The 57,671-nt window shown below is 34.1% G+C and carries 56 protein-coding genes and 1 riboswitch; of the genes, 34 read left to right on the top strand and 22 right to left on the bottom strand.

Annotation, left to right across the window (positions count from 1 at the left end; translation table 11 throughout):
* The first annotated feature begins 44 nt into the window (after nt 1-44).
* Nucleotides 45-593: a hypothetical protein gene (locus EGI22_RS02650; protein WP_255066157.1), complete on the top strand. Its 549-nt coding sequence runs from the start codon at nt 45-47 to the stop codon at nt 591-593.
* A 259-nt stretch (nt 594-852) separates the two neighbouring features.
* On the opposite strand, the gene EGI22_RS02645 is transcribed toward EGI22_RS02650, so the two are convergent.
* On the bottom strand, nt 853-1,611 hold the full coding sequence (locus tag EGI22_RS02645; protein WP_255066155.1) for a hypothetical protein: 759 nt from the start codon (nt 1,609-1,611) through the stop codon (nt 853-855).
* A gap of 101 nt (nt 1,612-1,712) precedes the next feature.
* Between EGI22_RS02645 and EGI22_RS02640 the strand changes: the two genes are divergently transcribed.
* The 3 genes from EGI22_RS02640 (at nt 1,713) to EGI22_RS02630 (ending at nt 4,943) form a co-directional block, all read left to right on the top strand.
* Entirely contained in the window at nt 1,713-2,414 is a 702-nt protein-coding gene (locus EGI22_RS02640) for an SOS response-associated peptidase (RefSeq protein WP_255066154.1), read from the top strand.
* A 1-nt stretch (nt 2,415) separates the two neighbouring features.
* Nucleotides 2,416-2,709 carry a putative quinol monooxygenase gene (locus EGI22_RS02635; RefSeq protein WP_255066152.1) on the top strand — a complete coding sequence of 98 codons (294 nt, stop codon included), beginning with the start codon at nt 2,416-2,418 and terminating at the stop codon, nt 2,707-2,709.
* A 362-nt stretch (nt 2,710-3,071) separates the two neighbouring features.
* Nucleotides 3,072-4,943, top strand: a complete 1,872-nt coding sequence (locus tag EGI22_RS02630; protein WP_255066151.1) for a M1 family metallopeptidase — start codon at nt 3,072-3,074, stop codon at nt 4,941-4,943.
* 103 nt (nt 4,944-5,046) lie between these two features.
* Here the strand turns inward: EGI22_RS02630 and EGI22_RS02625 are convergent, their stop codons facing one another.
* The 9 genes from EGI22_RS02625 to EGI22_RS02585 all read right to left on the bottom strand — a co-directional run bounded on the left by EGI22_RS02625 (nt 5,047) and on the right by EGI22_RS02585 (nt 11,858).
* A complete protein-coding gene (locus EGI22_RS02625; RefSeq protein ID WP_255066150.1) occupies nt 5,047-5,736 on the bottom strand; it encodes an ATP-binding cassette domain-containing protein in 690 nt (229 codons plus the stop codon).
* Entirely contained in the window at nt 5,711-7,183 is a 1,473-nt protein-coding gene (locus EGI22_RS02620) for an ABC transporter transmembrane domain-containing protein (RefSeq protein WP_255066147.1), read from the bottom strand. The genes EGI22_RS02625 and EGI22_RS02620 overlap by 26 nt, the downstream gene beginning before the upstream one ends.
* On the bottom strand, nt 7,170-7,631 hold the full coding sequence (locus tag EGI22_RS02615) for a protein disulfide isomerase family protein (RefSeq protein ID WP_255066145.1): 462 nt from the start codon (nt 7,629-7,631) through the stop codon (nt 7,170-7,172). Before EGI22_RS02615 ends, EGI22_RS02620 begins: the two co-directional genes overlap by 14 nt.
* Nucleotides 7,632-7,678: 47 nt before the next feature.
* Nucleotides 7,679-8,302 carry a hypothetical protein gene (locus EGI22_RS02610; RefSeq protein ID WP_255066143.1) on the bottom strand — a complete coding sequence of 208 codons (624 nt, stop codon included), beginning with the start codon at nt 8,300-8,302 and terminating at the stop codon, nt 7,679-7,681.
* Nucleotides 8,303-8,338: 36 nt separating this feature from the next.
* Nucleotides 8,339-9,028, bottom strand: a complete 690-nt coding sequence (locus tag EGI22_RS02605) for an outer membrane lipoprotein-sorting protein (protein WP_255066142.1) — start codon at nt 9,026-9,028, stop codon at nt 8,339-8,341.
* A 15-nt stretch (nt 9,029-9,043) separates the two neighbouring features.
* Complete coding sequence (locus EGI22_RS02600; RefSeq protein ID WP_255066140.1) at nt 9,044-9,205, bottom strand: hypothetical protein; 162 nt, start codon at nt 9,203-9,205, stop codon at nt 9,044-9,046.
* 14 nt (nt 9,206-9,219) lie between these two features.
* Nucleotides 9,220-9,576 carry a hypothetical protein gene (locus EGI22_RS02595; protein WP_255066138.1) on the bottom strand — a complete coding sequence of 119 codons (357 nt, stop codon included), beginning with the start codon at nt 9,574-9,576 and terminating at the stop codon, nt 9,220-9,222.
* A gap of 224 nt (nt 9,577-9,800) precedes the next feature.
* Nucleotides 9,801-10,307, bottom strand: coding sequence for a uridine kinase (locus EGI22_RS02590; protein WP_255066137.1), 507 nt, complete (start codon nt 10,305-10,307; stop codon nt 9,801-9,803).
* A gap of 12 nt (nt 10,308-10,319) precedes the next feature.
* The gene (locus tag EGI22_RS02585; RefSeq protein ID WP_255066136.1) at nt 10,320-11,858 is read right to left on the bottom strand and encodes a helicase HerA-like domain-containing protein; all 1,539 of its coding nucleotides are present in this window, start codon (nt 11,856-11,858) and stop codon (nt 10,320-10,322) included.
* A 117-nt stretch (nt 11,859-11,975) separates the two neighbouring features.
* Here EGI22_RS02585 and EGI22_RS02580 point away from each other — a divergent pair, with 117 nt between their 5' ends.
* The 7 genes from EGI22_RS02580 to EGI22_RS02550 all read left to right on the top strand — a co-directional run bounded on the left by EGI22_RS02580 (nt 11,976) and on the right by EGI22_RS02550 (nt 18,574).
* Nucleotides 11,976-12,173, top strand: coding sequence for a hypothetical protein (locus EGI22_RS02580; RefSeq protein ID WP_255066134.1), 198 nt, complete (start codon nt 11,976-11,978; stop codon nt 12,171-12,173).
* A 359-nt stretch (nt 12,174-12,532) separates the two neighbouring features.
* A complete protein-coding gene (locus tag EGI22_RS02575) occupies nt 12,533-13,324 on the top strand; it encodes a hypothetical protein (RefSeq protein ID WP_255066133.1) in 792 nt (263 codons plus the stop codon).
* Nucleotides 13,302-14,168, top strand: a complete 867-nt coding sequence (lipA, locus tag EGI22_RS02570; protein ID WP_255066131.1) for a lipoyl synthase — start codon at nt 13,302-13,304, stop codon at nt 14,166-14,168. Before EGI22_RS02575 ends, lipA begins: the two co-directional genes overlap by 23 nt.
* Before the next feature lie 15 nt (nt 14,169-14,183).
* Nucleotides 14,184-15,377, top strand: a complete 1,194-nt coding sequence (locus EGI22_RS02565) for a lycopene cyclase family protein (protein ID WP_255066127.1) — start codon at nt 14,184-14,186, stop codon at nt 15,375-15,377.
* Between the two features lie 118 nt (nt 15,378-15,495).
* A riboswitch (SAM-I-IV-variant riboswitch) is annotated at nt 15,496-15,600 on the top strand.
* Between the two features lie 56 nt (nt 15,601-15,656).
* On the top strand, nt 15,657-16,928 hold the full coding sequence (metK, locus tag EGI22_RS02560; protein ID WP_255066126.1) for a methionine adenosyltransferase: 1,272 nt from the start codon (nt 15,657-15,659) through the stop codon (nt 16,926-16,928).
* 235 nt (nt 16,929-17,163) lie between these two features.
* The gene (gene sucD / locus EGI22_RS02555) at nt 17,164-18,042 is read left to right on the top strand and encodes a succinate--CoA ligase subunit alpha (RefSeq protein ID WP_255066121.1); all 879 of its coding nucleotides are present in this window, start codon (nt 17,164-17,166) and stop codon (nt 18,040-18,042) included.
* 121 nt (nt 18,043-18,163) lie between these two features.
* Nucleotides 18,164-18,574: a lipocalin family protein gene (locus EGI22_RS02550; protein WP_255066117.1), complete on the top strand. Its 411-nt coding sequence runs from the start codon at nt 18,164-18,166 to the stop codon at nt 18,572-18,574.
* A gap of 13 nt (nt 18,575-18,587) precedes the next feature.
* On the opposite strand, the gene hypE is transcribed toward EGI22_RS02550, so the two are convergent.
* Genes hypE through EGI22_RS02515 form a run of 7 tightly spaced genes read right to left on the bottom strand, consistent with a single transcriptional unit; the run spans nt 18,588 to nt 24,577 of the window.
* A complete protein-coding gene (gene hypE, locus EGI22_RS02545; protein ID WP_255066116.1) occupies nt 18,588-19,631 on the bottom strand; it encodes a hydrogenase expression/formation protein HypE in 1,044 nt (347 codons plus the stop codon).
* A 6-nt stretch (nt 19,632-19,637) separates the two neighbouring features.
* Nucleotides 19,638-20,735 (bottom strand): hydrogenase formation protein HypD, encoded by a 1,098-nt coding sequence (gene hypD, locus EGI22_RS02540; protein ID WP_255066115.1) that lies wholly within the window; start codon nt 20,733-20,735, stop codon nt 19,638-19,640.
* 3 nt (nt 20,736-20,738) lie between these two features.
* Nucleotides 20,739-20,987: a HypC/HybG/HupF family hydrogenase formation chaperone gene (locus EGI22_RS02535; RefSeq protein WP_255066114.1), complete on the bottom strand. Its 249-nt coding sequence runs from the start codon at nt 20,985-20,987 to the stop codon at nt 20,739-20,741.
* On the bottom strand, nt 20,978-23,311 hold the full coding sequence (gene hypF / locus EGI22_RS02530; RefSeq protein ID WP_255066113.1) for a carbamoyltransferase HypF: 2,334 nt from the start codon (nt 23,309-23,311) through the stop codon (nt 20,978-20,980). Before hypF ends, EGI22_RS02535 begins: the two co-directional genes overlap by 10 nt.
* 10 nt (nt 23,312-23,321) lie before the next feature.
* Entirely contained in the window at nt 23,322-24,029 is a 708-nt protein-coding gene (gene hypB / locus EGI22_RS02525; protein WP_255066112.1) for a hydrogenase nickel incorporation protein HypB, read from the bottom strand.
* Between the two features lie 10 nt (nt 24,030-24,039).
* On the bottom strand, nt 24,040-24,381 hold the full coding sequence (gene hypA / locus EGI22_RS02520; protein ID WP_255066111.1) for a hydrogenase maturation nickel metallochaperone HypA: 342 nt from the start codon (nt 24,379-24,381) through the stop codon (nt 24,040-24,042).
* A complete protein-coding gene (locus EGI22_RS02515; protein WP_255066110.1) occupies nt 24,374-24,577 on the bottom strand; it encodes a hypothetical protein in 204 nt (67 codons plus the stop codon). Before EGI22_RS02515 ends, hypA begins: the two co-directional genes overlap by 8 nt.
* 51 nt (nt 24,578-24,628) lie before the next feature.
* On the opposite strand from EGI22_RS02515, the gene EGI22_RS02510 reads away from it, so the two are divergent.
* Genes EGI22_RS02510 through EGI22_RS02495 form a run of 4 tightly spaced genes read left to right on the top strand, consistent with a single transcriptional unit; the run spans nt 24,629 to nt 28,928 of the window.
* Nucleotides 24,629-25,864 (top strand): hydrogenase small subunit, encoded by a 1,236-nt coding sequence (locus EGI22_RS02510; RefSeq protein WP_255066109.1) that lies wholly within the window; start codon nt 24,629-24,631, stop codon nt 25,862-25,864.
* Between the two features lie 49 nt (nt 25,865-25,913).
* Nucleotides 25,914-27,638, top strand: coding sequence for a nickel-dependent hydrogenase large subunit (locus EGI22_RS02505; RefSeq protein WP_255066108.1), 1,725 nt, complete (start codon nt 25,914-25,916; stop codon nt 27,636-27,638).
* Nucleotides 27,639-27,675: 37 nt separating this feature from the next.
* Nucleotides 27,676-28,446: a Ni/Fe-hydrogenase, b-type cytochrome subunit gene (gene cybH / locus EGI22_RS02500; protein ID WP_255066107.1), complete on the top strand. Its 771-nt coding sequence runs from the start codon at nt 27,676-27,678 to the stop codon at nt 28,444-28,446.
* Nucleotides 28,443-28,928 carry a hydrogenase maturation protease gene (locus EGI22_RS02495; RefSeq protein ID WP_255066106.1) on the top strand — a complete coding sequence of 162 codons (486 nt, stop codon included), beginning with the start codon at nt 28,443-28,445 and terminating at the stop codon, nt 28,926-28,928. The genes cybH and EGI22_RS02495 overlap by 4 nt, the downstream gene beginning before the upstream one ends.
* A gap of 60 nt (nt 28,929-28,988) precedes the next feature.
* Here EGI22_RS02495 and EGI22_RS02490 read toward each other — a convergent pair whose 3' ends face one another.
* Nucleotides 28,989-29,918 carry a malate dehydrogenase gene (locus EGI22_RS02490; protein ID WP_255066104.1) on the bottom strand — a complete coding sequence of 310 codons (930 nt, stop codon included), beginning with the start codon at nt 29,916-29,918 and terminating at the stop codon, nt 28,989-28,991.
* 179 nt (nt 29,919-30,097) lie between these two features.
* Here EGI22_RS02490 and EGI22_RS02485 point away from each other — a divergent pair, with 179 nt between their 5' ends.
* The 9 genes from EGI22_RS02485 (at nt 30,098) to EGI22_RS02445 (ending at nt 40,942) form a co-directional block, all read left to right on the top strand.
* The gene (locus EGI22_RS02485) at nt 30,098-30,520 is read left to right on the top strand and encodes a YkvA family protein (protein ID WP_255066103.1); all 423 of its coding nucleotides are present in this window, start codon (nt 30,098-30,100) and stop codon (nt 30,518-30,520) included.
* Between the two features lie 121 nt (nt 30,521-30,641).
* Nucleotides 30,642-30,842: a twin-arginine translocase TatA/TatE family subunit gene (locus tag EGI22_RS02480; RefSeq protein WP_255066102.1), complete on the top strand. Its 201-nt coding sequence runs from the start codon at nt 30,642-30,644 to the stop codon at nt 30,840-30,842.
* A gap of 102 nt (nt 30,843-30,944) precedes the next feature.
* Nucleotides 30,945-32,351: an Asp-tRNA(Asn)/Glu-tRNA(Gln) amidotransferase subunit GatA gene (gene gatA, locus EGI22_RS02475; protein ID WP_255066566.1), complete on the top strand. Its 1,407-nt coding sequence runs from the start codon at nt 30,945-30,947 to the stop codon at nt 32,349-32,351.
* Between the two features lie 134 nt (nt 32,352-32,485).
* Nucleotides 32,486-34,042, top strand: coding sequence for a lytic transglycosylase domain-containing protein (locus tag EGI22_RS02470; RefSeq protein ID WP_255066101.1), 1,557 nt, complete (start codon nt 32,486-32,488; stop codon nt 34,040-34,042).
* A gap of 160 nt (nt 34,043-34,202) precedes the next feature.
* Nucleotides 34,203-35,564 carry a gluconate:H+ symporter gene (locus EGI22_RS02465; protein ID WP_255066099.1) on the top strand — a complete coding sequence of 454 codons (1,362 nt, stop codon included), beginning with the start codon at nt 34,203-34,205 and terminating at the stop codon, nt 35,562-35,564.
* Entirely contained in the window at nt 35,561-36,022 is a 462-nt protein-coding gene (locus EGI22_RS02460; RefSeq protein WP_255066097.1) for a RidA family protein, read from the top strand. The genes EGI22_RS02465 and EGI22_RS02460 overlap by 4 nt, the downstream gene beginning before the upstream one ends.
* 1,062 nt (nt 36,023-37,084) lie before the next feature.
* Nucleotides 37,085-39,109, top strand: coding sequence for an NAD(+) synthase (gene nadE, locus EGI22_RS02455; protein WP_255066096.1), 2,025 nt, complete (start codon nt 37,085-37,087; stop codon nt 39,107-39,109).
* Nucleotides 39,110-39,126: 17 nt separating this feature from the next.
* On the top strand, nt 39,127-39,756 hold the full coding sequence (locus EGI22_RS02450; RefSeq protein ID WP_255066095.1) for a M949_RS01915 family surface polysaccharide biosynthesis protein: 630 nt from the start codon (nt 39,127-39,129) through the stop codon (nt 39,754-39,756).
* Nucleotides 39,757-39,847: 91 nt separating this feature from the next.
* Entirely contained in the window at nt 39,848-40,942 is a 1,095-nt protein-coding gene (locus EGI22_RS02445; RefSeq protein ID WP_255066094.1) for a Gfo/Idh/MocA family protein, read from the top strand.
* A 63-nt stretch (nt 40,943-41,005) separates the two neighbouring features.
* On the opposite strand, the gene EGI22_RS02440 is transcribed toward EGI22_RS02445, so the two are convergent.
* Entirely contained in the window at nt 41,006-42,040 is a 1,035-nt protein-coding gene (locus tag EGI22_RS02440; protein WP_255066093.1) for an endonuclease/exonuclease/phosphatase family protein, read from the bottom strand.
* Nucleotides 42,041-42,531: 491 nt separating this feature from the next.
* On the opposite strand from EGI22_RS02440, the gene rimP reads away from it, so the two are divergent.
* The 8 genes from rimP to EGI22_RS02400 all read left to right on the top strand — a co-directional run bounded on the left by rimP (nt 42,532) and on the right by EGI22_RS02400 (nt 51,918).
* Nucleotides 42,532-42,987: a ribosome maturation factor RimP gene (gene rimP / locus EGI22_RS02435; RefSeq protein ID WP_255066092.1), complete on the top strand. Its 456-nt coding sequence runs from the start codon at nt 42,532-42,534 to the stop codon at nt 42,985-42,987.
* 13 nt (nt 42,988-43,000) lie between these two features.
* Nucleotides 43,001-44,245 carry a transcription termination factor NusA gene (gene nusA / locus EGI22_RS02430; RefSeq protein WP_255066091.1) on the top strand — a complete coding sequence of 415 codons (1,245 nt, stop codon included), beginning with the start codon at nt 43,001-43,003 and terminating at the stop codon, nt 44,243-44,245.
* A 62-nt stretch (nt 44,246-44,307) separates the two neighbouring features.
* A complete protein-coding gene (gene infB, locus EGI22_RS02425; RefSeq protein WP_255066090.1) occupies nt 44,308-47,373 on the top strand; it encodes a translation initiation factor IF-2 in 3,066 nt (1,021 codons plus the stop codon).
* A 127-nt stretch (nt 47,374-47,500) separates the two neighbouring features.
* Nucleotides 47,501-48,142 (top strand): O-methyltransferase, encoded by a 642-nt coding sequence (locus EGI22_RS02420; protein ID WP_255066089.1) that lies wholly within the window; start codon nt 47,501-47,503, stop codon nt 48,140-48,142.
* A gap of 1 nt (nt 48,143) precedes the next feature.
* A complete protein-coding gene (locus tag EGI22_RS02415) occupies nt 48,144-50,327 on the top strand; it encodes a LysM peptidoglycan-binding domain-containing protein (RefSeq protein WP_255066087.1) in 2,184 nt (727 codons plus the stop codon).
* The gene (locus tag EGI22_RS02410) at nt 50,328-50,897 is read left to right on the top strand and encodes a DUF3109 family protein (RefSeq protein ID WP_255066085.1); all 570 of its coding nucleotides are present in this window, start codon (nt 50,328-50,330) and stop codon (nt 50,895-50,897) included.
* Nucleotides 50,884-51,201, top strand: a complete 318-nt coding sequence (locus EGI22_RS02405; protein ID WP_255066084.1) for an MGMT family protein — start codon at nt 50,884-50,886, stop codon at nt 51,199-51,201. The genes EGI22_RS02410 and EGI22_RS02405 overlap by 14 nt, the downstream gene beginning before the upstream one ends.
* 246 nt (nt 51,202-51,447) lie before the next feature.
* Nucleotides 51,448-51,918 carry an Lrp/AsnC family transcriptional regulator gene (locus EGI22_RS02400; protein WP_255066081.1) on the top strand — a complete coding sequence of 157 codons (471 nt, stop codon included), beginning with the start codon at nt 51,448-51,450 and terminating at the stop codon, nt 51,916-51,918.
* 33 nt (nt 51,919-51,951) lie between these two features.
* On the opposite strand, the gene EGI22_RS02395 is transcribed toward EGI22_RS02400, so the two are convergent.
* On the bottom strand, nt 51,952-53,172 hold the full coding sequence (locus tag EGI22_RS02395) for a lipopolysaccharide assembly protein LapB (protein WP_255066080.1): 1,221 nt from the start codon (nt 53,170-53,172) through the stop codon (nt 51,952-51,954).
* A 133-nt stretch (nt 53,173-53,305) separates the two neighbouring features.
* Between EGI22_RS02395 and hpt the strand changes: the two genes are divergently transcribed.
* On the top strand, nt 53,306-53,839 hold the full coding sequence (gene hpt / locus EGI22_RS02390; RefSeq protein ID WP_255066078.1) for a hypoxanthine phosphoribosyltransferase: 534 nt from the start codon (nt 53,306-53,308) through the stop codon (nt 53,837-53,839).
* Here hpt and EGI22_RS02385 read toward each other — a convergent pair.
* Nucleotides 53,813-54,757 carry an ABC transporter ATP-binding protein gene (locus EGI22_RS02385; protein ID WP_255066077.1) on the bottom strand — a complete coding sequence of 315 codons (945 nt, stop codon included), beginning with the start codon at nt 54,755-54,757 and terminating at the stop codon, nt 53,813-53,815. The genes hpt and EGI22_RS02385 overlap by 27 nt on opposite strands.
* 62 nt (nt 54,758-54,819) lie before the next feature.
* Between EGI22_RS02385 and EGI22_RS02380 the strand changes: the two genes are divergently transcribed.
* Nucleotides 54,820-55,527 carry an NUDIX domain-containing protein gene (locus tag EGI22_RS02380; RefSeq protein WP_255066075.1) on the top strand — a complete coding sequence of 236 codons (708 nt, stop codon included), beginning with the start codon at nt 54,820-54,822 and terminating at the stop codon, nt 55,525-55,527.
* Between the two features lie 4 nt (nt 55,528-55,531).
* Here EGI22_RS02380 and EGI22_RS02375 read toward each other — a convergent pair.
* Nucleotides 55,532-57,671: Ig-like domain-containing protein (locus EGI22_RS02375; RefSeq protein ID WP_255066074.1), on the bottom strand; the 2,140-nt coding region annotated here is incomplete at its 5' end.

Here is a 57,671-nt window from a genome sequence, read left to right as displayed (position 1 = left end):
TTTTATTTAATTTTGCAATAAACAAACAATAAACTTTTATAATTATGGAAGAGAATAAGAAAGATATGATGGATCAAGCAGCTGATATGGCTTCAAAAGCTAAAGATGCAGCTACTGAGAAACTAGCAGATGTGAAAGAAGATGCAGCTGAAATGATATCAAATCTTACTGAAGGTACAGCTGAGACATTGGCTGATGCCAAAGCCAAAGCAACTGAACTTGCTGGAGAAGCAGCTGAGGCATTTAATGCTGCTAAAGATAAAGTTTCAGATATGATTGATGCAGACAAGTTGAAAGCTGAAGCAGCAGAGAAAATTGCAGACGTGAAAGCAATGGCAGGAAACTTGGCAGGTGAGGCAACTGAAGCTTTTAATTCAGCTAAATCTAAAGTAACTGAAATGGTAAACTCTGAAAGTATTGCTGATTTCAAAAACGAAGCCTCTGAGAAATTGGACGATTTGAAAGAAGACGCTGAAGAAGCTTTGAACAAGGCAAAAGAAAAAGCAAGCGAATTGGCTGGTGAAGCTGAAGAAGCTGTGCAACAAGTAGCTCAAAAAGCAAAAGGATTTTTCTCGAGATTGTTCGGAAAATAACATTTTAAAACCCAATCAAACGATTGGGTTTTAAAATTTACAAAAATTTCAAATATTATTGAAAATATTATAATTATAAAACTAATTATAATTACAAATCATACAGTAAGTATTATCAAAATAATAATTATTAAATTTCCAGTAAATTCAAAATAATTAATAATTATTATATAGATAAAATATTCAATAAATAAAATCTATTCCAAAAAAAAAACCTCAAATGCTTACACAAATGAGGTTTCTAGTATATAACAATAAATCAGTCAATCTTCACTTTACGTGTTACTCCATCTTCTCCTTGTGAAACAATCACAAAAAATGTTCCTTTAAGGTTTTTATTTAATTTTACTTGACCTACATATTCTCCTTCAAAGTTTTTTGCTTCTTCTTTGGCTTTTACATTTCCTTGTAAATCTAAAACTGTAATATTTACATCACCAGCTTTAGGTGCAAAAAATCTAATATTCAGCACATTGGTTTCAGGCTTATTTGTGAATACATCAAGTCCTCGGACAGTAGAAGGTTCAAATGCATTTTTAACTTTGTCATCAAAAAAATACGGCTTCACCGTTCTCATTCGATAGGGAATCTCTGCCAAATGGTCAGATAACCTATCCATTTCAAAATTAAACTCTTGCACCCTATTGTTTGGAAATGACTTTCTTATTCTCACATGCCTATCTCCACTATCCATATCATTGCCTTCTTCGTACCATTCAAAATCCTCATCATCACCACTTTTAATAATCACTTTAGCTCTTTTCCCACCCTTTTGATCCACAATTACAGTGTCTAATTGTTCATCCAAAATCATCACATTGGTATCACCATCTTTCACATCAATCTCTTTTTCGGTCACTTCGACTTTCCCGTTGATGTTTTTTTCGATTCTCACCATCTTTTTTCCGGGTTTATCAGAATCAATAACCTCAGTTATTATCTCTTTTCTAACTTCTTTCTGAGCTATAGCTCCAAAAAACATAAATGAGGCAAAGCTCAAGAATACTATTTTTTTCATCTTATTATTTTAATTATTAATGTTCTATAGACAAATATTTTTCACGAAGGTTGCATCTTTTTTGCACATCACTTATTTTTAGGTCTTAAAAAAAGTTAAAAATGTGTTTTCATAACTCTATAAATACTGACAAACAAAGTCTAGAGAAGAAATACAATAAAAAACTAAAAGAATCTGCAACTTTTAATCCAATTTTTCATGCGAATGCATTTGAGTTTTTGGTTTGGCCTATTGTTAGCTCATTTTATCAGGAAATAGAAACTATGAATTGGGGATTAATACCAAACTGGGTAAAATCACCTCAAGACGCCAATGAAATTAAAACCAAAACATTAAACGCTAGAATAGAAACTATTAATGAGAAAGCATCTTTTAAAAATACAAAACGTTGCATAGTTCCTTCCACAGGTTTTTATGAATGGCAAACTATAGGCAGCAAGAAAATCCCTTACTTTATATATTTGCCTGAAAGCCCGATATTTTCTTTGGCAGGAATTTATGACACTTGGGTTGATGAAAAAGGGTTACTTCGAAACACCTTTTCCATATTAACAACTGAGGCAAATCCACTAATGGAAAAAATTCATAATACTAAAAAACGAATGCCAGTAATCCTTTCGCCAGAGCATGAAAATGCTTGGATGAACAATGAAATTCAAAACGAAATTTTACAAAAACCTTTTGATGAAAAACTAATGAAAGCTTATACCATAGGGAACATAATATCAGGCAAAAACCATAATTCTGAAGGGGTAAACAAACCACAAATTATTGAAATCCAAGAACAACTAAGCCTTTTTTGATATGATTGTAAGAATAGTAAAAATGACTTTTAAAGAAGAAGAGCTTAAAACTTTTTTTGATTTCTTGGAACCAAACAAGCAGAAAATCAGAAATTTTCCAGGCTGTAAAATGGTTGAGTTTTTACAAGAAAAAGAAAATCCATCTGTGATAATGACACATTCTCATTGGAATTCCGAAGAAGATCTTGAAAATTATAGAAATTCTGATTTATTTAATTATGTTTGGGAAAATACTAAAATTCACTTTAAAGGCAAACCTTCAGCATATACTTTAGTATCTTTGGATAAACTATAAACTAGGATTCTACGTTGAAATAGAAAAGCAATTAGACTTATGTATTTAAAAATAATTTTGTTCCTTATTTTATTAGTTCCTTTTGAAAACTTTGCAAACGAGAATTTAGTAAAGCAAAATATGCAAAAAGTGGATAAGCCACGAAAAAACAAGCAAGGTAGATATAAGGTAAAAAAACATAGATTAAAAAAATTAATCCAAGGAAAAAGGTATTGTGATTGCCCTAAGCATTAAGTTACATTAAATATAAATTCCATTTGGTTCTTGTTAGTGTTACAAAAAACATAATTAAAGATTTTAATAAAGATTAACCTTATATCATTTAAAAAAATATTCCTAAAATATAACAATACTTCGTTTGAATGAAATTTAAATTTTTACTCTTTTTCCTTATTATAACCAACTCTTTTGCCAATAACATAAAAAGGAACAGGATTGCTAATTATGACATAAAAGTCAGTCTTGACCCGAAAACAAAAACACTGTTAGGCTCTCAAACAATAACATGGACCAATAGCACATCTACTTCTGTCAGTGAATTACAGTTTCACATGTATCTCAATGCCTTTAAGGATGAAAATTCTACATTCTTCAAAGAATCTGGCGGTCAGCTAAGAGCTGATAGAATGGATACTAGTAAAATTACCAATTTTGGAAATATATATTTGAGTACTTTCAAAATCAGAAACGGAGAAAATCTATACTCTAAAATTGAGTTTTTTCAACCAGACGATTGGAACCGATACGACAAAACTGTATTTAAAGTTAAATTAAATAAGGCTGTAAAACCTGGAGAAACCATAGTTTTAGACATGAGTTTCAAGTCCAAATTGCCTAAAATATTTGCAAGGACTGGTTGGGCAGCAGATGATTATTTTTTTGTTGGTCAGTGGTTTCCCAAAATTGGAGTTTTAGAAGAAAATGGAAAATGGAATTGTCACCAGTTTCATGCCCACACAGAGTTTTTCTCTGATTTTGGTGTTTACAATGTCAACATTACCGTGCCGAAAGACTTTATTGTGGCTGGCTCCGGTGAGAAAAAATCCGAAATAAACAATAAAAACCAAACCAAAACATATCAATTTTCTGCCACTGACGTTCATGACTTTGCTTGGACAGCCTCACCACATTATAAATATCTAGAAGAAGAATATAAGGGCATAAAAATAATGGCTTATATGCAGCCTGAGCATTTTGACAAAGCCGATCGGTATTTTGAGTCAGCTAAATTTGCTATAGATTACATGGAGAAAAATGTTGGCAAGTACCCGCATAGCACGCTTTCATTGATTGATCCAACTTTATCGGGTTCAGGCTCAGGTGGCATGGAATACCCAACGCTTATCACTTGTGGAAGTTATTGGGGAGTAGGCCGATGGGGGAAATTTCAGGAAGTTGTAACTATTCATGAGTTTGTTCATCAGTATTTTCAGGGCATGGTAGCCAGCAACGAGTTTGAAAACTCTTGGATGGACGAAGGCTTTACGCAATATTTCGAAGGTAAAATCATGCAGAAATATTATGATGGAATTCAAGCGAATATTTTTGGTTTCAAACTGCATGACATGGCTTCTTCAAGACAAGGTTATGTAAGTATGGACAATCCGAAAGTGTCAGAAATCAGACGAAATGCATGGAGCTATCCTGGCGGAACTTATGGAGTTTTAACATATCAAAAAACCGCCACATGGCTAAAGACCTTGGAAGGGTTAGTTGGTCAAAACAACATGGATAAAATCATGCAAACTTATTTTGCAAGGTGGAAATTCAAACATCCTCAACCTCAGGACTTTGTTAATGTAGCAAACGAGATAGCTTCAAAATATACGAAATACAAAGACATAAATTGGTTTTTTAAACAAGTATTGTTTGAATCTCCAGATTGCGATTACGCTGTTGAAGAATTGGCAAACGCTCCTCGTAAGCAAGCCCCCGTTGGTAGTTTTGTGGTAAATCGCTTAGGCGAAATGACCTTTCCTACACAAATAAAAGTCGTATTTGATGATAATAAATTCACGACGCTCGATTGGTCAGGAACGGAAAGAACTAAAAAATTTAAGTTTAAGAAACGAATAAAATACGTTCAATTAGATCCTGAAAACATCAATTGGATGGATTTAAACATCATTAATAACAGTATAGCAGCCAAAGACCCAAGCAAAGCAGCATCAAAATACGCTACAAAAGTTTTATTTTGGGTACAGAGGATTCTATTTTTCTTTGGAGGATTATAATCACCCACCCAAATACCCCAAAATCTTTTTCATGTTGAATTCGTCTTCACCAGAGGCTACCAGATAATCAGTTTTGATTATTAACTTATACAAAATTGAAAAATCAAACCAAATGCCTTTCAAGAGTATTACCTTTTTCTAACACAAAAATTCTATCTGCAAATACCTCAATCGAATCTCTATGGCTAACCAAAAGTATCATTTTCTCAGCTTTTATTTTCATTAATAAATTCATTACAAAGCTTTCAGTTTTTTTGTCCATTGCAGCGGTAGGTTCGTCTAAAAGCAGAATTTCTGGATTTTTATATAGTGCCCGAGCCAATGCTATCAGTTGCTTTTGTCCACCTGAAAGATTAATGCCTTCCTCCCCGACTATGGTCATGTAACCCTGCGGCATTTTAGAGAAATAAGTATCAAAACCATATTCTTTACAAAAAGTAATGGCTTTATTGGCTTCCTCAGCCAAGTTGCCGAGGACAATGTTTTCAAGTAGAAAACCATTGAATATTTTGATGTCTTGCTCTACCACGCCCAATCTACCACGCCAGCCAGATAAAGGAATGTCATAAATACTACATCCATCAAGTAAAACCTCACCTTTTTCAATACTATAAAAACGCTGTAGAATACTCAGTAATATACTTTTTCCGCTACCTATCTCACCCAAAAGTGCGGTTACTTTACCCTTTTCCATCATAAGGTTGACATTCCTTAGCAATTCGCTCCTACCAGCAAATCTGAAATTTAAATCACTGATAATCAAACATTTACCCCCCCCCAATTTCAAACTCACTCATCTTCTTATAATCAGCAGGCTCTATCAATTTTTCAGGCTGTAAATCGGTAAACTCAAACATTCTATTAAATGCGACCTTGGCTTCTTGTATCTGGATATTTATATTTGCCAATCTGGCCACTGAAGCAATTATTCCGATTGCAATGGTTATTACGGCCATCATTTCACCAAGTTTCAACTTTTTTTCAATAACCATCCATGACGCCAAACCCATTAAGCTAACCAATAATAAAGTGTTAAGCACGTCTCCAAAAGTGTTGTATTTGTTACCTAATTTACCCAAGTTCAATATACTATCTTGAAACAGCCCATACGTGAATTGCGTAATATGAGAGAAAAAACCTTCTTTGTTGTAAGCTTTTATGACGCCAATGCCATTGATTGTATCTATGTAATTGCTTTCGTTTCGAGCATAATTAGCCATTACTTCTTTTTGTTTTTCGGCAATAGGTTTGTTGTATAAATAGACCAACAAGCCAAACAAAGGCAAACTCATAAGACAAATCATGCCCAGTACCCAAGAATACATAAATACGAAAACTAGTGAAATAACAACCACAAAAATATCTATAAAAACGACACCTGTTAGTTGTATTATCGTAGTTTGAATCCGCCGTGTGTCGTTCATTCTGGCAATCAAATCACCCGTTTTTCTATTATCAAAAAAAGCTTTTGGCAGATACATGAGATTTTTATAAAACGAATTGGCCACCCTGCTATTAAAATCTTTGCTTTGGCGAAGTAATAGCAAAGTACGAATATAACCGAGGCCACTTTTGGACAACAATATAAAAAACAAAAGTCCCAAACCCAGGAGAAGCTTACTGGTCTTGTTGTTAGGTAGAAAATCGTCTATCAATTTTTGACTAAAATAAGCAGTACTCAAACTCAAAACTGCTATAACCATACCCATAAGACCCGATATGCCAAGAATGGGCATATCTTCACGAATCAGATCTTTAAACCAGTTCCATTTTCTATTTGTTGTTTTGACTATTTTTTCAAAACCTTCCTTAGGCTTTAAATTCAGCATGGCTCTGGTTTTCCATCTTTGCAATAGCTCAGTTTCTGTCCATTCCTCTATACCTTTAGCAGGATCACCTATCAAATATCCCTGGTCTGAAGTGGGGATTTTATAGCAAACCACATAATGTTCCAGCTTTTCGTCTATCAAAACATGCAGAATACAAGGAAAAGTAGCCTCTGTTTTGAATTCGTCCAAAACTTCAACTTCAAACGCCTCAGCCTCTAGATTATAGCCCTCAGCGGCCTGTTGTAAACCTAACAAACTAGTGCCTTGCACGGAAGTTCCACTTAGGTCTCTGAGTTTTTCGAGGGTAGCATCTCCCCCGTAATACCGCAGAATAGACTTCAAACAAGCTACTCCGCAGTCTGTTTGGTCGTGCTGTAAGGTATGGATTTTCTTGAGGTTATTGTTTGACATATTTTGTGAGGGCTTCTAGTTTTACTTCGCCTTTAAAAGTCTTAAGTAGTTGGTTGTCTTTTGAGTAGATAAAAACAAAAGGATAGGTATTTACGCCAAAAACTTTGGCCGATACGCCGACATCTACCTTAGCTACCGTAAAAGACGGTACGTTTTTAAAATACTTGTCTGAAAAGTTTTGAATAACAGAAAAGTCTTCATTGGACAGAAAGTAAACCTCTGCAAGCTCAAGACTTTTAGAATTCTCCGCTAGCAGCTGAGCCTCGGCTTGGCAGTGTTCGCATTCAGTATTAAAGAAGAATATTAGTTTCGTTTTTGGGCTATCAGGATTATTTCGTGATTTTATGCCAGCCACAGTGGTATATTCAAACAGCGGGAGGCTTGCAGTGGTGGTCGCAATTTCTTTTTTCTGTTTGAGCTGTGACCGTATCTTGAAAACAAGTACCAATAAACACGCAATGATGACTAATGGAATGAGTATTTTTAAAATATCTTTCATGAAAAATTGAGGGTAAGAAATACTACAAAAACAACCCAAATCAAAAATCCAGAACCATAGGACACCATAACAGTAGAAAAGGATTTTGTATAGTCCTCCTGAAAATATTCTTTGAGTTCATAAGCGAGAGCAAACCAAAAGGCCACCTCCCAAATATTGATGGACTGGAGTGGATAAACCAACCAAGGCTCTATTTCTTTTGGATTAAATAAATTAAGCAGAGAGCCTGGCATAAAGTATTGCAAATCTTCGAGCGTGTAATCAGGCTGAAAAGAAAACCAGAAGATTTTTATGACGCCCGGTATAAGAAATAGGATATCAGCTAAGACAACTGCTGAGAATATCTTTGAGAAACTTAGGGTTTTGACGTTAGATAGTAAAATACCTGTATAAAGGCAGAGTGAAATAAGCGAAATTTTGAGTAAGTAAATGATGGGAATGAATAGATAACCCACCCATTCGTACTTCTGCTGTTTACTGATAATTGTTTCTATTTGAGCATAAGGCAATTGCGAGGAGTAAAAATTTACTAGAATTTCATTGGTAATAAACTCTTTTGAGAAAATGAAAGTAGTTATCGTTAAAATACTTAAATTTACAACAATAAGATATTTCTTCATATAGTTATTTGTTTGGAAAACCAAATATTCGAAGAATTATTTTCCCCTAAAAAAAGAGTCTTCATAATTTTTGTTAAACTCAATTCTTAATGTTCTTTCAGTCAACTTTGATTGAACAGTGGTACTACGAATTTCAGTTGGATAAACCATATTTCCAAATTTTTTATAATCGAGATATTCATGAAAATTAATAAGTTTTCCTTCATACCAATCTTCCTCTTTTAAAAGAAATTTTGTTTCTTTGTCAAAATAAAAAAGAAAATCAACACCATCGCTTTCGCTCTTAAGTACATTACACGAAATTCCATCTACTTCTTGATCCTTAAGCGAAGTAAAATTTGAGAAATAAAAAATACGATTTAGAAGTCCGAACCTTTTCTCCTTAATAATTTTTAAATAAGGGCTGGAGCTTAATTTTAAAAAATCTTGTCGATTGGACTTTAAACTTTGGCCATCGAAAGAATAGTAAGCGAGAGTATCACGCTCATGATTTAGGATGATATCTTTAAATTTAAAAGGTCTTTCAAAATATTTCTCAATTAAAAATTCTTGCCCATTGGATGATAAAACCAAACTTTGATGATATGATTTTATAGAATCAATATTTTCCTTTCCTCCAATTACCCTTAGATAGTCCTCAATAATATCATACGTACCCTGACAAATAGCTGAGTACGTATGAAAAAAGAAAAGACTTAAAATCAAAAGTTTAATTAAACGTCTCATAGAAAAATTCTTACCTTACAATACACAGTTATAAGCGTACATTTCAGTTGCCCAAAACCATTGACCCGTGGTGAGGGTATGAGATAAAGGCCCCACAAGCACCCCTAACACTGAACACATCATAACATCATAACCTCCAACAATTTCTTGTTTTTGAGGAGTATCAATTCTTTTCATCGTAAAAATAAATTTTAGTAACGCCTCACAATATCGTAAGGTGAAGCAAAGCTAAAGTGACTCACTGAACTAAAAGTGCAGTGGGCAAAAAAGTTTGAAAAAATATTTCCGCCAGAAATATTAGACTTTTGGGTATCGGATAATTTTCTGAAACCCATTTCAAAAGTCCCTTCTTCTTTATAAAAATAAGTACGATTAATGGGGCAGTATTCAATAGGCAGTCCTAAATCATTGACCAGCGAATCTCGCCATTTGTACCATGCTCTTTCGGTTATACCGAGTTTTTTTGCAAACTCTTTCGGGCATCCAGTAGCCTTTTGTTTTATTAGGAAGTTTATTTGACTTAAACGTTCTGTGTATTTCCAAAGCATTGTATTTTTTGTTGGTTTAAGGTTGAGAATTTTAAAAATGGATACTCAAACCTAAACAAAGAAATTTAATTCTGCAACCTAAACTAAGAAATTAGTTACTTGGTTTTGTTACATAAAAAATTTGATAATTGATATATATCAAGCCATTTTAAATATCAATTCTTAAATTAAGAAAATTTCTACTTTAATGCGAAAGAAAAAAAATGACAAAATAATACTCCCGTTCACCCACCCAAATACCCCAAAATCTTTTTCATGTCAAATTCGTCTTCACCAGAGGCTACTAGATAATCGCTTTTGATTGCAGAGGGTTTACCGAGTTTTAGATAGGATTTCCAAATGTGATCTATGTACCATGTGGGTATGTAGCCCCAGCGAGAGTCCATGGCTTTTCGTATAATAAAAGTGCGTTTGGATATTTTAATAAAAATTCTTTTATCAAAAACCTGATTGATGCGTGGATCGTAGAAAGCAAAAAAGCCTTCTACAATCACCACATCAAATCTTCCTCTGAAATCGCTAATCACTTCTAACAACAAATCGTGATCTATCGAAAGCGGCGATTCCCAGTCTGTTTTATCTTTAATTTTCGGAATTTGGGTTTCAGGAAACACAAAATCGTCTTGGTGAAATATTATAGCTTTTTTCCCATTTCGTCTGAAATAGGTCACCAATAGATTGGCTAAAGTACTTTTCCCCGACCTGCTCGGCCCACCAATTCCGATTACCATTTTATATTTTTATTAAAACCAGCTAGTTTTCTTTTTTCTAGTAGTACTACTTACACCCAAAGCTCCCAAAAGGGATCTAGTTATAATATTAGCAGCTGTTCTACCAATTTGCCTTGTCACAGAACTTGAAAGAATTGTTTCTAAAGTAGATTTCTCCTTTTTGGTAGAAGCTTTCACTTCAGGCTCAGTTTGATCAGCTACTTCCAGCTTTTTATTCAATAATTCGTAAGCACTTTCTCTGTCTACAACCTCATTGTATTTTTTTGCTATTTTAGACTTTGCCACCAAATCGTCTATTTCCGAATCTGTTAGCACATCCATTCTACTTCTAGGAGGGCACATATAGGTAACGGCAAGTGGTGTCGGAATACCCTTTTCGTTTAAACAAGTCACCAAAGCCTCCCCTATTCCCATAGATGTCAACACATCTTCTGTTTTGTAGAAATCTGTTTCAGGGTAGTTCCCGGCGGCTTCCTTTATGGTTTTTCTATCGTTTGCTGTAAAGGCTCTAAGTGCATGCTGAACCTTTAAACCTAACTGTGACAGTACACCAGAAGGTACATCTTGAGGATTCTGAGTACAAAAATAAATCCCTACACCTTTCGAACGTATAAGTTTAATAATGGTCTCTATTTGATTTAAAAGAGCTTTTGATGCTTCTTGAAATACCAAATGAGCTTCATCTATAAATATTACAAGTTTAGGTCTATCTTCATCACCCGCCTCAGGAAGAGAGGCATAAAGTTCAGCTAATAAGCTCAACATAAAGGTTGAAAAAAGTTTTGGTCTGTCCATTAAGTCCATCACCCTCAAAATAGATATCATGCCACGTCCTTGATTGTCAATTCGCATCAAATCATCCACATCGAATGAGGTTTCGCCAAAAAACTCATCTGCACCTTGTTGTTGCAATTCTATTACTTTACGCATGATAGTGCCTAATGAAGTACTCGACATTTTACCGTAACTAGTTTCAAACTCAGCTTTACCTTCTTCACTTAAAAACTGAATAACTTTAATAAAATCTTTAAGATCCAATAAAGGCAAAGCATTGTCATCGCAATATTTAAATATCACTGAAACAATTCCTTCTTGTGTATCATTTAATCCTAAAATTTTCGATAAAAGTATGGGTCCGAATTCTGAAGTTGTAGCTCTCAACCTTGTGCCTTTTTCATCACTAAGCGTTAGCATTTCTACTGGAAATCCATTTGGCGTATAATCAATTCCTGCAGCATCAGTCCGCTCTATAATAAAAGGCTTTGCCTCACCTGGCATGGCTATTCCACTTAAATCACCTTTGATGTCCATCAAAAGTACCGGAACGCTCGCATCACTTAGAGATTCTGCTAATACTTGCAAACTTTTGGTTTTACCAGTACCTGTCGCTCCAGCAATTAGGCCATGCCTATTCATTGTTTTAAGTGGAATTTTAACCTGAGTCCCAGGCACGACCTCACCGTCTAATTTGGCGGCACCTAATACAATGGAGTCACCCTTAAATGTATATCCTGTTGATAATTGTTCTTTGAAAGATTCTATTCTAGACATATTTACTCTTTTATTTAAAGAAAATGCAATTTCCAAAATCTTCTTTTAATTAAGAAATTTATTATGCTATTAAAGCAATTTTCAAAAAAAATCCTAAAGAATGTCTAATTTTGAAAAATGAAAGATATAGTAAACAAGCTCGCCTTAGGACTTTTTGTATCCGCAGGAATTATGGTAATGATAATGGTGGTGATTTTTATTCAAAACTTATTCTCAGATGGAGCAAAAATAAAAGTTTCCGCATTTTATATCATAATCGCAGTTATATTTATCGCAACTGGAATATATTTTAAAAAACTAAAGGAAAAACTTTAAACAGCTTGCTTAAATCGAACAAATTGCATCAGCAAAGCCACGGTTGCAACCAAAAGTACTCAGACTTCTTCGAATCCCGTTTGTTGTGGGTGAATAATGATACGAATTTTATATTTTTTTTGAAAAAACAAAAATTTTTGCTTTTATTTTATTTCTTTTTGACAAAAAAACTTAGAACATAATTACATCATTTTGCGTTATTATTATGAAAATAAAGAAAACCTAAAACGCTTTTAAGGTTTTTAAGGTGTATACTTTTTATTTTTTACCGAAATTCAAAAAATTAAAAAAAACCATATTTTTAGCGTATTGAATTAAAAATATTAATCTATATTTACTTATTGTATAATTTGAAAGGAATGTGGAATAAAAAATTAATTTTAATAATATGTGCATTTATACTGCCATTTATTGTTTTTGCACAAAACGGTGACGATGATTCAGGCATAGATACCAAAACGCTATCTTATGGCCTAACAACAAACAATTATTCAAGTCTTTTAGGAGGGGTAATATTAAGGAATTCATTTCCAGTTTCTAAAAGAAAAAATAATCCTGTCAATAGGTATATTTCTGTAGAAGCTATTAATCTTAAAAATCCAAGAGAGCAAAATATTTTAAGTGCCTATGGTAGCAAATTTGTCTATGGAAAAACAAATTATTTCTTTTCTATCCGTCCTCAATATGGTAGAGAGTATTATTTTTTCCAAAAAGACGATGAAAACAGTATAGGTTTTAGCGTAATAGTAGCTGGTGGACCAAGTATTGGCCTTTCAAAACCTTACTACATAAAATATACCAACTCAAAAGGTGATTCACCACAAACTGTACAGTATAATCCTGATATCCAAACCAATGCAAGTTATATAATTGGTGCTGGAAATATTCTTCAGAATTTATTTACAGGCCTAAAATTCAATCCAGGATTACATGCTAAAATAGCTGCAAATATTGATATTTCAACCTTTAACAACAACGTTACAGGAGTTGAAATAGGCACTTTGTTTGAAGCCTTTGCTAAAAAACCTGAAATTCTTGCCCCCAAATTTTCAGATAATCCTCAGACCTTTGCCACGCTTTATCTAACTTTGTACTTTGGAAATAAGAAATTGGTAAAAAACAAAAAGAATGGAAGTAAAGGAACCAAGTGAAAGAAAGAAAAGGCCAGATTGGCTGAGAGTAAAACTTCCGATTGGAGAAAGCTATAGAAAAGTTAGAGAAATAGTTGACAATAATAAGCTTCATACGATTTGCCAAAGTGGAAACTGCCCAAATATGGGAGAATGTTGGGGAGAAGGCACTGCTACTTTTATGATTCTTGGAAATGTTTGCACGCGAAGCTGTAATTTTTGTGCAGTAGCAACCGGTAGACCTCCTGAATATGACACGAACGAACCCCAAAGAGTGGCTGAAGCTATTCAAACTATGGGTGTAAAACATGCAGTAATTACTTCTGTAAACAGAGACGAGCTCAAAGACAAAGGTGCTGAAATATGGTACCAAACCGTAGTTTTAACCAAAGAATTGTCTCCAAAAACCACCATTGAAACTTTGATACCAGATACCAAGTCTGACTGGGAGGCTTTGTATAGAATGATTTCGGCTGGACAAGAAGTGGTTTCGCACAACATGGAAACTGTAAAAAGTTTATATAGAAGAGTTCGACCACAAGCAAGATACGAGAGAAGTCTGGAGCAAATAAGAAGAACCAAAGAATACGGCAAAAGAACCAAAACGGGAATTATGCTGGGCCTTGGTGAACAAAAAGACGAGGTTTTGGAGGCTATGGATCATTTAGCCGAGAATGGATGCGATATACTTACACTCGGACAATATCTTCAACCCACTAAGATGCACCATGAAGTTATTGAATTTATACATCCTGACATGTTTGCTTTGTATAGAGAAGAAGGATTGAGTAGAGGAATAAAATATGTAGAATCAGGCCCGCTGGTTCGTTCTTCTTACCATTCAGAAAGACACGTAAACGTCTAAAAAACAAATATATGTATGCCAAATCCCCCTAAAGAAGATAATATTTTCGATTATATTATTTGCGGTGGAGGTATGTCCGGACTTTCTTTAGCTTACCAACTTTCAATTTCTAAACTTTCCAATAAAAAAATATTAATTATTGACCCGGAAAGAAAATCAAAAAATGATAGAACTTGGGCTTTTTGGGAGAAATCAGATAATCCATTTGATGAAATTCTTTATAAAAAATGGAATAAAGTAAAAATTATAGATTCTCATAAAAAGGAGAAAATCTATGAATTAGGCCAATACAGATATAAACTGTTGAGAGGAATTGATTTTTATAATTTCGTGAATGCTCATCTCGAAAAATATCCAAATATAATTTTCAAAATAGACGCTGTTAAAGAAATTAGAGACAAATCTGGTTATGTGGAAGTATTAACTAAAACAAATGAATACTACAAAGCACAATATGCATTTGATAGTACTTTTCAATTAGACCTAAAAAACAATAAAAATCAAAACTTACTGCAGCATTTCAAAGGACTGGAAATAGAAACTCAGGAAGACCTTTTTAAAAGCGATATACCTGAAATGATGAACTTCGGTATCCCTCAAAAAGATGCTGAATGCAGGTTTATGTATGTTTTACCTTTTTCCAAAAACAGAGCGATATTTGAATTCACGGTTTTCTCAGAAAAACTTTTGACAGAAAAAGAGTACAATGAAAGTCTTTTTGAATACATAGAAAAAGATCTAAAACTTACTGATTATAAAATACTTGAAGAAGAATTCGGTGTTATTCCTATGTCAGATACTGAAACAGAGGAATTTGTATCTGAAAGAATAATTAGAATTGGAACAGCAGGCGGGGCAACAAATCCAGCTACAGGATATACATTTTCCAATACACAGAAAAAACTAAAGAAAATTGTAAAAACATTAGAAAAAGAAGATTCCAAATTTGAATCAGAAAGTTTTTGGCAAAAAAGGCATCAATTATACGCCTCCACTTTACTTAATGTAATCAAAGAGAAACGACATCCAATGGCTGAAGTTTTTGATCAATTATTTGCTAAAAATTCTATCTCGACGGTCTTTAAATTCCTTGACGGAGAATCAAGTTTTATAGAAGAATTAAAAATAATGTGGTCTACTCCAAAAGTAAAATTTGGAAAAGCTTTTTTTAGTGTGATTTTGAGAAAAATAAAAAACTCATTTTTTTAGAAATTTTTATTTTTAAGAATCTATTTTTTATGCACATTTAGATAATTTTTCTACAAAAATTAATTATAATAGATTTTTTCACTAACATTTTTTAGTATCACAAAAAATATCGAATTTTGCAGTACATCAAGAGTTCTCAAAAAAATGAGAAACCAACCGAGTAAATAGAAACGCCGCGGTGGTAAAAAAGATGTGGGTCGCCCGACCAAAAATGTTTCGGCAAAGCTACCTATCATTCGATTCTCTTGCTTTTTTTTCAAATATTAAAAATTTAAAAAAATGGCTTACTTATTTACTTCTGAGTCAGTATCAGAAGGACACCCAGACAAAGTTGCGGATCAAATTTCAGACGCACTTATCGATCATTTTTTGGCATTCGATGCTAACTCAAAAGTAGCTTGCGAAACGCTTGTTACTACTGGATTGGTAGTTTTAGCTGGAGAGGTTAATACCAACACGTATTTAGATGTTCAAACTATCGCTAGAGATGTAATCAAGAAAATTGGTTACACCAAAGCTGAATATATGTTTGAAGCCAATTCTTGCGGAATTATTTCTGCTATACACGAGCAATCATCAGATATCAACCAAGGTGTTGACAGAAAATCTAGCGATAACTTTGAAGACAAAGCTAACGCTCAAGGTGCTGGTGACCAAGGCATGATGTTTGGCTATGCAACAAAAGAAACGGACAATTACATGCCATTAGCATTGGATTTGTCGCATAAAATTTTGGAAGAACTTGCTGAAATCAGAAGAGAAAACAATGAAATTAAATATTTGAGACCTGATTCAAAATCTCAAGTAACGATAGAATATTCTGACGACAATCAACCTGAAAGAATTGATACTATTGTAGTTTCTACACAACATGATGATTTCGACGAAGACAATGCTATGTTGGCTAAAATCAAATCGGATATTATAACAATAGTGATACCACGTGTAAAAGCTAAACTTAAGCCAGAACTACAGGCATTATTTACCGATGATATTTTATATCATATCAATCCAACTGGAAAGTTTGTAATCGGTGGACCTCACGGAGATACAGGTTTGACAGGTAGAAAAATCATAGTGGACACTTATGGTGGAAAAGGTGCACACGGTGGTGGAGCATTTTCAGGAAAAGATCCTTCGAAAGTTGACCGCTCTGCTGCTTATGCAACAAGACATATTGCAAAAAACTTAGTAGCAGCTGGAGTTTGTGATGAGGTTTTAGTTCAAGTTTCTTATGCTATTGGTGTTGCTCAGCCTTGTGGAATCTTTGTTGATACCAAAGGAACTGCCAAAGTTGACCTTACGGATGGAGAAATTGCTAAAATTGTGGAGAAAACTTTCGACATGAGACCTTATGCTATCGAGCAAAGACTTAAACTTCGTACACCAATCTACTCAGAAACAGCAGCTTACGGCCACATGGGTAGAGAATCTAAGACGATTACAAAAACTTTTGTAAACGCTGGACAAAAAGCAACTGTAGAAGTTGAATTGTTTACTTGGGAAAAATTGGACTATGTTGATAAAGTAAAAGCTGCTTTTGGTCTTTAATTCTTATCAAATTTTTATACTAAAAAGTATAAATTCTGGAATTTCAGAATTTATACTTTTTTTTTGTAGCAAAAAACACAAAATACTTACTATCAAGTAAATAGTTATTTTTAAATAAATATTCTTTTCAAGTTTTTTGTATTTTTCTAATTTCGAGGGTACATTTGAAGAAGATTTAGAAAGTATATATTATCAATCAAATATTTAGACCGCTCTGCGGCAAAAAAACAATAAGATGAGTATTCTCGTAAACAAAAATTCTAAAGTAATTGTACAAGGCTTTACAGGTTCTGAAGGATCTTTTCATGCCGGACAAATGATTGATTACGGTTCAAACGTAGTTGGTGGAGTTACTCCAGGAAAAGGCGGTCAAACACATTTAGACAAGCCTATTTTCAACACTGTAGAAGATGCAGTAAAAACAACTGGTGCTGATGTTTCTATAATCTTTGTTCCTCCGGGTTTTGCAGCAGACGCTATTATGGAGGCAGCTGATGCTGGAATTGGTGTAATTGTTTGTATTACTGAGGGTATTCCCACAAAAGATATGGTGAAAGCTAAATCTTATATTCAAGGAAAAAATGTAACACTTATTGGACCGAACTGTCCTGGTATCATAACCGCAGAAGAATGTAAAGTAGGTATTATGCCTGGTTTTATATTCAAAAAAGGGACAATTGGTGTTGTTTCTAAATCTGGAACACTTACTTATGAAGCTGTAGATCAGTTGACGAAAGCAGGCTTAGGACAAACAACAGCCATCGGTATAGGCGGTGACCCGATAATTGGAACAACTACCAAAGAGGCTGTTGAGATGTTTATGAATGACCCAGAAACGGAAGGTATAGTAATGATAGGTGAGATTGGTGGTGGCATGGAAGCAGAAGCTGCAAACTATATCAAATCAACAGGAAATAAAAAACCAGTAGTAGGATTCATTGCTGGCCAAACTGCTCCAAAAGGACGTAGAATGGGACATGCTGGAGCTATCATCGGAGGTGCTGATGATACAGCTGCAGCTAAAATGGCAATTATGCGTGAATGTGGAATATTTGTTGTGGATTCTCCTGCTGAAATTGGTGAAACCATGCTAAAAGCACTTGGTAAAAAATAATTTTTGAAAAAAATAAGCAAAAACTTATTTTTTGGTACAATTTTTAATGGCTCTTACTTAGTATTAACTAATTAAGAGCTATTTTTGTAATAAGCTTTTCCTAAATAAAATATAAAAACAAATGAAAAAGATCCTATTTCTTTTTTCGATGCTTTCTATTTTTGCCTCTTGTTCATCAATAGAAAAAGAAATTGAGCTACTTCCTATAGATTACTTGACAGCAGGTAACTATAAAATTTGGCAATTAAAATCATATACTGTAAACGGAGTAGACCAATTATCTGATTGCCTTCGAGATGACACCTTTATCTTTAACAAGAAAATTGGAACATATGACTGGAAAAAAGGAGATGTGTTATGTTCCGATGCCGATACCGACATTTCTTTTAATTTCTCATTATCACAAGATGGTACAATAATGACCATAAATGAGTACGATTATAAAGTAAACAAGTTGGACATTAAAAACTTGGAATTAGAGATTACATTGAATGGACACGTTCAGATTTTGACTTATTCAATAATTGAATAATCGCTGAATATTTTCAACAAATTCTTGGTAACTGCTCCCCCGTGAGGTAGTTTAAAATCCTATTGCCTCCTATTTTACTTTTCAAAATAACTTTTCCAGCTGGAGTATTTTGTACCTCACCTATTATTGATGCATTTTCGAAGCCAATGTTAAATTTCAATAATTCGAGGTAATTTTCAGCTATTTCTCTGGCAACGATTGTCACAAATAGCCCTTCATTTGCAACATACAATGGATCTAGTCCAAGCATTTCGCATGCACCTTCTACTTGCTCATCTATCGGAATAGCCTTCTCGTCAATGTATATTGACAAATTTGTAATACTCGATACTTCATTTAAAACAGTTGCCAAACCTCCACGCGTAGCGTCACGTAAAAAATGCACTTTTTCGCCAAACTCTTCAATTAAGCTTTGGGTTACATAATTCAAATTCTTTGTATCACTTTCAATATCTGATTCAAATTCAAGCCCTTCTCGCAAACTCAATATGGTGATTCCATGTGCAGCCACAGGCCCACTTATAATAATCTTATCCCCTTCATTGATGTTTTTATGGTGAATATTTGCTTTAGAATTCACCTCTCCAATTCCAGATGTATTGATAAAAATCTTGTCTCCTTTGCCTTTGTCTACTACTTTAGTATCACCAGTAACAATCTGAACACCAGCCTTATCAGCAGCGTTTTTTATTGAAACCATAATCTTCCAAAACTCAGTCATCAAAAATCCTTCTTCTAAAATAAATGCAAGAGAAAGATATTTGGGAATCGCACCACACATAGCAAGATCATTTACAGTTCCGTTAACTGCCAAGTCACCAATATTTCCACCAGGAAAAAAAATAGGAGAAACCACATAACTATCAGTGCTCATCGCTATTTTATTTCCTATTTCTAAAATGGCCCCATCATGTTGCTGGTCAAGTTTATCGTTTTTCAAAATATTAAAAACGCCAGACTGTAGCAATTTTTGTGTTAGCAAGCCTCCGCTCCCATGCCCCATGGTGATAATGTCAAAATCAAATTTTGGCATAGGACATTCTCCCCAATTCTTCATCTTTAATTAATTAAACTCCAAAACATTTTGATATTGAAAATATGCCGCACAAGCACCCTCACTACTAACCATAGGGGCACCCAAAGGATGCTCAGGTTTACATTTAACTCCGAAATGTGGACATTGAAATGGTTTCTTTAGCCCTTTCATTATTTCCCCACTTATACATTCATTCGCTGTTTCTGCTTTTGGCGTACCCAATCCAAACTTTAATCTCGCATTATAATTTTCATATTTTGCTCTTACATCAAGTCCGCTTAGTGGTATTTCTCCTATTCCTCTCCAACTTCTATCTGAAATTTCAAATACTTCATTTATAGTTTCAATAGCCTTAGGGTTTCCTTCAGCTTGTACACATCTTGCATATTGATTTTCTACCAAATATGACCCATTTTCCAATTGAATTATTGCCATTAAAATACCTTGAAGTAAGTCTACAGGCTCAAATCCAGTAACTACAATTGGGGTTTGGTATTTTTCAGCAATAGGATAATAAAGATCAATTCCCATGATGGTACAAACATGACCAGCAGCTAAAAAAGCATCAATTTTATTTTCAGGATCTCCCAAAATCGCCTCCATTGCAGGAGGAACAAGTACGTGTGAGGCTAAAATACTGTAATTTGTAACACCTTGTTTATAAGCACTTATTACACTCATAGCATTCGCTGGGGCAGTTGTTTCAAATCCCACAGCAAAAAACACAATCTCTTTAACTGGATTTTTCTTAGCAATTTCAACAGCCTCTAAAGGCGAATAAAGTATCCTTACATCGGCTCCTTCAGCTTTTGCCTCTAATAGGCTTTTGCTTGTCCCTGGAACTCTTAGCATGTCTCCAAATGAACAGAGAATCACATTGCTTTTTAAAGAAAGTAAAATGGCCTCATCAATAATACCAATAGGTGTAACACAAACTGGACATCCAGGACCATGTACCATCGAAATTTCCTCCGGAAGCATTCTCAGGATGCCATTTTTCACCAAACTATGGGTTTGTCCTCCGCAAATTTCCATAATAGTCCAAGGTTTAGTTACCCTGTTTTTTATTTCTTTCACGTATTTTTCTACCAATTCTGGGTCTCTAAATTCAGTTATAAATTTCATAGCTTATTCTTTTAATTCTTCCACTTCACCCATTTGCCTTAAATATTCAAAAGTCTGTCGAGCTTCCTCTTCATCTACAATGCTTATCGCTACACCCACATGTACCAAAACAAAATCTCCAACTTTGGCATCGGGCAGCATTGTTAAATTTACATCTTTAAGGATTCCACCAAAAGACACTTTGCCTTGTCGAAAAACTTCATCAAGCTCAACGTCGATGGACAATAATTTGCCTGGTATTGCTAAACACATGATATTGTCTGTTTAATTTTATTATTAAATCCTTTACCCAATTTATCGGCCTGTTTATTATTGACATAACTTGCAAACTGACCAAAGCTTATGTTCTCGTCGTTAGGAGAAAGGTTTTTATGAAAATAAAGATCTTTGTTTGTGCTTAAATCGTCGAAAACCATATCGCATAGAACTGCATTTTGGAAAACTCCACCACTGAATGCAATTTTCTCAACTCCAACCAATTCGCAAACTTCAGCAATCATAATCGAAAGTGTTTTAAATACTTTTTCAGCAATAATCTCTTTTGGCTCTCCTGATATTTTGTCTAAAATCAAACCAAATAAAATAGGATGAAAATCAATTTCATTTTCAATTATTTCAAAAGGATAATATTCATTCGTGAATTTTTCTTTTCCCAAAGAAACCAATGCTTCTAATTTAAGAGCAGCCTCACCTTCATAAGAATTTGGTGATTTAATATCTAATAAATAAGCTATACCGTCTAAAAACCTTCCCATACTTGAGGTTTTCAAAAGATTGCCATTTTTTGGAAGTTTATTATAATAACTCCATTCCTTTTCACTGAAATCGCCTTTGAGTAATTCTTTAAATTTATCCAAACCTTGTAATAAACTCAAGGCACTCAATTTTGGATTTTTACTCATTTTATCACCTGAAATTTGATTAAAATATTTCAAATGAAAAGCCCTATCCATTCTGCCATTTTTGTAAAGAAAAAACTCTCCACCCCAAATTTGTTGATCTTCACCAAAACCAGTACCATCCCAAATAACACCTAAAATAGGTTCTTGACAATCCAAAAGATCATTTTCGGCTAAAACTGAGAAAAAATGAGCCTTATGATGTTGAATTTTTTGAAGAGGAATATTCAAATTTTCTGAAAGGGCCACTGCCTTTTGAGTAGAATAGTAGTTCGGATGTAAATCTGCCAAAACTACCTCTGGTTTAAAATCTACAATACCAGAAATATGTGCCAAAGTGGTATCAAATGCCATTCCAGATTCCAAATTCTCAAGATTCCCAAGGTATTGACTAACAAATAAAAGATCCTTTTTACTTAAGGTAAAGGTTCCTTTTAGATCTGCACCTAATGCTAAAACTGCTTTATTTTGAGGTTGGAAGGGAACTGGAAAATAGTTAGGAGCAAAACCTCGGCTCCTCCTTAAGATTATCTTTTGCTTGTTTTTAGTAAACTGCACCACACTATCATCTTGAGGAACTAATATTTCTCTATCATAAGAAACAAAAAAGTCGGCGATTCCTGACAAATTAGGAATTACATCTTCATCCCGAAATATAATAGGCGAACCGCTAACATTAGCACTTGTAGCAATGATGGGTCCCCCGAAATCTTCAGCTATTAATTGCAAAAGCGGAGAATTTGGAAGCATTACGCCCAATTTCACTAACCCTGGAGCTATTTTTTGAAAAGAAATACTAGAATTTATTTCCTTTTTTACCTTACAAAGTACAATCGGAGCTTCTTTAGAAAGCAATGCTTCTTTTTCTAATTTGTTTACAAAAACATCTTTTTCTAATCTTTGAAAAGTAGGAAAAAGTACCGCAAAAGGCTTAGATGGCCTGTTTTTGTGTTCTCTCAAAAGGGAAATTGTATTTTCATTGTTGGCATCGCACATTAATAAATACCCTCCAGTTCCTTTTATGGCCAAAATTTTTCCAGCTTCAAGTTTTTGATTAATAAAATTCAAAATCTCTACACAGTCTGTCGATAACACATTTCCTTCAAAATCAAAAAGATGCATAGGAATAGAGCAATCTGGGCATGAATTTGTTTGGCTATGGTGTCGAGTATTTTCTATTGAATTGTATTCAGAAATACAAGATGAACACATTTCCAAAGTTCGCATGGTGGTATTTGCCCTGTCATACGGAACGGCTTCGGCTATTGAATATCTTGGGCCGCAATTGAGACAAGTAGTGAAAGGATATCTGTATCTGGGATTTTGCAAATCTTTTATTTCTTTTGCACAAGAAGGACATATTGCAACATCAGGCGTTAACAAAACTGAAGAAAAATTACCTGGAATACTATTAATAATTTTAAAACCTTTCTCGACACTTTGCTTGCTTTCAATTATATCAGCAAATGTTATTATGGCATTTTGAGGTGGCTTATTTAATATTGTTTGGTAAAACTTTTGAATGGTTAATTCTGAACCTTCACAAACTATCAATACTCCATCTGAGCCATTACTAACCCTTCCGTCAATTTTCATTTCGGACGCCAATTTATGAACAAAGGGGCGAAAACCCACCCCTTGAACCATACCTTTTATCTTAATTTGAAATACTGCCATTTTATTGAATTTATTCGAAAGGCACCAAAACTTTTGATTTTAGCCACTCATACCAAACAGACAAACCTTCTCCGTTTGTGCAACTGACTTCTATTATTTCAATATTAGGATTTACTTTTAAGAGATATTCTTTTGCTTTTTCCAAATCAAAAGGTACATACGGAAGCAAATCAGTTTTGTTGATGATACACAATTGCGACGAATGAAACATATCCGGATATTTTAGAGGTTTATCTTCCCCTTCAGTTACACTCATTATAACAACTCGGTCTTTTTCACCAAGGTCAAACATTGCGGGACAAACTAAATTCCCAACATTTTCGATAAATAATACTGAATCCGAAGGCAATTTCATGCCTTGAAGAGCATGAAAAATCATGTGAGCGTCCAGATGACACCCTTTCCCAGTATTTATCTGGGTCACTTTAGTTCCAGTAGCATGAATTCGGTCCGCGTCGTTAGCCGTCTGTTGGTCGCCTTCGATTACTGCAAATTGAAGCTCCTCTTTTAAATCTCTGAGTGTCCGTTCCAACAAACTAGTTTTACCAGAACCTGGCGAACTTACCAAATTCAAGGCAAAGATATTTTTGCCATCAAAATAGCCTCTATTTCTTTGAGCCAGAAGATTATTTTCTTGAAGAATATCTTGCTCTACATCTAAAACCTTCTTTTCATCTTTGTGATGATGATCTGGTCCACATCCACATGTTGCACACATAATATTATTTTTAAGTAACTACCAAAGACTTCACTCTTAATTCTTTACCACTTTTTATAGCCACAAAAGGACTTTTACAAATTGGACAAGCATCGAAAATTTGCTTCATTTCAAACACTTCATCACAGTCCATGCATTTTCCAATTCCGAGGGGGCGAATAATTTTCAGTTCAACATTTTCCAATATTGAGCCCCGAATGGCTTGCTTCCAAGCAAAATCAAACGACATCTTTTCAATACCAGTCAATTCACCAATTTCTAACTCAATCTCCTCGACTGCTTGGGCTTGGGCTTTATTCGCTTGCTTTTGAGCAATATCCAAAATGCTCATTACAATAGAAAGCTCATGCATTTTTTGATTTTTTTCTAATAGCCTTCACTATAAAATAAATAACCGCTCCTAAAATCGCAAAACTAACGCCCATGTGAACTGGAGTTGAGAAATAATGAGTAATTGTAAACCCAGAATCACCATGATCTCCATGACCCGGATGTGCTATGGTTACAAAAGACAAAAGCAAAAAAGCGAATACCAATATTTTCCTCATAATCGTATTATAAATTTTAACCAATATTAGAACTCTATTTTTATTTTTGAGATGAGTAAAGTCACTAAGAAAAATGCTTTTCATCATAATAAAAAACAACCACATCCTTTACCTTCAAACCTGATTTACAATCTTTTAGTCAACAATTTGATAAATATCAGCATGTCAAACATTACTAAAACTCAAGCCCCTACTTACTATGACGAAGTAATCCGCAAAGGCTACTCGCGTCGTGACTTCCTAACTTTTTGTACCACGATAGCCGCTTATATGGGACTCAACCAATCAGGTATAGCCCAAGTAACCGAAGCATTAAAAACCAAACCACGTTTACCAGTAATTTGGCTACATTTTCAAGAATGTACTTGTTGTAGTGAAAGCTTTATTCGTTCATCTCATCCTATTGTAGCTGACGTTTTATTGGATCAAATCTCTTTAGATTATACCGAGACTTTGATGGCCGCAAGTGGTGCACAAGCGGAAGAAGCCATGCAAAACACCATGAAAAAATATAAAGGTGAATACATCTTATGTGTTGAAGGTAGTGTGCCGACTGCGGCAGATGGAGTTTATTGTATGATTGGTGGAAAAACCTCTATCCAAATATTAGAAGAAGCTGCTGAAAACGCAAAAGCTATTATAGCATGGGGTAGCTGTGCAAGTAATGGATGTGTGCAATCTGCCAAACCAAACCCTACCAAAGCAACGCCAATTCATAAAATATTAAAAGGTAAAACCATCATAAAAGTACCCGGTTGTCCACCAATTGGTGAAGTAATGGCTGCAGTGATAGTACATGTGGTAACTTTTGGCAGAATACCAGAACTAGACAGAACTGGTAGACCAAAAGCTTTTTATAGCAAAAGAATTCACGATAGTTGCTATAGAAGGTCGTATTATGATGCTGGGTTATTTGTTGAAAGTTTCGATGACGAAAATGCTAAAAAAGGCTATTGTTTATACAAAGTTGGCTGTAAAGGCCCGGTTACCTACAATTCCTGCGGAACTATGAAATGGAACAATGGCGTAAGTTTCCCTATCCAAAGCGGACACGGTTGTATAGGCTGCAGTGAAGAAAACTATTGGGACAACGGAAACATCTATGACCGTGCGGCAATCTTCCCTGGTTTCGGTATCGAGGCAAATGCAGATACTGTTGGAAAAGTGGCTTTGGGTGCTGTTGCAGTGGGAGTTACGGCACATGCAATAATGACCAATGTAAGGAAAAAGAAAATACTTCAAACGATAGAAAATGAAGGAAAGCTAGGCGAAAGTGAGCTTGAATAAGGATGATTTTTCTAAAATTGAATTTAAAAAAATATAAAAACAAAATATCATGAGTCAACGTATAGTAGTGGATCCGATAACCCGAATAGAGGGCCACTTACGAGTAGAAGCCGATATAGAAGATGGTAAAATAAAAGATGCTTTTTCGAGTGGAACAATGGTTAGGCTACTCGAGGAAATCCTGAAAGGTAGAGACCCTCGAGATGCTTGGGCATTTGTTGGAAGAGTTTGTGGAGTTTGTACCAGCACCCACTCTTTGGTTAGTGTTAGAGCTGTTGAAGATGCTCTGGGGATAATTGTTCCTCCAAACGCGGAATTGGTTAGAAACTTGATGTTTGCGAGCCTTTATATGCATGACCATGTCGTTCACTTTTATCATTTACACGCCATGGACTGGGTAGATGTGGTAAATGCCTTAAAAGCAGACCCCAAAAAAACATCAGAACTGGCTCAAAGTATTTCTAATTGGCCAAAAAGTTCTCCTGGTTATTTTTCTGATTTACAAAAAAGAATAAAGAAATTCGTTGAAAGTGGCCAGTTGGGCATATTTGCAAATGGCTATTGGGGACACCCAGCTTACAAACTTCCGGCAGAAGTCAATCTGATTGGGCTTGCTCATTACTTGGAAGCCTTAGAATGGCAAAAAGAAATGGTGAAAGTGCAAACCATATTTGGAGGTAAAAACCCTCACCCTAATTATTTAGTTGGTGGTATGGCTTGCAGTGTTACTCTTGATGATATGAGCGGCATAAATGCTGAACGATTGGCTTATGTAAAAACTATTTTGGATCAGGGAAAAGAATTTATTGAGCAAGTTTATATTCCTGATTTAATGGCTATTGCGAGTTTCTACAAAGACTGGGGCTCTATAGGTGGTGGTTTGGGAAATTACATGGCTTACGGAGATTTGCCAACCAAAGGATTCAATGACCCTTCAAGTTTCAAATTCCCTTCTGGTGCTATTTTAAATAAAGATATTTCGAAAATCCATGAAGTTGACCTCAGAAACGACAAAGAAGTTGAAGAATACATAACACACTCTTGGTACAGCTATGAAGGCGGCGACCAAGTTGGTTTACACCCTTGGAAAGGAGAAAGCAAAATGAATTACACTGGGCCAAAACCTCCATTCGATCATTTAGACTTTAGCCAAAAATATAGTTTCTTGAAAACTCCAAGATGGAAAGGAAACGCCATGGAAGTTGGACCTTTGTCTAGAATGCTCATCGGCTACGCACACGGAAGGCCAGAGTTCAAGGAAGTAGTTGATAAAGCCTTGAAAGACTTGGATGTACCAATAACTGCACTGTTCAGTACATTAGGCAGAACAGCTGCAAGGGGCCTTGAAAGTGTTTTAGTTGCCAATTGGGCACAAGAATTCTATGACCAATTGATTTCTAATATCAAAAATGGTGATACCAGAATGGCTGAGCAAAGCCTTTTCCAACCATCAACATGGCCTAAACAAGCCATAGGAGTCGGTTATGGAGAAGCTCCAAGAGGTGCTTTGGCACACTGGATAAATATTTCAGACGAAAAAATAGCTAATTATCAGCTAGTTGTGCCTACTACTTGGAATGCTTCTCCTCGTGACAACAATGGTCAAAGAAGTGCCTATGAAGCTGCCTTAATAGATACACCTGTAGCAGATGCGAACCAACCGGTAGAATTACTGAGAACCATTCACAGTTTTGACCCATGTATGGCCTGTAGCGTTCACTTGTATGATGAGCACGGAAAGCATATCAATAGAATAAGTGTGGTTGGTGATTAATACAATAATTTAAAAAAGTTTTAAACTGTCAAATATTATGAGTACCAAATATTTGAAAATCAACAGAATGCGAAGGGTTTATGTATGGGAATTACCCGTTCGAATTTACCATTGGCTTAATGTTATAGCTATCCTAGTGTTAATTGTAACTGGATTTTTCATTGCAAATCCATTGGTGTTGACAAGCTCGCAAGAGCCCGCCTTTAGATATGTTATGGGCACTGTTCGTTTTTTACACTTTGTAGCTTCTTATTTATTCTTTTTCAATTTTGCTTTTCGGATTTACTGGGGTTTTGTCGGCAATAAATTTGCCCAATGGCATCAGTTCATTCCCACCAATTTGGCTTTTTTTAAGGATATGTGGCAAATTATCAAAATTGATATTTTACAATTAAAAGGCAAAGAACACATTGGTGTTGGACACAATACCCTTGCTGGATTTATTTATTTTCTAACTTTCATTGCTTTTTTGATTCAAATTCTAACAGGATTTGCTTTATATTCTCAAAATAGCAGTTGGTGGTTTCCAAAACTTTTCTCAGGCATTGGCTTCCTTTTTGGATCTGATATGGCTTTAAGGTCTTTCCATCACTGGACCATGTGGTTTTTTATACTTTTCACTGTAATTCACATTTATTTGGTTTTCTATCATGACTATGTAGAAGGCAGAGGCGAAATATCTTCAATGGGAGCAGGTTATAAATTTATCGAAGAGGATATTTTCCAAGAACATAAGCAAGAAATAAAAAAATCTCAAGAGAAACATAAAATTAGTCTTTTCAACCAATCAAAACCCACTCAAAAATGAAAAAGCCAGTACTGATTTTAGGAATAGGAAACTATTTAATGGGTGACGAAGGCATAGGTGTCCAAATGGCTAATTTATTGAGCAAGGAGGTTTTCCCAGAAGAAATAGAAATACTCGATGGAGGCACGGGAGGTTTTTATCTTTTAGAGTACTTTGAACAATATGATCACATTGTTATTGTAGATGCCACTTTAGACGAATATCCAACTGGTACTATAAGACTTATTAGGCCAAAGTTTGCTGCGGACTTCCCAAATGCAATGAGTACGCATGATATTGGCCTAAAAGATTTAGTAAGTGCTCTACAGTTGTTAAACAAAATGCCCGACGTACATCTATTTGTAGTTAGTATTGAATCCATTCAACAACAAGGCGTTGAATTGACCCCGGAAATAGCTCGAATAATTCCTGAGCTACGAAGTAAAGTTTTAGAATTGGCTCATCGTTTAGCTGAAACTAAAAGTGAATTTATGTTGGTTTAGGAATAAAAAAGGTCGGAAATTCAAAACTTCCGACCTTTTGTTTTTATAATCTTTTTCTGATTAAAGAGCTGCATTCATTGCTCTGACAGCCTCGGCTGATTTCTCAAAAGCTTCTTTTTCAGAATTGCTCAATCTTAGGTTTATTATTTTCTCCCATCCGTTTCTACCGATTACCACTGGTACACCGATACAAATATCTTTTTGGCCATATTCTCCATTAAGATATACACATGAAGGAATAATTTTCTTCTCATCACGAAGGATAGATTCTACTATTTGACCAATAGCAGCACCAGGTGCATACCATGCTGAAGTTCCCAACAAACCTGTCAATGTAGCACCACCAACCATAGTTTTATCAGATACATCTTTCAATTTATCTGCCGTTAAAAATCTACTAACCGGAATACCATTCCAAGTGGCCATTCTAGTCAAAGGAATCATTGTAGTGTCACCATGTCCACCAATTACCATTCCGTGAAGGTCACTTTGAGCTACATTTAAAGCTTCTCCTAATCTATATCTGAATCTTGACGAATCCAATGCTCCTCCCATCCCAATTACTTTCTTTTTTGAGATTCCCATCTCAGCAGCGATTTTATAAGTTAGGTAAGTCATTGTGTCCATAGGGTTAGAAACAATAATAATTACAGCCTTCGGCGAAACTGCCAAAGCATTGGTTACAACAGTTTTTACAATTCCTGCGTTTATTCCAATTAATTCCTCACGAGTCATACCTGGCTTTCTTGGTAAACCCGAAGTAACCACAATCACATCAGATTTTGCAGTTCTTTCGTAATCATTCGTAACACCAACCAATTTCGTATCAAAACCTTCTATAGAGGCTGTTTGAGCAAGATCCATTGCTTTACCTTCTGCAAAGCCCTCTTTGATGTCCAAAATAACCACTTCAGAGGCGATTTGTTTTCTTGCAATGTTGTCGGCGGCGGTAGCTCCTACTGCACCAGCACCAATTATTGTAACTTTCATGCGATTTTAACTATTTTTAGGTTGACCCTATTTGATTTAAAAATTTAGACAAAAATATTGTATAATTTTAATATTTGCCAATTATATCTATTCGATTTTTAATATTTTAACAATAAATATTTCAAAAAGATTGGTTTAATTTGTGAAGGAAAAGACAAATTACTTTTTCTCTATTAAAAATGAACAAAAACAACATCATAGAAAGAATCTTAGATTCGGTTTTTTATAATTCTTCATTAAACAAAGCAACTAAATTATCAGGGAATACCGTTGGCATACTTACTTTATTAAAAGGTGTTTTGAGTAAAATTCAAAAAGAAGGAAAAAATTCAGTTCTAGAAACGGTTTTAAACAAAATAATGACCTTGGGTAAACTTTTGAAATTTTATGCAACAGGAGAATATAGAGATATTGATATCAAAAATGTAATAATAATAATAACTGCCTTTGTCTATTTTTTATCTCCAATAGATCTCATTCCTGATTTCATACCGCTGATAGGTTTTGCAGATGATATTGCCCTTGTCACTTTTGTTTTCAATAGTGCCTCAGAAGAAATAGAGAAGTTTGAACTTTGGCTTTTGAATAGACACATTTCTTGACATATTCAACATTTTGAGCTATTGATTAACACATTTTAACAGCATTTTAACAGCATTAAATCAATAAATAGTTTTTTCGTAATTTTAATTTATTAAATTTGTCCTATAATTATTTACAAATATGGAATTAGCAACATTATTATTCTTGGGAAATTTAGGCGGTACTGAAATATTCGTTATTGTATTCGTTATTTTATTATTTTTTGGTGCTAAAAAATTACCTGAATTAGCTCGTGGCTTAGGAAAGGGAATTAAGGAATTTAAAGATGCCACCAAAGACGTAAAAGAGAATATCGAAAAAGCGGCTAACGGAGAAAACTAAGCGTCTAATTACATTTTTATTAAAACAACAGATTCTATTTTATAAATCGAACCTGTTGTTTTTTATTTTAAAAGGATCATATTCGTGACTTATAAAACATATATTGAATTTCGAAAATCACTTTTCGAAAAAACAACTTTACTAGTTGATGTAGTAAAGGAATTTCTTCAAAATATCGAAAAACATAAAGATTTAAACGTATTTCTTGAAGTTTACAGTCAAGAAGCTCTAGATCAAGCTGTTATTATCCAAGAAAAGATAAATTTAGGCTCTGCAGGTAAACTGGCAGGGATGGTAATAGGCATCAAAGACGTTTTAGCTTATAAAAATCACGGGTTACAATCTGGTAGCAATATACTTGAAGGTTTTAAGTCTCAGTTTACTGCAACGGCCATTCAACGACTGATAGACGAAGATGCAATAATAATCGGAAGGCAAAATTGCGATGAATTTGCGATGGGATCTTCTAACGAAAATTCTGCTTTTGGGCCAACACTAAACTTTGCAGATAAAACGCGTGTACCTGGAGGTTCTTCTGGAGCTTCGGCTGTAGCAGTTCAGGCTAATCTTTGCCATGCTTCTATTGGCTCAGATACTGGTGGCTCTGTTCGTCAACCTGCTGGATTTTGCGGCGTTGTAGGTTTAAAACCGTCCTATTCTAGAATTTCTCGATGGGGTTTAGCTGCCTATGCATCATCTTTTGATTGTATTGGACCTATTACTCACTGCGTTGAAGACGCCGCACTTTTGCTAGAAATAATGGCCGGAAATGATGATTACGATAGCACAGTATCGCAAATACCTGTTGACTCCTATTCTGAAATAAGCAAAAGCGACAAAAAATACACAATTGGATATTTTGAAGATGCCCTCAATTCTGAAGGTTTAGCCTCTGAAGTTAAGGATTTGACTCAGAAAAAAATTGAAGAATTAATAGCTCTAGGACATACATTAGTACCTCTTTCTTTTCCTAGAATGAAGTATTTGTTGCCAACATATTATATACTAACAATGGCAGAGGCAAGTTCAAACTTGGCTAGGTATGATGGAATCAGATATGGTCTTAGAACAAAAAACGCTGGTTCACTAGAAGAGCTATACAAAAAATCAAGAGGTGAAGGGTTTGGCAAAGAAGTAAAGAAAAGAATAATGTTAGGTACTTTTATTTTAAGTGCTGATTATTATGATGCCTATTACACAAAGGCACAGAGAGTAAGGAGGTTAATACAAGAAGAAACGAATGCTTTTTTCAAGCAAGTTGATTTTATAATCTCTCCAACCACTCCAACTCCCGCTTTTAAAATTGGAGCCAAAAGTGATAATCCAATGGAAATGTTTTTAGCAGATATTTTCACAGTACATGCAAACGTTGTCGGTTTGCCTTCGATCTCTATTCCGAACGGAGAAACGGTTGATGGTCTGCCAGTTGGCTTCCAAATCCTTGGTACTGAATTTGAAGAAAAAAAGATGTTAGAATTTGCCCTAAACATCCAAAAAATAGATTTTTAACTCATTTTATATCAAAAAACAATAAAAATTAATCTTAAAAGATTTTTTTAAAAGAAAAAATATTAGTTTTGAAGCATTGCTTTCCTAAAAAGTCTCGTTAGTTAATTAAAAATTGTGAAAACTCATTTAGTATTATGAAAATCTCAAAAATTATTTTGACCTTTTCTTTAGTTTCAAGTCTTAGTTTCAGTTCCTTTTCTCAAGAAAATGACGTAATCCTAGAAGAACAAGAGAACACCGATTCTACCATTGTAGAAGAACCAAAAATCCTTTATCCATACGAGCTTATCGTATTTGATGAACGTGATAAAGAAGAATACAAAATCCTTGTAGAAGATCCAATAGTTGTAGAGCAACGCCTAAAGGAAATGGAAAGAACCATGCCTATGGTATATAATGAAAGTGTAAAAAAATATTTAGACTTTTTCTTAATCAGAAGACCAAGTTTTACTAAGAAAATGTTGGAAGAAAAAGATGTATATTTTCCGATATTTGAAAAGTATTTAAAAGAGAATGGAATGCCTGAAGAGCTTAAATACTTATCACTTTTAGAATCAGGTTTAAATCCAAAAGCAATTTCGAGAAGTAAGGCAGTGGGTCTTTGGCAGTTTATGTCTTTTACAGGTAAAGAAATGGGATTGACTATCAATGAATACATCGATGAGCGTATGCATATTGAGAAATCTACTGACGCCGCTTGTAAGTATTTAAAACAATTATATAATAGATTCGACGACTGGGATTTGGCTCTTGCATCTTATAATACAGGTCCTGGTAGAATTAGTCGCACTATTCGTTCAACAGGAAAAACTAATTATTGGGATTTACATCCGCACATTCATCCAGATACTAGGGCTTATGTTCCGCAATTTATAGCTTTGGCTTATATGATGAATTATGGAAACCTTCACGGAATAGTAGCAGAGAATAAACATGATTTTATTCCAGTTGAAAAAATCAATATAAATACCTACATCGATTTAAATACATTGGCTAGTCTAAGCCAAATACCTTTGGAAGAAATCAAAAATCTTAATCCTCATATTAAGGGAAATGTATTGCCTGCAATGCCTTATGGATATGATTTATCTCTACCGGCTAGAAGTTTTGCATATTTCGACGCCAACAGAGTTTCTATTTTGGATTCAGCTTCAAAAAGACCATCTTATGATAACCCATCAGATGTAATTCAAAGCCAGGGAGTTTTGGCTTCATCAAATATAACATCCTTAGAAGACGGAACTATTGTTTTGGGAAGAAAAACCGGACTGGTACCGGCTCTTGAAGTTAGCGACGACAATGGAAACATTAAATATAAAAATATAACAAAGCAAGTTAAGAAATTTCACAAAGTCAAAAAAGGTGAGTTTTTAAATAAGATTGCTATGAAATACGATGTCAGAATGACAGATATCAAAAAATGGAATAACATGAGGTCTTCTAAGGTTTTGGTCGGTCAAAGACTAGTGATTTACCAAGATGTTACTCAAAAAGTTAAAGCGAACAGTATAGCTGCAAAAAGCTCTGTTGAAACAATAAAAAAGTCTGCCACATATACTGTTAAGCCAGGAGATACACTTTGGAACATTTCTCAAAGATATGATGGTGTAACGATTTCAGACATTAAAAAATGGAATAATATCTCAGGTAATACAGTTAAGGTTGGTCAAAAAATTAAGATTAAATCTTAAAAACTTGAAATTATAATATTGAAAGAGGAACTTAAGTTCCTCTTTTTTTTTGCTTAAAAATTCATAATTCCAAAGCTTTTATTTATTATTGCTTACAATATTCAATCTTATTTCTGAATTTACTTTTAAATCTATTCAGAACACCCTAAAAAACTACCTTATGCCTTTAATTCTTACCCTCTTAGCAATTCTTGTATTAATATTTTTAGTTTCTTACGTAAAACTCGACACTTTTATTTCATTTATTTTAGTTGCCATTGGCCTCGGCCTTGCCAATAATTTAGAAATCAAAGAACTAACCAAAGCCATTCAAACTGGTGTCGGGAATACGCTTGGAGAGTTAACTTTAATTATCGGTTTTGGTGCTATGCTAGGTAAGCTTGTAGCTGCAAGTGGAGCGTCTGAGCAAATAACTAATAAAATCATTTCAATCTTTAAAGACAAATATTTGACGTGGGGACTGGCATTGGCCGGGTTTATTATTGGTTTGCCTTTATTTTATAATGCTGGATTTATCATTGTAATGCCATTAATATTTGGAATAGCACAATCAACCAAATTGCCGATTCTTTATGTGGGTATTCCTATGCTTTCTGCACTTTCTGTAGCCCATGGCTACTTGCCCCCACATCCGTCGCCTGCGGCTATTGCAACGCAATTGAATGCAGACCTAGGCAAAACGCTTTTTTATGGAATTTTGGTTGCTATCCCTGCCATTGCTGTTGCAGGTCCACTTTTCGGAAGCACCCTAAAAAAATACAACCCGAAATTAAACGAGCATTTGTTTACAAGCGAAAAAGTAGAAATCAAAAACCCACCAAGTGTTTTCATTAGTTTTTTCGTTGCATTATTGCCAGTTTTTCTACTGACTTTTTCGCTTTGGTACAATATCTTATTAAGTATTTTGCCTTCTACTTTATCAGGATTATTGGAACAGTTTTCGGCTTTTATGCAAAATACTTTCAAAATTCATTTATTAATTGAGCCCAATTTCAGCTTACTGATTTCAGTTTTAGTAGCTATTTACTTTTTAGGCATAAAACAAGGTAAAAGCATGCCAATTATAGGAAAATGGCTTGAGGAAGCATTTAAAAATGTGGCACCTATACTCCTAATAATAGCTGGTTCAGGTGCTTTGAAAGAAATATTCTTAGCAAGTGGAACAAGCCAATATATCGGTAGTATATTGTTAAACATAAACCTTAATCCATTAATATTAGGTTGGGCGATTGCCGCATTTATTAGGGTATGTATTGGTTCTGCTACTATTGCTGGACTAACAGCAGTAGGAATTTTATTACCACTGATCCAATCCCAAACCTCAATCTCCCCAGAATTAATGGTTTTAGCCATTGGTGCAGGAAGTCTAATGTTTTCACACATAAACGACGGCGGTTTTTGGCTATTTAAAGAATATTTTAATTTAAGCATAAAAGATACCATTAAAACCTGGAGTGTAATGGAGACGATTGTTTCTGTAGTTGGTCTTATTGGCGTTTTAATAATCAATCAAATAATATGACAGCGGATATCAAATTCGAAAAATTTCAAAACGAAACCCCAGAAGCTCCTTCTCCTAAAGGTGTTTATAAACCTTTTCTGATAGTTGGCAATATGGTATATGTTTCTGGCCACGGACCTGACAGGCCAGATGGCAGCCAATTTACTGGCAAGGTTGGCTTGGATGTAGACCAAGACTTTGGTAAGCAAGCTGCACGCCAAGTTGGTTTATCAATTTTGGCAACTTTGAAGAAAAACTTGGGATCTCTAAACAGAATTAAAAGAGTTGTAAAAGTATTAGGAATGGTTAATGCAGAACCTGATTTTGGAACTCATCCTTACGTAATTAACGGCTGTAGTGAACTTTTTGCAGAAATATGGGGAGAAGAAAATGGCATTGGTGTAAGAAGTGCTGTAGGTATGGGCTCATTGCCAGGAAGAATTACAGTTGAAATAGAAGCCATGTTTGAACTTCTATAAACTTCGACAAAAAACATACCACTTAATAAATATTTTACCTCAAAATTATTAAGCGGATACACATTTTTACTGCTCAAAAAAAATACAAAAAGTTATCAAAAGGTAGCATTGTTATTAAGCGGATACAAAACAAACCTAAGTCTTGTGTTTTTCTAATAGAATTGCTCCAGAAGTCTTTTTTAGATATTTCAAAAAAAAATTCATGCCTCTCCTTGGCATGAATTTCTCTTTTAAAACAATGGGACATCATAATTTTTCACTTCGACTTTCCCCATTTTGAATAGCGTGCTTTCCTAATAAACTGTGCATATTCTTAAAGGGGAAAAGTCGAAAGTGATTTTCAATAAAGTGTTTCACTCAATAACATTTTATACTAATAAATTATTTTATAAAAAGTGTGTGTAAAAATATATTTATAGATTCATTCGAATACAAAACTTAAAAATCTCACTCAAATATTTAAAATTTCACTCAACAAAAAATTTTAGTAAAGTTTTCACTCAATAGCAAGGGCAAAGAGGGTGATGTTTTTCACCCTTCTTTCTTATTTATTTTAAAATTCCATTCCTCTATCAAACACAAAACAAAATTGTTGCTTTCCAATTTTTTCCAAATTATAGCAACCTGCAAAAGTTGTAGAAATCTGAGTTGTTTGTGGTTTAGGCATTTTATTTATTATCCCTTTTACTTCTGTTAATCTCTTCGAAACTATAATTTGCATTTCTTTTTTTATTAATATTTTTTTAATCAGGCTTTAGTGAATTGATTTAAATCAATTACAAAATTAAGACTATTAATTTGAATTCCGTCACTTACCTCAAACATAAAATTGATTTAAATCAATTCATCAATAAGCAATTAGTTGTTTTAAAATCAATTACTTAAAGACATTTCACTACCTTATGATAATTTAGCAAAAAACGCCAAGATTATTATTAAGCGGATACATATTATATTAAACAAAAAAAACAATATGTGATTTTCCTAAGAATTAATAGCATTAATTTAGATGTTATGATTGTGCTTTTATTTTTTTAATTTTGAGACAAATTAAAATCACGTATGGAATTAGTGAAAGTAGGAGCAGCTGCCCTAAACCAAACACCTCTCGACTGGCTTGGAAATAAGAAGAATATTTTAGCTGCAATAGAAGAGGCAAAATCTCAAAACATCCAAATTCTATGTTTACCAGAACTTTGCATAACTAGCTATGGATGCGAAGACGCGTTTTACTCACCTGATGTATTTAAAATTTCGCTGGAAATACTTGAAGATATAGTAGATAACACACAAGATATAGTCACCTGTGTTGGCCTTCCTATTTGGGTCAACAATAAAATTTACAATGCTGCGTGTGTAATTGCCAATAGACAAATCTTAGGCTTTGTTTGTAAGCAACATTTGCCAAACTATGGATTGTTTTATGAAGACCGATGGTTCCACAGATGGAAACCAAGTCAAATTTCCGAAATATCCATAAAAGGCATAAAATATCCTGTTGGAGATTTAATTTTCAATTTCGAGAATATAAGAATAGGCTTAGAAATATGTGAAGATGGTTGGGTGGCAAATCGACCTGCCATAAGGCACTTTGATAAAGGTGTTGATATTATCTTAAATCCCAGTGCTAGCCCGTTTGCATTTCACAAGTTCAAAATCAGAGAGCAACTAGTCACTGATGCTTCTAGAGCTTTTTGTTGTGCTTATGTATATACTAACCTACTCGGCAACGAAGCTGGCCGTTTGATTTTTGATGGCGATGCAATGGTTTGCTCTGGTGGTGATGTTTTGGCATCTAGTCAAAGGTTTAGTTATGCTGATTTTACACTTACTTCAGCAATTGTAGATATTGGCAAAAACAAAATAGAGCAGGCCAAAATAAAATCTAGCTTACCAACTGATTTAAAACTCATTAACTCCAATTTCGAACTTACTTATTCTGAGATACCGAACACTTCCTTTGCCGAAATGGAAGCATTTGAAAAAGGAGGTTCACTAAAAGAAGAAGAATTTTCGAGAGCTGTAAGTTTGGCACTTTTTGATTATCTCAGAAAGTCAAGATCAAATGGTTTTACGATATCATTATCTGGAGGAGCGGATTCATGTGCCTGCACTGCCCTGTGCGGCTTGATGGTCCGTCTTGGAGATGAGAGTATTGGATTTGAACAGTTTAAAGAAAAACTAAGCTATATTCCAGAAATAAAATCTGCAAAAAGCATAAAGGAATTGACCGAAAAGTTAATTTTAACTATCTACCAAGGCACAGAAAATAGCTCAGCAGACACTTTAGAATCAGCCCAAAAACTTGCAGAATCTATTGGAGCACAGTTTTACAATATTAATATCAATGGATTAGTAGAAAACTATACTTCATTAATAGAGCAGCAAATAGGCAGAAAACTGACTTGGGCTACTGACGATATTCCACTACAAAATATTCAAGCTCGTGTACGTGCTCCAGGTGTATGGATGTTAGCAAACCTAAACAATCACCTTTTATTAGCCACATCAAATCGCTCCGAAGTGGCCGTAGGTTATTGTACAATGGACGGCGACACAGCGGGAAGCATAAGCCCGATTGCAGGTATTGACAAAGAATGGTTGAGAACTTGGTTGGTTTGGCTAGAAAAAACTGGCTGCGAAGTAAAAGGTAAGCACATTAAAATTGAAGGGCTGAAATATGTAAATGCCCTCCAACCGACAGCCGAACTTAGACCAAAAGACAACAAACAAACCGATGAGAAAGATTTGATGCCTTACAAAGTCCTAAACCATATTGAGCAATTGGGCATTAGAGATAAAAAATCCCCACTGGAATGTTTCAAAAATCTGGAGAAATTCTACGAAAATCAATATACCAGAGAAGATTTATTTAATTGGACAAATAGATTCTTTAAACTATGGAGTAGAAATCAATGGAAAAGAGAAAGGTATGCTCCTGGATTTCATTTAGATAGTCACAACCTAGACCCAAAAAGTTGGACAAGATTCCCGATTCTGAGTGGTGGGTTTGTTTTTGAGCTTGAAAAACTCAAAGAATACTACGAAGGAAAAAGTGGTGGTGGAAGAAAAAAAATAGGTTTCTAAATAACTTTCAATTAATAATGCCCATTAAATACCTACTTTTCAGTATTTTGTTTTTTTGTAATTTAAGTTCTTTCGCCCAAATAAACGGAAGAATTCTTTCTAAAAGTGAAATTCCAAAAAACATTAAAGTAACTGGAAACACCAAGAGTGTAATTACTTGGAAAGAAAAAAATGGCGAGTATTTGGTTATCCTAACAGAATCTGGAAATGTTGAGGCACCGAAATCCGAACTTGAACTTTTAAAAGCAGAACTTCATGCTTATTGTTTTCAAAAAAATGCCCAAATATTTACCCAAAAATGGATGGTTTATGATTTTGAAGAACCATGCCCTTTTGATTTAGATGTAAGATTCTTAAAGAACACCTTACAGATTACAGATTTAGACCAAGACGGAAAAGCAGAAATATGGCTTGTTTACATGCTAAAATGCAGGAGCGATGTAAGTCCGGCTCAGTTAAAAATTATTATGTATGAAGGCCAACAAAAGTATGCAATGAGAGGTGAAACCAAGGTTAAACTAACGGAAACCGAAACTTATGGCGGAAAGTTTAAATTTGATAATGCTTTTATAAATGGTCAAAGTATATTTAGAGATTTTGCAAAAAACGTTTGGGCAAAAAATGTAAATGAAACTTGGGAAGAATAAACTATCTATATTATTATTAGGTAAGTTAAAAATAGAATTTTATTAGAAAAAAATTCTAACTTGGAGTTTCAATTCAACCTTAAACGAAAACATGAAAGACTCAAGAAGAAATTTTCTTAAAAAATTTGCTGCTACAGGTGTTTTAATTCCTCTCGCAAATACATTTACAGAGGCCTACCCTATCAAAACTGACCGAAAACTGCGAGTAGCTTTAATGGGATTAGGAAGTTATGCTACCAATCAATTAGCTCCTGGGATTATGAAATCTCAAAACTGTGAATTAGTTGGAATAATTACTGGCACTCCTGAAAAAGCAGTAAAGTGGAAAGAGAAATATAATCTCCTTGACAAAAACATTTACAATTACGAGAATTATGAGACCATCTCGCAAAATCCTGACATCGATGTAGTATACGTAGTTTTGCCAAACTCAATGCATGCAGAGTATGTCATGAAAACCGCTAAAGCGGGCAAGAATGTTATTACTGAAAAACCAATGTCAGTTTCTGTAAAAGAGGCCAAAGAAATGATTGCCTTCTGCAAAAATGCTGGAGTTAAACTGGGCGTAGGCTATAGGCTTCATTATGAACCATTTACAAATGAAGTAATGCGATTAGCTAAAGACAAAGACTTTGGCAAAATAAAATTTGTGGAGACCAAGTTTGCTTGGAAAAATAGAGACATAAAAGCTTGGAGAATGAACAACAAATGGTCAGGCGGCGGTGCTTTAATGGACGTAGGGATATATTGTATCAATGCAAGTAGATATGCTACAGGTGAAGAGCCAATTTCCGTAACTGCCCAAGCCGTAAAAACAGAACCTGAGATTTATAGGGATATTGAAGAGACCATATTGTGGCAGTTAAAATTCCCAAGTGGAGCGATAGCTAGTGGAATGAGTTCTTATGCGACCAATGCCCATGAACTCTCAGTTCATTATGAAAACGGAAGCCTTTTTATGTCACCTGCGTATGATTATGGTCCTCTTAAAGGCTATACTTCAAAAGGCACAATGGACATCCCGATTGTGCATCACCAAGCATACCAAATGGATGGATTTGCAGATGCCTTACTAAACAACAAACCAATACTGACGCCTGGAGAGGAAGGATTAAAAGATATGATAATTATTGAAGCAATAAAAAAGGCTGCTGAAACTGGAAAGGAAATTAAAATTAAATATTAAGACTTTTAACGCTTCAATCTTTGAAGCGTTTTTTATTTACTTGCAAATAGCTTTTATTTCAATTCATTTCATCAAATACCAACCTTTTATTGGATAATGGTCTGAAAAAGGCACATTGCTGTAAGTCATGAAATCAATGTTTTTAACTTTACTTTCATCAAAGAACTGATTATCAATCCTTAAAAAACTTAAAACTTTATGATAAGTAAACCCAAACCCAAAACCTGTTGACTCAAAAGAATTCATTAATTTTTTCCGAACCCTTCCGTAAGCATAACCATAGGGTAACTCATTAAAATCCCCAGCCAAAATAACTGGACATGGACTATCTTCAATCCAATTTTCTAAAACATTTACTTGTACTCCCCTTGCTTCAAAGCCATTCTTCAATTTACTCAAGACATTTCGAGTTTCCTCCTTGTCAATTTTATTATCCCCTTTCAAAATCCGCTTTACCCTTATTCCCATCGACTTAAGTTGAACATTAATAACTCGAATGGTATCTTTTCCAACTACTATATCGGCAGAAAGTATTCCATTATTATTTGGTGGCCAGTACAATTCTTTTTTGGCAATTATTGGAAACCTACTAAAAATAGCAAGACCAATAGCCCCTTGGCCATTATCATTTCCTTCGTTTGAATGCATATATACATAATATTGATTTCTTTTCGAAATCCTATTTAGTAAATCAAACTCTTTAAATTTATTAGTATTATATAACTCCTGAAAGCACTTAATATCAGCAGATAAAGTATCAAGAACCGCAGAAAGACCTTCACCTACCGTTTTGTTTTTAGTACCCGAAAAGTTATGATAATCACCATACATCAGATTATAACTCAGCATTGAAAATGTAAAAGGCGGATTGGGCTTGATTGCTGGCGGGTTTATTTTTAAAGTTCTATCAAAAATAGAATATGTCATTAATAGCAAAAAAAGCGATAGTAAAAGTTTATAAGAACGGCCCAAAGACCATGCTACTATAAAAAATATATGCCCAACTAGCACTAATGGAAATACGAGCATTAAAAATCCAGCTACCCAATGTTTAATATCAGCAGAAAACACCAATTGATATACCAAAAGGGAAAACAACCCAAAAATGATATTTATTAGGAAGAAAAATTTTTTTATAAAATTGATTAGACCCAAATTCTACTCATGGAATAATAATGCAATAATAGACAAACACTTTTAATAATAAAAAATCAACTTCAATAATACAAAAAATAATAGCTAAAATTAATATCATTACAGCAGCAAAACATGTTCTATTTCAAATAAACATGAGAAATTAAGAACCTTAAAAGTCTACATTTCGAAAATGATATGCTGCCACAATTAAAAACAATCCATTTGGGCAAAAATTCGAATTACATTAAATGAATATTTAGGTACAATTAACTTTACAATCAGCAATTTGATAAAAAGAATTAATGAACATTAAATATGTATGGTTTTATGAGTTTTTTTGAAAAAATAAATAGAAAATACCAAAAATTAGCGTAATTTTGCATCGGAATAAAGAATGAGGGGGTATTAACCTCCTTTTTTATTGAATATTATCTCAAGTTTTTAGCTTTTAGATGGCTCTCAAAGAAGCAGTGATTAAGTATTTAGACGAAATAATAGCAGAAACTGACTATTATTTAGTTGATGTTGTTGTTTCAGAATCAAAAATTAGAAAAAAAATAACCGTCTACATTGATTCAGATGAAGGCATTCAAATAGACCAATGTGGAAAAGTAAGTCAGGCACTGGGAAAAGAGCTTGAAGAAATAATCGAAGATGCTTTTGTCTTAGAGGTTTCTTCACCTGGAGCAGACAGCCCCTTAAAGTTTGAGAGACAGTATTTTAAAAATATTGGACGAACAATAAAAGTTACTTTAAATGACCTATCCGAGGTCAAAGGCCAACTTTTAAGCATTAAAGATGGTATAATAACAATACTACCAGAAGCAAAAAAGAAAATAAAACCTGTGGAGACAACTTTAGAAATTGAAAATATCAAAGAAGCAAAAGTTGTCATTTCATTTAAATAAAACATAGACACGTATGCATAGTGGAGATTTAATTGAATCGTTTGCTGAGTTTGCAAGAGAAAAAAACATCGATAGGCCTACCATGATTTCCATCTTGGAAGAAGTGCTTAGAACTATGATTCGCAAAGCCTATGGCGATGACCATAATTTCGACATAATCCTAAACGCCGAAAGTGGCGACTTAGAGATGTGGCGTACGAGAGAAATTGTCGATGACAATTCTGAAGATATTTGGGATACCGACAAAATTCCTTTGTCAGAAGCGAAAAAAATCGAGCCTGACTTTGAAATTGGAGAAGAAGTAGCTGAAGAAGTTAAAATTGAAGATTTCGGAAGACGAATTGTTCAAACTGCAAGACAAACTTTGATTCAAAAAGTCAAAGATCTTGAAAAAGAAATGCTATTTGACCAATACAAAGACCAAGTCGGCGAATTGGTAACTGTTGATGTATATCAGATTTTAGGAAAAGAGGTAATCTGTATGGACGAAGAAGGAAATGAACTTTCACTTCCCAAAGGAGAGCAGATACCAAAAGATAGATTTAGAAAAGGAACAAGTATCAGGGCAATTATCCATAAAGTTGAGATTAATAATGGAAACCCTAAACTGACACTTTCAAGAACTTCGCCTGTATTCTTAGAAAGGTTATTTGAATTAGAAATTCCAGAAATTCAAGATGGAATCATTTCTATAAGAAAAATTGTTAGAGAACCAGGTGAGAGAGCTAAAGTAGCCGTAGAATCTTTTGATGACAGAATTGACCCAGTTGGAGCTTGTGTAGGTATGAAAGGCTCTAGAATACATTCGATAGTTAGAGAGCTAGAAAACGAAAATATCGATGTAATACAATGGACAGAAAACACCAATCTCTTAATTTCTAGAGCATTGAGTCCTGCTAAAATCAGCAATATCAGAATCAATGAAAACTCTGACCGAGTTTCAGTATTTTTAAAACCTGATCAAGTATCTCTAGCAATTGGAAAAGGCGGCTTAAATATCAAATTGGCTAGTAAATTAATTGACCTTGAAATTGACGTATTCAGAGACATTGAAGGTGTTGTTGAAGAGGAAGACGTAGATTTGATGGAATTTACTGACGAAATAGATGAGTGGATCTTGTTAGAATTTAGAAAAATTGGCTTAGATACTGCAAAATCAGTAATTACAGTAGGAAAAGCTGATTTGGTTAGAAGAACCGAACTAGAAGAGGAGACAGTAGACGAAGTATTAGATATACTCAGGAAAGAATTCGACTGAGAAATTGTTTAGAAAATATCCACACCAATTAGAATTGTTTTTATAAAATTTAAGAAATATTTATGGCAGAAGAAAAAATGATGCGACTTAGCCAAGCGGCCAAGAAACTTAACGTAGGTACAATTACCATTATTGAGATTCTGAGCTCAAAAGGACATCGTATTGATAATAATCCAAACGCCAAACTTACATTTGACCTGCTTGAAGTATTATCAAAGGAGCTTAATGCTCCTGAACTTGTAGGAGATTCAGGTAGTGGTTCATCATTGACCAATGCTTCCGAGTCTTCTTCGAATATCGAAAGCGATAGCGATGAAATATTATATTTCAGATCTGAGCCTGAACCTGAGAAAAAGGAGGTTGAAGTAAAAGAGCCAGAGGTTAATGAACCTGAGAAAATAAAAATAGAGCATAATTTGCAAGGGCCAAAAGTTCTTGGAAAAATAGATCTAAACGCTAGAGGTCCAAAGAAATTTATCTCAAAAGAGGAGAAAATACCTGAGCCTGTAATTATACCAGAAGAAACTAAACCTGAACCTTTCGTAGAAGAGGTAATTATAGAAGTTGAAAAACCAACTGTAATAGAAACCCCAGTTACTGTAGTTGAAGAAGTTGTTGCTCCAGTAATTGAGGAGAAAATCTCTGAGCCTGTGGTAGAAGTTCCAGAAATAGAACAACCAGTTATAGAACTACCAATAGCAGAGAAAGAAATAGAAACTCCAGTCGTTGAAGTTATTGAAAAAGCGGTAATTGAAGTTGTAGAACCACAAGTTGAAGAAAAAGTTACTCCTGTAGTAGCAGAAACTCCAAAGAAAGAGGACGTTATAGAAGAGGTTCTTCCTCCAAAACTAATAAAAGCCCAAGGAGATAAACTTCAAGGTTTAAAAGTACTAGGAAAAATAGAGTTGCCAGTAGAGCGTAAGCCACTTACTAAAGAAGAGCTTAAGCAAAAACGTAAGAGAAAAAGAGTTATAGTAGGTGGCGAAAAAGTTGGTGATACAACCAAGTCTAATTTCGAAAATCATAGAAGAGATCCGAAAGTCACCGGGCCAAATACAAATAGGCCACAACCACAGGGTCCACCAAATACAGGAGGACAAAGACCTCCAATAAATACAGGAACTGGACCTGCACCAACAGATAATAAACCTTCAACGAATGCTGGAGGTAAGAAAGATTTCAAAAAGGGAGGAAATAGAAAGGAATCGGTTTCGCAAGACGATGTTCGCGACAATATCAAGAGCACCATCTCTAGAATGCAAAACAAAGGCAATGAGTTTGGATCAAAATATCGTAAGGAAAAAAGAAAAACTCGTGCTGAAGCTCAAGATGCCTTAGATCAACAAGAACTAGAGCAAAGCGGTACTTTAAAAGTAACTGAATTTGTTTCAGCTTCTGAATTAGCTTCATTGATGGATGTCTCTGTTAATGAAGTGATAGCAAGTTGTATGAAAATGGGAATTTTCGCATCAATTAACCAAAGGCTTGATGCTGAGACCATTCAATTAATTGCTTTAGAATTTAATTTTGATGTAGAATTTATAACTGCAGAAGAAGAAGTATCATTTGATACTGAAGTATTAGTAGATAAAGAAGAAGATTTAATTCACCGTGCCCCTATCGTAACCATAATGGGTCACGTAGACCATGGTAAAACATCCCTTTTGGATTATATCCGAAGATCAAAAGTAGCCTCTGGTGAGGCAGGAGGTATAACACAGCACATTGGTGCTTATTCAGTTAAGATAAATGAAGGTGCTAACAAAGGAAAATCAATAACTTTCCTAGATACTCCCGGTCACGAGGCATTTACTGCAATGAGAGCAAGAGGTGCAAAAGTAACTGACGTTGTTATCATAGTGATTTCGGCAGATGATAGTGTAATGCCACAAACCAAAGAGGCTATAAATCACGCACAAAATGCAAATGTTCCTATTGTTTTTGCTTTTAACAAAATAGATAAACCAAACGCCAACCCAGCTAAAATCAGAGAAGATTTATCAAAAGAAAATATTTTGGTGGAGAGTTGGGGTGGAAAATACCAAGAACAGGAAGTTTCAGCTAAATCTGGCTTAGGAATTGACGATCTTTTAGATAAAGTATTGCTTGAAGCAGAATTATTAGATTTGAAAGCCAATCCTAACAGAAATTCAGTGGGAACAGTGATAGAAGCCTCACTAGATAAAGGTAGAGGATATGTATCAACTATATTAGTTGAAAACGGAACACTTAAAGTAGGCGATATTATGCTTGCCGGTCAATATTATGGTCGTGTGAAAGCAATGACTAACTCTAAAGGTGAGAAAATTAAAGAGGCGGGTCCTTCACAGCCAGTTCAAATATTAGGTTTACCTGGGGCACCACAAGCGGGAGATAAGTTTAATATAATGGAATCTGATAGAGAAGCTCGTGAAATTGCAAATAAGAGAGAGCAACTCAATAGAGAGATGAGTATTAGAGCCAAGAAACATATTACCTTGGATGAAATTGGCCGAAGAAAAGCAATCGGAACCTTTAAAGAACTTAATGTTATCGTTAAAGGCGACGTGGATGGATCGGTTGAAGCACTTTCTGACTCACTATTAAAACTATCTACTGACGAGGTACAAGTAAATATTATCCATAAAGCTGTAGGACAAATTTCTGAATCTGATGTAACATTAGCTTCTGCTGCAGATGCCATTGTAATTGGTTTCCAAGTAAGACCTTCCAATAACGCCAAGCGTATTGCAGAGTCAGAACAAATCGAAATTAGACTTTACTCTATTATCTATGATGCCATCAATGAGATAAAAGATGCAATGGAAGGTTTACTTGCTCCTAAGGAGGAAGAATTTGTAACTGGAAATATTCAAGTTAGGGAAGTATTTAAAATTAGTAAAGTTGGTACTATCGCTGGATGTTATGTAACTGACGGATTTGTAAAACGTAACAATAAGGTGAGAATTATCCGCGAAGGAATAGTAGTTCATGAAGGTGAAATAGCTCAATTGAAGCGTTTCAAAGATGATGTGTCTGAAGTGAAAAACGGTTATGAATGTGGATTAAGTATCAAAAACTTCAATGATATCATGATGGATGACATAATTGAAAGTTACGAAATCAGAGAATTAAAACGTACATTATAAAATAAAAATTAAGAAAGCCTTCATTGGCTTTTTTAATAGTATTTAATTTTCATTTTTTTCTGAAAATATAATATTAACAATAAATTTGGAATTTACAAAATAATATTTTTATTTTTGCATAAGATATATGGAGTTTATTAACCAAGAAATAGAAGAATATTGTACGCTTCATAGTAGTTTGGAGCCAGAAGCTCTTAAAGTGATAAATAGAGATACTCAGGCTAATATATTGAAGCCTAGAATGTTATCAGGTCATTTACAGGGCAGGTTGTTGTCTATGCTATCGAATATATTGCAACCAAAAAATATTTTAGAAATTGGTACATATACTGGATATTCAGCTATTTGTTTAGCTGAGGGATTGGCTAAAAATGGCAAACTGGTTACAATAGAAGCAGACGAAGAACTAGAAACGAGGATTTTAAAAAACATTGAATTGGCAGAAATGTCAAAAAAAATTGAGCTAAAAATTGGAAATGCTCTCGATGTTATACCAACTTTAACTCAAAAATTTGATTTAGTTTTTATTGATGCTGATAAACTAAATTATATAAAATATTATGATTTGGTTATAGAAAAATTAAACTTAGGTGGTTTGATAATTTCGGATAATGTGCTTTGGGACGGTAAAGTAGTTGAAGAAAATAAAAAAGACAAAACTACCGAACTTTTAAGACAATTCAATAACCATTTGTTAAATGACAATAGAACTCAAAAAGTGCTTTTACCCATAAGAGACGGCTTGTTTGTCTCAAGAAAAACAAAATGAAATGAAAAAAATTTTTGCTTTCCTGTTTATTATTCAAAGCTTCCAGGTAATTCAAGCTCAAACGCAACTAAGTATACCTGAAGCACCAAAAAAGATTGAATTTGCAAATGTATTAATAGAACTTAATCCTGATGCTTTAAAGGCTGTAAATTCAGAAATAACTAATTTGTTGACTCCTCAAAACAAGTTTTTAGACCAAAAACTAGAAAGAATGCAATGGTACTTTCCCATAATAGAAAGGATATTAGAAGAAGAGGATGTGCCTGAGGATATGAAATATATAGCCGTTATGGAAAGCTCTTTACTACCTGAAGCTATTTCTAGTTCCAATGCAGTAGGTTATTGGCAGTTTAAAGAAGCTACAGCTAAAGAGCTGGGCATTAGAGTAGACAATAACCAAGATGAAAGAAAGAACATATACTTCTCTACAAAAGCTGCAGCTTTATATATGAAACGAAATAACTTGATTTTCAAAAATTGGGTTTCCTGCATGTTAGCTTACAATCAAGGGGTTCAAGGTGCTTCAGATAAAATTCCAGTTGATTGGTCTTTCGCATCTGAAATAAAGTTTGATGAAAACACTCCTACCTATTTAATTAGAGCACTCGCTCATAGAATTGCATTTGAACATCGTCTTAATAGATTAAAAGATTCTCCAAGAAAATTCATTGAATATCCAACCAAAGGCAAATCCTTAGCGGAAATTGCGGTAGAACTTACAACAGATATAACAGAATTAAGGAAATACAATCCATGGCTTTACGCTCCAAATATTCCCGAAGATAAAGATTACAATATTTTGGTAATTTCCAGAATTGAAGATGCTGATGAAATTACAGCGAAAATTCAAAAAAGAAAAGATGCAAAATCTTTAGATATTGGTTTTCCTCAATTAAAAAGGATAACTATGGTTTCTACATCTCCAGACTCCCCAATATTCTATGAGATAAATGGTAAAAAGGGAATCTTAGCACAATCTGGAGAAGAAGTAGCTCAACTATCAGCTAAATCAAAAATGAAAATCGGAAAGTTTTTGTCTTATAACGACATGACAGACAAAGACTTAACAAAAGAAGGAAGTATATATTATTTACAAAAGAAAAACAAAAAGGCAAAAGTACCTTATCACACAGTTACTGGAGAACAAACCCTGTGGGATATTTCACAAATGTATGGGGTGAGATTAAAAGATCTATTAAAATATAATAGAATGAAAAACTCACAAAGATTACAAGCTGGTAGGGTAATCTGGATGCAAAAAACTAGACCAAAAAATCAACCAATTGAGATAATCCAAGAGGCTATTCCGGATAAAGACAGATACCCTTCAAAAGAAGAAAGCAAGAAAATAACTGAAGAAGTTGTATCAAATACACCGCCAGTAAAAGAAAATTACGAAGAAGTATCTAAGCCTAAAGAGGTTATTAATACCAAAGAACCTAAACCTGAGACTAAAATTGTAAATAAATCAATTGACGATGGCCTTGATATTGATGATGATTTATTTGAATCAAAATCGACAAAAAAGACAACTTCAACTACAAATGTACCAACTGAAACGCCAAAGGCAGTAAATACTTTACATAGGGTTCAAAGAGGAGAAACACTGTTCTCTATAGCAAAAAAATATGGCCTAACTGTTGATCAGCTGAGAAAACTTAATGGCATGAGTTCTTCAGATGCATTAAGAGCAGACCAATTGTTGACAGTAAAAAAAGGAGGGAACGCCACTACTTACGAAGAGGTAAAAACAACGCCAACTACAGTAAAAAGAGATGAAGAGCAAACTAAAACTGCTCCAATTGTAAAAGAAAACAATACAAGTTCAGCTAAATTCCATACGGTTGGTTCAGGAGAAACACTTTATAGTATTTCTAAAAAATATGGCGTAACTGTAAGTCAAATAAAAGCTTGGAATGATTTAAGTTCAAATAGCATTAGCCTTGGGGAAAAACTAAAGGTATCTGCCGGAAGTACATACTCAAATACTTCTAAAATTAACACTACAACAGAATCAAAAGAACCAATTTCGAACTCAGGATCAATTGTTCATATAGTAAAATCAGGTGAAACGCTGTATAGTATTTCTAGAAAATACAATGTAAATGTTGCAGATATCAAGAAGTGGAATAACATGCAAACCAACAATATTAGCGTTGGCAATAAAATTATAGTTAAGAAATAAATGATTTTAATAGAAGATACTTGTATTAGTGATGATGTTGCTGATAAATTTTTCGTTTGCGATATCGAAAAATGCAAAGGAGCATGCTGTGTTGAAGGAGACTTAGGTGCTCCTTTAGAAGAGGTTGAATTGCCTATTTTAGATGAAATTTATGAGAAAATAAAGCCTTATCTATCTGCTGAAGGAATCAAAGCAATAGAGAAACAAGGAAAATACATTAAAGATTGGGAAGGCGATTATTCTACCACAACTATCGACGAAAAAGAATGTGCTTATGCAGTCTATGACAAAGCTGGAATTCTTCAATGTGGTATAGAACAAGCTTATAATGATAAGGTTATTGATTTCAAAAAACCAATTTCTTGTCATTTATATCCTATCCGAATCACAAAATATGAAAACTATCACGCAATAAACTATGATAGATGGAGTATATGTTCAGACGCCTGTGCATTGGGTGACAAATTAGGAGTGGAAGTTTACAAATTCTTAAAAGAACCATTAATTAGAGCTTATGGAGAAGAATGGTATGCACAACTTGTGAAAGAAATAGAAGATGCAAAGGTTTGAGGAAGTTTACGAAGTAGTAAAACTCATACCAAAAGGTAGAGCAACCAGTTATGGTGCTATAGCTAAATATTTGAACACTGGAGCAAGATTGGTAGGCTGGGCAATGAATGCCGCACATGGACTATTAGATGTACCAGCACATAGAGTGGTGAATAGAAATGGTATACTCACAGGGAAACTGCATTTTGAAAGCCCCACAAAAATGCAAGAGCTCTTAGAAGCAGAAGGTCATACGATAAAAGAAGATAAAATTCTCAAATTCAAAGAAATATACTGGGACCCAGTAATAGAATTAGATATATAAACCAGGGTCTATATCGAAGCATAATAGTTAATCCTACAAATTTTATTTGAATCGAATTTGTTATTTTACACAAAGATTAAAAGCAGTATTTGTTTTTGTAATATTTTTATTTAAAATGTCAATAAACAAATAAATCAGATAAAAGAATAAACAATGAAAAAGAAGTCTATTCAATAAATTTAAAATTAAAATTTTAAATACTATATTTACACCAAATAAAATTCTGAATACTTCAATCAAACTAAAATGGCAGTCGGTAAATTGGATCAAATAGATCACAAACTTTTAGAAATCTTACAGAGTAATGGTAAAATTACCAATGCTCAACTTTCAAAAGAAATAGGACTATCACCAGCTCCTACACTTGAGCGTGTAAAAAAATTAGAAAATACGGGCATTATAGAAAGTTACCATGCACAAGTAGATCGCGAAAAAGTTGGTCTAGGTGTAATGACCTTTGTGCAAGTGACTTTATCAGGACACAGAAAATCCATAACTGAATCTTTTGTAAAAACAATAGAAAAAGTACCTGAAATAATTGAATGCCATCACGTTACAGGATCTTGCGATTTTCTTTTAAAAGTAATTGCTAGAGATATTGCTTCATATCAAAACTTGATAATGGATACGATAAATGAAATCGAGGTAGTTGCAAGTACCCAAACCATGGTGATTTTGTCAACTTTCAAAAACACCAAAGTTTTACCAATACCTTGAGATATTAATATTAAGTATAGTAAAAGGAGGAATTTATTTTCTTCCTTTTTTTTGTGCTTTTAATTTTTTAGTCAGATCAGATAATGCTTTTTTTGCTTCAATATATGACGAGGACTTTTTATCTGAATTCTTCAAAACTTCTGCAAAATACTCAACTGCAGCTTTATTGTCATTTTCAGTAATGGCTAATTTACCAAGAGCTAGATTTGAAGCAACATAATAGCCTGATTCTTTGGTATCATTACTTAATGAATAATTTATACATTTTGTATAGTAAAACTTAGCCTGCGTATTGTTCCTTTTATAATGTTGATTTACGTAAGCTAAAATATAAGCACCATACCTACCATCATTGTCGCCGTATCCATACTTTTTTTCCTCCAGCCTTTGCATTAGTTCATTTGCATAAATTTCTGCCTCTTCTAATCTTCCCAATGCAAACGAATTTCTTGCTACATATCTATGAAAAAACGAATTATTGGGATACAGACCATGCATTTGTCTAGCCATCATGAGTGACTTAGCTGGCTGATTTTCTGAAGCGTAAATTTGGATAAGAAAATATCTAGCTTCCATTCTTGAATAAAAAGCATTGTTGGCAACATTTTCCAATTGTTTAATGCCTAAGTTTTTATCCCCTTTCCTGAAGAAAGTCAAGAGTGGTTTTAAAGATTTATAGTTTTCATGAATCCATTTAGAATAATAATTATAAACACCATCTCCAAACAACAATTCAGGATTAATATTCTCTTCTCCCCTGCTGTAATCCAAGTATTTCATTGCTTGTTTGCCAGCCCAAGCTGCTTTCACCCATTTCTCACGCTCGGCGTAAAGTCTACCCTTGATAGCGTATGCTGCTGATAGAAAAAATGCAGCTTCCTTATTTTTTTTATTTCTATCAAACATATCATCGGCTTTGTCTATTGCCTCATCCATATAGGCATGACATTGGTCATCAAATCCAGTCTGTTTTGTATCTGGCACTATTTTCCACCATTCATTTAAACCCAGAAGGAAATCTCCTAGAGGGTGCTCGGGATACTTTACCTTCAACCACTTGTACTCTTGCTCAGCTGCATAAAAATTAAAATTATACATGTTATTTACAGCAGCCGTTGTGCTTATTTGCACTCCCCTATCTAGCAAAAGCATCTCTTCTTTGGGCTTTTCTTTTCCATTCAAAAAAGAAAAAAGTTGAGCTTCACTGGAGAATGAAACAAAAAATGCCAAAACAACACCAAATACTTTTTTCAATACTTTATTTTTTAACAAAAACGAATTATGCTTATTACTAATTGCAAGACAAAATTAGAGAATTTTAAATTTCATTTATTAAAAAAGAGATTCTTAACAAATTATTATTTTATTTTACATTAAAAATCTAAAAATGGTAGAAGTACTTGACTTGAAGTTTAAAGAATTAATAAGTGCAGAAGAAATACAAGCAAGAGTAGATGATATATCGAATCAACTCAACACAAAATATGAAGGCAAAAATCCCATATTCTTAGGCATACTTAACGGGTCCTTCCTTTTTATAGCGGACATCTTCAAAAAACTTTATATACCATGCGAAGTGAGTTTTCTAAAAGTCAACTCCTATCAAAACACAAGCTCAACTGGTAAAATGAAGGAGCTCATAGGTTTGAATCAATCAATAGAAGGTAGACATATTGTGATATTAGAAGATATTGTAGATACAGGAAGAACGTTGGATTTTATTCTAAAAACCTTAGAAATACATAAACCAGCATCGATTTCTGTAGCCACATTACTCCATAAACCTGAGGCCACCCTCATTCCTATTTCTTTAGATTATGTCGGATTTGAGATTCAAAACCAATTTGTAGTAGGCTATGGCTTAGATTATAATGGCTTTGGCAGAAACAGTAGTTCAATTTTGATTAAAGTCGATGACTGATTTAAGACTAAATCTGATCTTTTGACCAATTGGCATTGGTTCTTTATTTAGACAAAATATAGTTTCGCCTCCAAATTCAAAGATTAATTCGTAAAAGTGGCCTTTGAAAATATTATCTAAAATATTGGCTTCGTATTCACCACTTTTGTCTAAAACTATATTTTCTTGTCTGACGAATATTTCCTTTTCATTTATTTTCAGGTTAAAACCATTGCCTGTTAACAATGCCACATATTTGTTTTTTGGAGTATGATAGATATGTTCAGATGTGCCTTTCTGTATCATCCTACCATTTTTAATTATTAAAAGCTCATTAACAAGTCCAAATGCGTCATTAATATCATGTGTAACCAAAATAGATGCGATATTCTCTTTTTTTAAAACCGCATTTAAATTTAGCATAACTTTTTTCTTAATTATTTGATCAAGATTAGCAAACGGCTCGTCTAAAAGTAATACCGAAGGTTCATCCGCAATAGCCTTGGCCAACATTACTCGTTGGATTTCTCCTCCTGACAATTCCCTAGGAAATTTGGTCAATAAATGAGCAATTCCAAAGTCTTTAGCTAATTTATTAACTCTTTTAGTTTGGTAATTTTTTTGAAAAAAACGGAGCTCATAAGCTATGTTTTCAAAAATGGATATATTTGGAAAAAGTGTATTTTGTTGATTTACAATTTTTATTCTTTTATGACCAGCAATAAGTTTTTTTGACGGTGGATCGAGTTTCTCTCCCTCTAATAACACAAAACCTTCAGTGGGCTCAATCAAACCAGCTAGGATCTTTAACATAGTGGTTTTACCTGAACCAGAATGACCAATAATACCTAAAGTTTTTCCTTTTTCAACTTTTAAAGAAATGTTCTTTAGAAAAAAACTATCTGAATATGCGAAATTTACTTTCTTTGCTTCTATCATAATTAACAAAAGTAGAGGGTATTGTCCAATTTTTTTTTATTAATTTGTAAAAAAACCTATATATGCTCGACCTCTATAATAAACAGACCAAATGTTTGGTTGCACTTGATTCCATAATTTTTGGCTTTGATGGCGAAAATCTCAAAGTTTTACTTGTTAAAAGAGGAATTGAGGATAACCTAGAGACTTGGTCTTTAATGGGAGGTTGGCTGCAAGAAGATGAGGGTCTAAATGAAGCTGCAGATAGGATATTGTTTGAACATACAGGTTTAAGAGATGTTTATTTAGAACAATTAGCTGCTTTTGGAAATCCATTTCGCGACCCTGTAATGCGTACTGTATCAGTAACTTACAAAGCCCTTGTAAACATAGAAGATTATGACCACAAACTAGCCAATAAAGTAACAACAAAATGGTTTTCCTTAAAAACCTTACCCAAACTTTTGTTTGACCATGCTGAAATGGTGGCATTGGCTGTTGAAAGATTAAAAGCTAACGCCTCTCTTTATCCTATTGGATTTGAACTTTTGCCAGACAAATTCACTCTCCCACAATTACAAAATCTGTACGAAGCAATTTTTGATACTGAATTTGATAAAAGGAACTTTACAAGAAAAATATTAAGCACCAATATTCTAATAAAAATGAATGAAAAGCAAAAAGGCTTTTCAAAAAAAGGGGCTTTCTATTTTACTTTAAATAAAGAAAAATACAAAAACAATTCGGCTTTTAATTTCCTGTCTTTAACTAATCCTGACAAAATCCTTTAGTTTATTATTTCACTTTTTTAATTATAAAAGGAATACAAATTTCTGCCGGACAGTTGCACCCAATCTCGATCATATCAACTGTGTAATCATTATAACAATCTGAAGAATTGTAAACCCTAACTGTATAAGTTTGAGTTACATTACTGATGTTATTCAAAATAATACCATTTGCAGGAATAACTTGTTTTACTCCAGCGTTACCAAAATTGAAACTTGTACCTTGAGAAATTTGATATTGTGAACCTAAATCAAATGCAGAAACTGTTATTTTTCCATTATTCATAGACTTGGTACCTTGACAACCAGAGTTTGTAGGTTCTACCACAACATTTGGCAATCCATTTACAGTTAAATTGAAAGATTTAATTGCAGAACATCCACTTCCATTTGTTATTTCTACTGAGTAAATGCCAGATTTTGAAATATCTACATTTGGAATAATTAAAGTATCGCCTGAATAAGTAAAACCATTTGGCCCACTCCAAACATAATTTGAACCCATATTAATTGGAAGTTCGAATTTAGTACCTGCACAAATCGAAGTATCTGATAAAACTCCAGGAATTACACATACTATACTTTCTTCATCTTCAGCAATTAATCCACTGTAATTAGCAACTCTACTATCAGGGTCGTATTGATTACTCCATGTGACTTCAGCTATATTATTGTAAATAATTGTATCTGCAAAAGGTTTAACTTTTACTGTGAAACTTAGGATTAAAGAATCTCCATTAGAAATAGATAAATTACTCCAAACTATATTTGAATCAAGATAGAATCCACCGTTTGAAATATTTGCCACATTATCGAAACCATTAGGTAAATAATCTTTTACTTCAACCCCTGTGGCATCATCAGGTCCATCGTTTTTAACTCTAATTTGGAAAGTAACAATTTCACCAACAACAGGAGAAGGATTATTAATCGACTTTTTAATAGACAAATCGGATTGTTTTGGAACTATAATTACAAATGCTTCATCATTTTCCAAGACATTACCATTATAGTTATTTGGAGTGCTATTTGGATCTACTTGATCGCTTTCTGTTACTTGAGCAATGTTTTTGTATTCATCCAAATTACCTGAAGGTGCGTTAACGATGGCAGTATATGTAAAGCTTGTATCCGCATTGACATTTAAGTTTCCTATTTCCCATGTAATAGAATCATTTATATAACTTCCGTTTGAAGTAATATTCGAAATTCCGCTAAAACCAATTGGCAAAGCATCTTTGATTTGAACATTCGTCGCTACTGATGGCCCAGCGTTATGTAATTTGATGGTAAATGTAATCGTATCTCCGACATTTACATCTTGTGTATTTACTATTTTGAAGAGGATCAAATCTGCACCAGTATAAGTAATTTTAATTTCTGCCAAATCAGATAAGCCTGTACCTTTTTCTACCAAATTATACGTTATTGGATTTGGATTTCCGTTAAAATTATTCTCAGGAGTAAACGTTACTTGTCCCGTTAAACTATCATATACAAAAGTGCCTTCACCCAAAACTATTAAAGTATCTTGAATACCAGGCGTATTTATATCTAAATCAACCCAAATTTGATTTGAAGAAGGATTTAAACCTGTAGAAAGCGTATCATTTTTAATAATATTAATAACCACTATACTTCCATAAGGATTGTTTAAACTACTATCGTTTACGGCTACTGGCTGCTCTTCTATTACATCAATAAAGATCGTTGCAGTACTATCTAGTCCTGTGCTCTTCTCTATCAACACATAGTCGATTGGCGTTGGATCTGTTACAAAAGTAGGCTCTGGCGTAAACGTTACATTGCCGCTTAAGCTGTCATATACGTACATGCCTTCTCCTGCTACTATCAAGGTATCTTGGATACCTGGTAAGGATGGATTAAGGTCTACAGATACCTGCGTTGCATTTGGATTGAATCCTGATGACAAGCTATCGTTGGCTATGATGTTGATTACTACTGGTACGCCTATTGGGTTGTTGCTGCTTGTATCATTTACAGCTACTGGCTGCTCTTCTATTACATCAATAAAGATCGTCGCTGTACTGTCCAAACCTGTGCTCTTCTCTATCAACACATAGTCGATTGGTGTTGGATCTGTTACAAAAGTAGGCTCTGGCGTAAACGTTACATTGCCGCTTAAG

Origin of the sequence: Lacihabitans sp. LS3-19 (assembly GCF_024343575.1) — a bacterium.
Lineage (GTDB): Bacteria > Bacteroidota > Bacteroidia > Cytophagales > Spirosomataceae > Leadbetterella.
This window is presented reverse-complemented; position numbering and strand designations above follow the sequence as displayed.

What these genes read in the sequence shown, in the direction of transcription:
- EGI22_RS02575 (WP_255066133.1), top strand. Translation starts at nt 12,533, where the DNA reads ATGTGGAATAAAAAATTAATTTTAATAATATGTGCATTTATACTGCCA.
- EGI22_RS02605 (WP_255066142.1), bottom strand. Translation starts at nt 9,028, where the DNA reads ATGAGACGTTTAATTAAACTTTTGATTTTAAGTCTTTTCTTTTTTCAT.
- hpt (WP_255066078.1), top strand. Translation starts at nt 53,306, where the DNA reads ATGGTAGAAGTACTTGACTTGAAGTTTAAAGAATTAATAAGTGCAGAA.
- EGI22_RS02595 (WP_255066138.1), bottom strand. Translation starts at nt 9,576, where the DNA reads ATGCTTTGGAAATACACAGAACGTTTAAGTCAAATAAACTTCCTAATA.
- hypF (WP_255066113.1), bottom strand. Translation starts at nt 23,311, where the DNA reads ATGGCAGTATTTCAAATTAAGATAAAAGGTATGGTTCAAGGGGTGGGT.
- EGI22_RS02400 (WP_255066081.1), top strand. Translation starts at nt 51,448, where the DNA reads ATGGCAGTCGGTAAATTGGATCAAATAGATCACAAACTTTTAGAAATC.
- EGI22_RS02580 (WP_255066134.1), top strand. Translation starts at nt 11,976, where the DNA reads ATGAAAGATATAGTAAACAAGCTCGCCTTAGGACTTTTTGTATCCGCA.
- EGI22_RS02645 (WP_255066155.1), bottom strand. Translation starts at nt 1,611, where the DNA reads ATGAAAAAAATAGTATTCTTGAGCTTTGCCTCATTTATGTTTTTTGGA.
- sucD (WP_255066121.1), top strand. Translation starts at nt 17,164, where the DNA reads ATGAGTATTCTCGTAAACAAAAATTCTAAAGTAATTGTACAAGGCTTT.
- hypD (WP_255066115.1), bottom strand. Translation starts at nt 20,735, where the DNA reads ATGAAATTTATAACTGAATTTAGAGACCCAGAATTGGTAGAAAAATAC.
- EGI22_RS02600 (WP_255066140.1), bottom strand. Translation starts at nt 9,205, where the DNA reads ATGAAAAGAATTGATACTCCTCAAAAACAAGAAATTGTTGGAGGTTAT.
- EGI22_RS02415 (WP_255066087.1), top strand. Translation starts at nt 48,144, where the DNA reads ATGAAAAAAATTTTTGCTTTCCTGTTTATTATTCAAAGCTTCCAGGTA.
- EGI22_RS02565 (WP_255066127.1), top strand. Translation starts at nt 14,184, where the DNA reads ATGCCAAATCCCCCTAAAGAAGATAATATTTTCGATTATATTATTTGC.
- EGI22_RS02405 (WP_255066084.1), top strand. Translation starts at nt 50,884, where the DNA reads ATGCAAAGGTTTGAGGAAGTTTACGAAGTAGTAAAACTCATACCAAAA.
- EGI22_RS02515 (WP_255066110.1), bottom strand. Translation starts at nt 24,577, where the DNA reads ATGAGGAAAATATTGGTATTCGCTTTTTTGCTTTTGTCTTTTGTAACC.
- EGI22_RS02630 (WP_255066151.1), top strand. Translation starts at nt 3,072, where the DNA reads ATGAAATTTAAATTTTTACTCTTTTTCCTTATTATAACCAACTCTTTT.
- EGI22_RS02460 (WP_255066097.1), top strand. Translation starts at nt 35,561, where the DNA reads ATGACAGCGGATATCAAATTCGAAAAATTTCAAAACGAAACCCCAGAA.
- EGI22_RS02445 (WP_255066094.1), top strand. Translation starts at nt 39,848, where the DNA reads ATGAAAGACTCAAGAAGAAATTTTCTTAAAAAATTTGCTGCTACAGGT.
- EGI22_RS02610 (WP_255066143.1), bottom strand. Translation starts at nt 8,302, where the DNA reads ATGAAGAAATATCTTATTGTTGTAAATTTAAGTATTTTAACGATAACT.
- hypB (WP_255066112.1), bottom strand. Translation starts at nt 24,029, where the DNA reads ATGTGTGCAACATGTGGATGTGGACCAGATCATCATCACAAAGATGAA.
- EGI22_RS02480 (WP_255066102.1), top strand. Translation starts at nt 30,642, where the DNA reads ATGGAATTAGCAACATTATTATTCTTGGGAAATTTAGGCGGTACTGAA.
- EGI22_RS02380 (WP_255066075.1), top strand. Translation starts at nt 54,820, where the DNA reads ATGCTCGACCTCTATAATAAACAGACCAAATGTTTGGTTGCACTTGAT.
- cybH (WP_255066107.1), top strand. Translation starts at nt 27,676, where the DNA reads ATGAGTACCAAATATTTGAAAATCAACAGAATGCGAAGGGTTTATGTA.
- EGI22_RS02495 (WP_255066106.1), top strand. Translation starts at nt 28,443, where the DNA reads ATGAAAAAGCCAGTACTGATTTTAGGAATAGGAAACTATTTAATGGGT.
- hypA (WP_255066111.1), bottom strand. Translation starts at nt 24,381, where the DNA reads ATGCATGAGCTTTCTATTGTAATGAGCATTTTGGATATTGCTCAAAAG.
- EGI22_RS02510 (WP_255066109.1), top strand. Translation starts at nt 24,629, where the DNA reads ATGAGTAAAGTCACTAAGAAAAATGCTTTTCATCATAATAAAAAACAA.
- EGI22_RS02590 (WP_255066137.1), bottom strand. Translation starts at nt 10,307, where the DNA reads ATGGTAATCGGAATTGGTGGGCCGAGCAGGTCGGGGAAAAGTACTTTA.
- EGI22_RS02550 (WP_255066117.1), top strand. Translation starts at nt 18,164, where the DNA reads ATGAAAAAGATCCTATTTCTTTTTTCGATGCTTTCTATTTTTGCCTCT.
- EGI22_RS02485 (WP_255066103.1), top strand. Translation starts at nt 30,098, where the DNA reads ATGAACAAAAACAACATCATAGAAAGAATCTTAGATTCGGTTTTTTAT.
- rimP (WP_255066092.1), top strand. Translation starts at nt 42,532, where the DNA reads ATGGCTCTCAAAGAAGCAGTGATTAAGTATTTAGACGAAATAATAGCA.
- EGI22_RS02420 (WP_255066089.1), top strand. Translation starts at nt 47,501, where the DNA reads ATGGAGTTTATTAACCAAGAAATAGAAGAATATTGTACGCTTCATAGT.
- EGI22_RS02635 (WP_255066152.1), top strand. Translation starts at nt 2,416, where the DNA reads ATGATTGTAAGAATAGTAAAAATGACTTTTAAAGAAGAAGAGCTTAAA.
- nadE (WP_255066096.1), top strand. Translation starts at nt 37,085, where the DNA reads ATGGAATTAGTGAAAGTAGGAGCAGCTGCCCTAAACCAAACACCTCTC.
- hypE (WP_255066116.1), bottom strand. Translation starts at nt 19,631, where the DNA reads ATGAAGAATTGGGGAGAATGTCCTATGCCAAAATTTGATTTTGACATT.
- EGI22_RS02535 (WP_255066114.1), bottom strand. Translation starts at nt 20,987, where the DNA reads ATGTGTTTAGCAATACCAGGCAAATTATTGTCCATCGACGTTGAGCTT.
- EGI22_RS02585 (WP_255066136.1), bottom strand. Translation starts at nt 11,858, where the DNA reads ATGTCTAGAATAGAATCTTTCAAAGAACAATTATCAACAGGATATACA.
- lipA (WP_255066131.1), top strand. Translation starts at nt 13,302, where the DNA reads ATGGAAGTAAAGGAACCAAGTGAAAGAAAGAAAAGGCCAGATTGGCTG.
- EGI22_RS02410 (WP_255066085.1), top strand. Translation starts at nt 50,328, where the DNA reads ATGATTTTAATAGAAGATACTTGTATTAGTGATGATGTTGCTGATAAA.
- EGI22_RS02470 (WP_255066101.1), top strand. Translation starts at nt 32,486, where the DNA reads ATGAAAATCTCAAAAATTATTTTGACCTTTTCTTTAGTTTCAAGTCTT.
- EGI22_RS02640 (WP_255066154.1), top strand. Translation starts at nt 1,713, where the DNA reads ATGTGTTTTCATAACTCTATAAATACTGACAAACAAAGTCTAGAGAAG.
- nusA (WP_255066091.1), top strand. Translation starts at nt 43,001, where the DNA reads ATGCATAGTGGAGATTTAATTGAATCGTTTGCTGAGTTTGCAAGAGAA.
- EGI22_RS02490 (WP_255066104.1), bottom strand. Translation starts at nt 29,918, where the DNA reads ATGAAAGTTACAATAATTGGTGCTGGTGCAGTAGGAGCTACCGCCGCC.
- EGI22_RS02620 (WP_255066147.1), bottom strand. Translation starts at nt 7,183, where the DNA reads ATGTCAAACAATAACCTCAAGAAAATCCATACCTTACAGCACGACCAA.
- EGI22_RS02450 (WP_255066095.1), top strand. Translation starts at nt 39,127, where the DNA reads ATGCCCATTAAATACCTACTTTTCAGTATTTTGTTTTTTTGTAATTTA.
- EGI22_RS02650 (WP_255066157.1), top strand. Translation starts at nt 45, where the DNA reads ATGGAAGAGAATAAGAAAGATATGATGGATCAAGCAGCTGATATGGCT.
- metK (WP_255066126.1), top strand. Translation starts at nt 15,657, where the DNA reads ATGGCTTACTTATTTACTTCTGAGTCAGTATCAGAAGGACACCCAGAC.
- EGI22_RS02505 (WP_255066108.1), top strand. Translation starts at nt 25,914, where the DNA reads ATGAGTCAACGTATAGTAGTGGATCCGATAACCCGAATAGAGGGCCAC.
- infB (WP_255066090.1), top strand. Translation starts at nt 44,308, where the DNA reads ATGGCAGAAGAAAAAATGATGCGACTTAGCCAAGCGGCCAAGAAACTT.
- EGI22_RS02385 (WP_255066077.1), bottom strand. Translation starts at nt 54,757, where the DNA reads ATGATAGAAGCAAAGAAAGTAAATTTCGCATATTCAGATAGTTTTTTT.
- EGI22_RS02465 (WP_255066099.1), top strand. Translation starts at nt 34,203, where the DNA reads ATGCCTTTAATTCTTACCCTCTTAGCAATTCTTGTATTAATATTTTTA.